Here is a 57,407-nt window from a genome sequence, read left to right as displayed (position 1 = left end):
GCGCGACCGTGGAATGAGCATCGAGCCACCGCTGGCCAACCTGGACATGTCAATCTACGCTGTTGCCGGCGTGGACATGTGGCACTACTGGGGCTTCCTAACAGTCATTTACCTGGGTGCCATGCGCCAGACCCCGGTGGAGCAGGTAGAGGCAGCCATGGTGGAGGGCGCCAATGCGTTCCAGATCTTCAGGCACGTATACCTGCCGAATATCCGAGCGACGCTGCTCCTCATGGGCGTGATGATCGTGATCTTCTCCTTCTTGGCGTTCGACTACGTCTATCTGCTGACACAGGGAGGACCGGCGCACTCGAGCGAAGTCATGGGCACGTATGCCTACGCTTTTGCCTTCTCCAGCTTCCAATTCGGCAAGGCGGCAGCCGTGGGCCTCATCATGAGTTTCTTCGGACTCGTCGCGTCCTTCGTCTACACCTGGCTCAGCCGAAGGGATCTCTCCAAATGAACACCAGCTCGCGCAAATTCAACGCCATCTCCGGACACGTCGTCCTCGTTATCTTCGCCCTGATCGCCATCTTGCCCCTCGCACTGGTCGCCATCAACAGCGTCAAGAACAGCGCTGACGTCACCGAGGATCCACTCTCCTTGCCCACCGGGTTCAACTTCCAGAACTTCATCGACGCATGGTCCTATGGCAATTTCGGGCTGGGCTTCATGAACAGCCTGGTGCTGACCGCCACGACGGTTGTTGTTGTTCTTGTCCTGTCCTCACTGGCTGGGTATGTCCTGGCTGGCAAGAAGGTCCGCAGTTGGCCTGTCATCATGGTGTATTTCACCATGGCCATGACCGTGCCAATCCAGCTGTTCCTGTTCCCGCTGTACTCGGGGTTTGCCCAGTTGGGGTTGCTGGACAACGTCCCGGCCGTTGGCGTGGTGCTCGCGGCAATCAACATGCCGTTCGGCGTGTTCATGATGCGAACATTCTTCCTCAACGTCCCGGCGGAGCTTGAAGAGGCTGCCTTCGTCGACGGCGTCAACACCTTCCAGCTCATCCGTCACATCCTGTTCCCCGTGGTCCGCCCCGGCTTGATTACGGTAGGCGTGATTGTGGGCCTCAACGCCTGGAACGAGTTCCTGATTACTTCCACTTTCCTGCAGAACTCAAGTACGAAGACTCTCACCTTGGGCTTCCTGTCCATGAACGGCACGTTCAGTACAGATCTAGGCGTCATGATGGCTGGCGCCATGATTCTGATCGTCCCGGTGCTGGCCATCTTCATAGCGCTGCAGCGGTACGTGGTGGACGGGCTCGCCAGCGGATCCGTGAAGGGCTAGTGCAACCTCTCGAACGAACTGCAGGAAAACCAACAATTGCAACCACTGGAGCGCTTTGTGCTCTTCACCCGAAAGGATACTTTCTTGTCCACCAAAGCTCCCGGAACATGGGAAAACTTCACTGTCAACACCAAGCCTGCCGAAGGCTTCGCAGCACCGACCGGCTACACCGATCTGACGCCTGCGCTGCGGGAAAAGATCCCAGCCGGCATGCAGGACGGGCAACTCCATGTCTTCATCCCGCACACGACATGCACGTTGATCTTCAACAGCGGAGTGGATGGCACGACCTTGGCCGATATCCGACTGTTTATCGAAAGCCAAGTACCCGTGGATCGCCCCTTCGTTCACCTCCACGACGGGCCGCAGGATGCTGCTGCCCACGTCAGGCTTGTCTTCGGGACCAACTCGCTTTCCGTGCCTGTCATTGACGGCAAGCTCGCGATCGGCCACAGCCAGGGCATCTACCTGCTCGAACTCGACGGCCCGCGGGATCGGACCATCCACCATTCTGTCAGCACAGTTGGACTATGACGACGGTCGGCATCGCCGGTGGTCTGAGCGTTGACCACCTGGTCACGGAGGGCGCGGGAGTCCGTTTCCGCGTCCTCGGTGGCCCTGGCCTGTTTGCCGCACTGGGCGCACGCACAGTTGCGGGCACACAGGTCCGGCTCCACACCGCCCTTCCCGACGACGAACCGACGTTCGAATCCCTCTTCCGTTCCGCCGGAGTGGCTATGGAATTCTGCGCCCGAACTCCATATGCAAGCCGGTTGTGGATCCTCAACTCCACAGAAGGCCGCCGGATCCTGCCAACCGCGAGCCCGGATGGGCTGGAAGTTGTCGGGAAGGTAGAGCACGAGGAGTCGGCGGGCACCGCACCAGACGAGTTCTACAGAGGGCTGGAGGGACTACTGTTATCTTCACCGCAGATGTCCCGGCCGTCATCGAAGCGGGCGCGTGTTGTGGGCGTGGATCCGGACCAGCGGGAAGTCATGCGGCATGGCCTCGACTACTGGCTCGCGATGGCCGAACAAGCCACCGTGCTCCTGCCAAGCCGGGTCCAGCTCGCACAACCAGGCCAGGATCCTGGGGATGCCGCCGTCATGATTTCTCTGGCTACGGGCGTTCCGGTCATTGCACGACTCGACGTTGATGGACTGCTTGTCGTCGACGGCGACCGGGCGTGGAGCGTACAGGATCCTGAGGTCCGCGTGGTGGACACGATAGGTGCCGGCGATGCATCAGCAGCAGCAATTGTCGCGGCTCTGGCTGGCGGGTCCAGCCTTGTCGAAGCAGCGGCCTTCGGCGCCAGCGTGGCCCGACTCATACTTTCCGATTGGGGCCATGCCGGCCTACTCAGGGACGAACCACTAACCCGTCCCTACGAAACACTCATTACAAAGGAGCTCTAACAGTGTCTGGAATCGAGACAAAACAAAGCCTGGCCGACCTGCTGGAGGCATTGGACCGTGTAGAGTCCGTTACTCCCCTGGAGCAAAGCGCACCTCTGGGCAACGCGGTCTTCGTCGGCTCTGGCGACTCTTTGGCGTCAGGGCTCGTTGCCCACAACTTCGGGCACCGTTCCATGTCATCGGGTGACATCACCTGGACAGACCAATTGCCGGCGCGGGCTGACACCATCGTTGGCATCTCCCACTCGGGGACTTCCGGCGCAACGGTGAAGGCTCTGCGGAAGGCCCGCGACCAGGGGCTTAACACGATTGCCATCACGTCCAACCCCGACTCGCCAATCGCGGCGGCCGCTGAGGCAGTCCAAATCGTCCCCACACTGCCTGTCAGCGAGGCGGTTCCATCCGCAGGGCACATCATGCTGGCTTTGGGTGTTGCGGCAGTTTGCGGGGCCGATGTCTCGAATGGACCCGGAGAAGTCGCCAAGGTCCTCCGGGAGCTTGAGTCGGCTATTCCCGCAGTGACCGCACGCTTTGGCGATACAGCACCCGCGGGAATTTCAGTCTTGACCCTGCCGGACCTCCGAAGTGCCGGAGATTTCTGGACCCTGAAGCTGATCGAAGCCGCCGGAGTAGTTGCAAGGGTTGTTCCGCTTGAGGAAAGCGGCCACGTTGACTACTTCATTGGACCCCAGGAGCAGCTGACGATCCAGCTTCTGGGCGGCGTTGGAAAGGCCCGGCACGAGCGACTTGAAGTGGCGCTGGCTGCCAACGGACAGAACGTCGTCCTTATTGACTTCAGCAGCCTTGCCCCATCGTCGGGCGCCGTTTCATCCATCAGCCGGGACATAGCAGCGGCGTCGTTCGGTGCCTTTGTGGCCTACCATGCCGCCCTCGCCTGGGGACGCCCGCCGTTCCGCGGTGGCGCCGTCAATATGGATGCCAGCCACATCAAGCTGTCCGAATAACGGAACCATACCAAAGCGGGGGCTCCAGGCTGATGGCCTGGAGCCCCCGCTTCACTGTTTTCCGGTTGTTCCGGGAATCCGCAAAAGAATGCGTCAAAGGACGGCTTAACGAACGGCAGGCTGGAGTTCGGAAAGGTACGGCAGGGAAGCGATGGCACCGGCTCTAGTAGTCGACATCGAAGCAGCCCTTACCCCGAGGGCCACCGCTTCCACGAGTGACTGCCCCATGGCCAGTCCCGCTGCAACGGTCCCGCAAAAGCAGTCACCAGCGCCGGTGGTGTCGACTGGATCCACACGCGGCGCTTTGACTGATATGGGCGCTTCGCCGGGCGTCAAGATGGCACATCCAGCGGCACCTCGAGTGACAACAATGGTGGCCGACGTTGTCAGACGGATGGCTTGGGCGGTGACCTCCGGAAGGCTTTTGGCTTCAGCGTCGGCACCTACAATGGCTGCGAGCTCGCTTTCGTTGACAATCAAGACGTCGACGGCGGATAACAGTTCCGCGGAAAGCGGACCGGCTGGTGCCGCGTTCAGAATACGGACGCCCTGGGCTGCTCCGAAGGCCTGAAGAACTGCCTCCGTCGGAACTTCCAGCTGGGCAAGGACCACATCTGCCTTAGCGATCTCTTCCGCGGCCTCCCCCGACGTGATCGTGGCGCGGTTCGCGCCGGGACTCACCAGAATCCGGTTCTCGCCGGACGCTTCTACAACGATGACTGCCAATCCAGTGGATTCGTTGTGGGCCTGCCGCAGCAGCGCAGTTCCGACGCCCTCCGCTGACAGGCAGTCATAGAAACGTGCAGCCACTGGATCTCCGCCTACGGTGCCCATCATCTGAACGGCAGCACCCATTCGGCGCGCGGCGACAGCCTGGTTGGCCCCCTTGCCGCCGAGCCCCTTGCTGTGGCCGCGGGCCATCAGAGTCTCGCCAGGGCCTGGTGCTTGGACGGCAGATATGACCAAGTCCTCGTTCAGGCTCCCCACCACGACAACATTGCCCGTCCGGACGGCTGGAAATTCCAAGTCACGCTCTTGTTCACTCATGCAAGTCATTATAAAGTTATAACAACGTACAATTCTAGAGAACGGAGTCACGATGAAGAACATTCTGATCGACTGCGATCCGGGCATCGACGATGCCCTGGCCATCATCCTCGCGTTGAAGCACCCGAACCTTGACGTTCGCGCCGTCACGACCGTGTCCGGCAACATGACTGCCGACCACACTTCCATCAACGCCCGAAAAATCCTTGAGTTCATGGGCAAAGTGGACATTCCCGTGGCTCAGGGGCCACTCAAACCACTGGTGCGCGACTACCCGCGCGATCCCTTCTCGCACGGAGACGACGGACTGGGCAATACCGGGCTCCCCCAACCGAATCTTCCCCTCGATGCCCGCACCGCCGCAGAGGTCATTGTCAGCACCGTCAACGAGCACGCCGGAGACATCTCCCTGGCGTTCACTGGCCCACTGACCAACTTGGCACTTGCCCTTGAACTGGATCCGGAGCTGCCGTCCAAGGTCAGCGAATTGGTCTTTCTGGGCGGCTCCTTCGGATTCACCAAATACGCGTTCACTCAGGCAACAGGTGACAACCCGGCCAGCGAATGGAACGTCTACGTGGATCCAGAAGCCGCGGACATTGTCTTCCGGGCAGGGTTCCCACTGCGCTGCATCGGCTTGGACGTCGCCACGCACATCGACATCAACCTCAGCGACGAACGGCTGGGAAGGCTGCGGAGCAGCGACAAACCCGAGGCCCGCTTGGCGGCAGACATAGTGAAGTTTGTTCGGGACCGGGAGTACCAGTCCTACTGCGCACTGATCGATTCAATGGTTATTGCCGATCTTGTGGACCCTGGAATCGTCCGGTTTGAGGAGATCTACTGCGGAGTGGAGACCGAAGGGAAATTGACCCTCGGAATGACCGTTGCAGACATCCGCAACCATCACGCTTGGACCGACCTGCCTCGCATCCGGGCGGCAGCCGATGCTGACTTTGGACGTTTCCTTGACTTCCTCGTTGACGGGCTCACCGCATGAGCGTCACAAAGAGCCGCCTGATTCAACTGCCCAAAGCAGAACTACATCTTCACATCGAGGGCACCTTGGAGCCGGAGCTTGTCTTCAAACTGGCCAGGCGGAATGGCGTCGAGCTGCCTTACCGGGATGAATCGGACCTCAGCCAGCAATACGCCTTCGAGAATCTGCAGTCATTCCTGAATCTGTACTACGAGTGCATGGCTGTCCTGAGAACCCGCGAGGACTTCGCAGACCTTGCGCGCAGCTATTTCGCGAAAGCCAAGGAACAGGGCGTCCGCCACGTCGAGATGTTCTTCGATCCCCAGGCCCACGTATCCAGGGGAGTGGACTTCGACGAGGTCGTGGAAGGTCTCCACCAAGCGATCGGCGAAGCCTGGACGGAGCACGGAATTTCCGGCGGCCTCATTCTCTCATTCCTCCGGGACGAGCCCCTGGAAACCGCGCAAGACGTCTGGTCAAAGGCCAAAGAGCGGCCCGAGCGGTTCGTTGCCGTAGGGCTCGATTCGGCCGAAGTGGGCTTCCCTCCGGGGCCCTTTGCGCCCATCTTTGCCGAAGCGCGGGCGCTCGGCCTCAGGGCCGTTGCCCACGCAGGCGAGGAGGGCCCGCCGTCGTACATTAACGGGGCCCTGGACGCACTGAAAGTCGACAGGATTGACCACGGAATTCGCGCCATGGAGGACCCCGAACTCGTCCGCCGGCTGGTTCGGGACGCTGTTCCGTTGACCGTTTGCCCACTGTCCAACGTCCGCCTCGGCTGCGTACAGGATCTTGCCGACCATGGCCTGCTGGCGATGCTTGACGAGGGACTGATCGTAACTGTCAATTCCGACGATCCGGCCTACTTTGGAGGCTACGTAGGCGACAACTTCGTCGCAGTGGACTCTGCCCTCGGACTCGATGACGCCACGGCAGCCCAACTGGCCAGGAATTCCATCAGGGCCGCGTTCGCTCCAACGGACCGTAAGCAGGCGCTGCTCGAACTCATTGACCAGTGGGAAGGCGCAGCATGAGCAGCAGCCACGTGAAGTACGCCATCCTCTCGCACGTGATCATCGATGACATCGTCCATGCCGACGGTCGAGAGGATCCGGGACATCTGGGCGGAGCCGGCGCCTATGCCGCACTCGGTGCAGCCCTGGCGGCGAGCGATGGAGAGGTTGGAATTGTTGCAAAAGTGGGCTTGGCGGATCGCAGCCAGATCGCCGCGGAATTCGTTGATCGCGGGATATCGGTGGAGGGGCTTGCCGGCGTTCAAGGACCAAGCCCCCGCTCCACACTGCGGTACTTCGAAGACGGCGAACGCATCGAAACCCCGCAGCACGGAGATGCCCATTTTGAGGCATTGACGCCCATGCCCGCTGATATTCCCGAATCGTGGGCCGGATTGGAAGGAGTCTATCTGTTCCACGACGCGGATCCGGAGTACTGGCGGGCGGTGGGCAACTACCGCTCGACGCACAACGTGACCCTCCTTTGGGAGATCTCGGCCGCGGCGTGCACTCCGGAACAGTGGGATTCCGTCCGCAGCATTCTGCAAATGGTGGATGTCTTTTCGATCAACAGGACAGAGGCACGTGCCCTGCTGGGCACGGATTCGCTGTCCGAGGCAGTGGAACGGTTGCGGGAAGCAGCACCCCTGGTCTTCCTGCGGCTAGGTGAGCACGGCTCTCTGCTTATTCGAAGCGGTGAGACCTTGGCCTTTGCTCCCGTTCCGACGTCGGTGATCGATCCCACTGGCGGTGGCAACTCCTACAGCGGCGCGGCCCTCGTCGGATTACTCGCATCCAAGGGAGATCCCGCTGCTGCAGCACGGACGGCTGCAGCCGTCGCGAGCCTCGTCATAGGACAATTCAGCCTTCCCTCAACCGGCCCGGAACAGCGCAGCCTGGTGCGGCAGCGGTCGGCTGCCGCGAACACGAAGGACCTGCGGCTGCTATTGTTATAAAGGATCTAACAATATGACAACAAGAGGGATGCCGCCCGCATGTGTCCTCAGTGCGACGTACACCCAGTACATCCTGTTGTCTGTCTGATGGAAAGCGAATTCCAGTGGCTGAAGTATCAACAGTTGAACGAAAGTCGCCTTTACCGGCGTGGGCCCAGGTCCTGCGCGATGTCAGGCGCAGGATCGAGGAGGGTGAGCTCGAGCCTGGTGGCCGCATGCCCACTGAGAATGAGCTGGCGAGCTCGTATGGCGTCAGCCGGATCACTGTTCGCCAGGCGCTTGCGGACCTGGCAGCACAGGGTTTCGTGGACCGCAGGCAGGGCACCGGGACGTTTGTGGCGCAACGTGCCATCCCGATCCAGCATGACCTTCAACTGACGACTCACTGGCGTGCGCGATTCGCTGAGGCCGGTTTTGATGCGCGTTCAGAGGAGATCGAACCGGCATCCGATGACCCGGCGCCGCATGTGTTGCTGCGCGAAGTGGAGGAGGCCGAACGTCCAGGCCGAACCGTTCATTTGCGGAGGCTGCACGTGGTGGATGGCAGAGCGATCGGGATCACCGATTCGTGGGTGTCCGCAGATCACGCCCCCGGCATTGGAAATCAGCCTCTGATCAACGGTTCGCTGTCCCAGACGCTCAGTGAGGTCTGCGGCATTGATGCACCTAAGACGGAGAGCTTCCTGGAAGTCGGGCTGGCCTGCGTTGGCGAGGCCCTGCTCTTGAACACCTATGTTGATGCACCACTCTTTGTGGTCTTGTCCGTTTCACGAACCACAGACAATCAGATCCTGGAAATGTCGCGGGCCGTCTGGATCAGCGCGCAGGTAAGGTTCCACTTCCTTAGCTGAGCTGAAACCCGTCGGTCGCGTCGGTCCGGGATCCCCAGCGAACCCGAACCGAAAGATGCCCTCCTTGACCAAGACCCTGCTTTCGCCCGCGCCATTCAACTGGCCACAATTGCTCGTTCTTGCGGCAGCGGGTTTTGTATCTGTCACCACCGAGCTCTTGCCGGTCGGCCTGCTGACATTGATCAGCAACGAGTTCGAAGTTTCAGAAGTGGGCGCTGGCCTCCTGGTAGCTGCATATTCGGTGATTGTCGTGTTTACCGTTATTCCGCTGAGCAGGCTGACCTCGCGGGTGCCCAGGCGCAGACTCATGGTGGCAACACTGATTGCCTTTTTGGTGGGCACGCTTGTCCTGGTGGCAGCTCCCAATTTTCAGATTGCACTGTTCGGCCGGCTCATCAGCGGGGCAGCCCACGGGATGCTGTGGTCAGTGCTGGCCCCATACGTTAGCCGCATCGTTCCTACGAAAGACGTGACCAAGGGGCTTGCGGTGATGTTCAGCGGGAGCACGCTGGGACTCGCGGCGGGAACACCCCTGGGGACGTCACTTGGACAACTGCTCGGCTGGCGTTTTGCGTTCGTGGTGCTGGCTGGTGCGACCGCCGTTGCGGCCATTCTGGTGAGATGTATGTTGCCCGAGATTCCCGGCGCCACACCGGGCGCTCACGCCAGCCCGCTGTTGACGGCCCTCCGCATGCCCTGTGTGATGCCGCAGCTCACGGCATGGACACTTCAGGTTGCAGCCCATTTTGGTTTGATGACGTACATTTCATCCTTCTTTGCTGGCCGCGGCCTTCTGCCGGCAGTCACGGCAACCGCGCTCAGCGCCCTGGGGTTAGCGGCCTTGGCCGGAATTTGGATTGCGGGAGTGACCGCGCATCGGCTCAACAAGCCTGCCCTGATCATCTCGTGCGTCATGATGGCCGCATGCTACATAGCCCTGTCAGTAGGGCGCCTGGATTCCTTGTGGGCGATCATCCTGGTGACTATTTGGGGAACCGCGCAGTCGGCCAGCAACGTCTTCAACCAGACGGCGGTGTTGGCGTTCTCCGGTCCCAACGCGGAAGCCGTGAACAGCATGGTGGTGGTCGCGATACAGATCGGAATCACAGCCGGATCCATCTTCGGCGGCGCCGCAGTCCAGGCACTGGGTGTTGAGCAGTTGCCTTTGGCCTTGCTGGTACTGCTCACCGGTTCATTGATCCTGGTTGTTCGAGCACACGGTTTCCAGATCGCGAGGAACCGTTGAGTGACCAACGGTTAAGAATTGCATAAATCTGTTGCTGAACCGGCCGATCATGCGATTGGCCGTTCCAGCGGCGGATTGAGCACGAACATCCATGCCCTCGTCTATGGCAGGGCCGGCCCTTGGTGCTGCTGGTCGCCCCCTGGACAGGGCGGGCGTACTCATCCCGCGCGATCCAGACACCCCTGCGCGGACGCGGGGTCACGGCCGTCATCCCTCAGCCGGCCGATCAGATCGGCCACCGGAAACGACGCGGCACCGCCGGCGGCAGGCCACCAGCCTTCGACAAAGAGGATTACAATGCAGGAACGTCGTCGAACGGAACTTCAACACCTTCAAGCAGTGGCGAGGCCCGGCCACACGCTACGACTATGCAGATGGTCTAATACCGCTCCGGGAGGCGATCTGACTCGCGCGACGACTAGCTTCGTGCCTAGAGGTTGATCAGTCGAACAAGACCCGGAATGGCGTTCGTGCTGTCACTGGCTGTAAGGATGTGTCCCAATAGGGGCTTTCGCACCAGGAACGATCACAATCTTGACCAAATCTCTCGACCAGCGAGGGCCACCGTTTCCAAGAGAGGGGCGACCATGTCTGCCGGCGCCGCTCAACCCGTGGCTTTGCACCCAACTTCGCACGCCGCAGAAGACGCCCTTCTGGGCGTCGACACCCACGAGCACGTTCACGTCGCCGCAATGATCGCCATGATCGGTGGTCTCCCCGACACCCGCAGTTTCCCTGCTACAACGAATGGCTACGAGGAAACCCCGACGGACAGAAGGAAGCCGAGTCACTGGCGGCGCTGGGGCGCGTCGGACAGCCGGAGGATGTCGCAGCCGTCGCTCATTCCTAGCATCGGACGACGAAAGCTGGGTTACGGGCGGAATCATCGATGCCAGCGGTGGTTCGGGCCTCTCATGGCAGGCACCGTGCGGTCCATCCAAGAGACTTTACAGTTCAGCGCTGCGGGCCAGAACCAATGTACTACCAGCTGGTCGAGGCAATCCGCTTGGCCATCAGGTCCGGCGAACGCCGCCACGGGCAACGGTTACCCACCGAAGCAGACGATAACGAGGCAATGTACCGGCCCGAAACACGGTCCGCCCAGCCTGGTCATATCTCGAACAGCAGGTCGCTTCAGCCGTCAACCTGGACGCGGCAATTTCGTCGGCTGACTGGTGCCACCGGGTCTCTAGCCCGAAGTTGTCAGGCTGAAGGGCGATGCCAGGACAGAACGCAGGGCGATGCCGGCCGCGCCCAGCAGGGCCGCGGACTGGCCCAGTTCTGAAACCGCCACCCTGGCGGGAGAGACGACGCCGGGCGCGTAGTCGGCCAGGCTCTCTACGACAGCGGGTGCAATCCACGGCCCCATCTGGGTGAAATGGCCGCCGAGCACCACGGCGGACAGGTTCATCAGGCGCGCCGTGGACGCCGCGGCAATGCCCACATAGTGGCCGGCCCGGGCGACGGCGGTAAGAGCGGCTGGGTCTCCGGAGGCGAGGTGTTCACCTAGACGCGCGAGCCTTTCTGATGCCGCGCCCGGCGCAATGCCGGCTTCGGCGAAAATGGCCTCCTGCCCGGCGAACGATTCGAGACAGCCATGGCCGCCGCACGAACAGTCGGGGCCGGACGGTTCCACCACCATGTGGCCCACCTCGCCGGCCTGTCCCCGGGGGCCCGCAAACAGTTCGGAGCCGATCACGAGGCCGCCGCCGACGCCTACCTCGCCGGAGATAAACAGGTAGTCGCGGAAATCCAGTCCGTGGCCGTACCAAAGCTCGGCCAGCGCCGCGCAGTTGGCTTCGTTGTGTAGAACCGTGCCGAACGGTGCGTCCGGAAGGAGCCGGTCGAGCTGCAATGCAACCCCATGCCAGTGAAGGTTGGGGGCGGTGGCAACTGTCCCCGCTGCTGAGTCCACCAGGCCGGGAACGGCAAGTCCGCCGCCAAGAAGCATTATTCCGGCCGCTGATGCCTCCGCCGCAACGTCGCTGACGAGCCCTGCCAATAGTGACATGACGGACTCGGGCGACTGGCCGCGGTTGCCGCTTTCCAGTGTCCGGTGGATCCGCAGCGTCCCGCCGAGGTCTAGGAGCCCTGCCGAAAGGTAGTCGACGTTGATTTCCATGCCCACCACGCCGCGGCGGGTGCTCAGTTCCAGGCCTACTCCCGGGCGGCCGCGCTCACCGTCCCGATAGAGGCCGACTTCGGAGACAAGCCCGGATTCCACGAGGTCGGCAACCAGGCTGGAAACCGCGGCTTTGGTGAGGCCTGTTGCAGCCGACAGCTGTGCCCGGCTGGGTTTCGCGTCCGGCGTGCGGGCGATGGAATCGAGCACGAGCGAGAGATTCCGACGGCGGACGTCACCCACGCGTCCGGGCGCAACTGGCTCATTCACTGAAGGGGACCCTCCTGACGGAGTCGAAGATTTCCTGCCGGTTTCCATTGACCATGATCCACCACCCACAATATAGTTCAGGTTGAAAACTAAATAGAAGGCTATTCTTCCCCAGCCTCCCCACAGCTTTGCAAAGGAGCAGCAATGACCCCTCAGCCAACTCCCCAGGACCGCTTCACCTTTGGCCTTTGGACCGTCGGCTGGACCGGCGCCGATCCATTCGGCGTCGCCACCCGCCCGGCCCTGGACCCCGTGGAAGCCGTCCACAAGCTCAGCGAGATCGGCGCCTACGGGATCACGATCCACGACAACGACCTGGTCCCGTTCGACGCCACCGCCTCCGAGCGTGAACTGATCCTGAAGAACTTCAAGGCAGCCCTGGCCGAGACGGGCCTGAAGACGCCCATGGTCACCACCAACCTGTTCAGCCACCCCGTCTTCAAGGACGGCGGCTTCACCTCCAACGACCGCTCCATCCGCCGCTTCGCCCTCAGCAAGGTCCTGCGCAACATCGACCTCGCCGCCGAACTCGGCGCCGACAACTTCGTCATGTGGGGCGGACGCGAAGGCAGCGAATACGACGGCTCCAAGGACCTCTCCGCAGCCCTGGACCGGATGAAGGAAGGCGTGGACACCGCCGCCGCCTACATCAAGGACAAGGGCTACGGCCTGCGGATCGCCCTCGAGCCCAAGCCCAACGAACCCCGCGGCGACATCTTCCTGCCCACCGTCGGACACGGCCTGGCGTTCATCGCCCAGCTCGAACACGGCGACATTGTCGGCCTCAACCCGGAAACCGGCCACGAGCAGATGGCCGGCCTGAACTTCACGCACGGCATCGCCCAGGCCCTGTGGGCCGGCAAGCTCTTCCACATCGACCTCAACGGCCAGCGCGGCATCAAGTACGACCAGGACCTCGTCTTCGGCCACGGCGACCTCACCAGCGCCTTCTTCACCGTGGACCTCCTGGAGAACGGCTTCCCCAACGGCGGACCCAAGTACGACGGCCCGCGCCACTTCGACTACAAGCCCTCCCGCACGGACGGCTACGACGGCGTGTGGGAATCGGCTAAGTCCAACATGTCCATGTACCTGCTGCTGAAGGAACGCGCCATCGCCTTCCGCGCCGACCCCGACGTCCAGGAAGCCCTCGCCACGTCCGGCGTCTTCGAGCTCGGTGAACCCACGCTGAATGCCGGCGAAACCACTGCGGACCTGCTGGCTGACGCCAGTGCGTTCGAGACGTTCGAGGCCGACAAGGCCGGCGAGCGTTCGTTCGCCTTCGTCCGCCTCAACCAGCTGGCCATCGAGCACCTGCTCGGCGCCCGGTAGGCTTCCCGCACCCAGCCAACTCCCGCCGCCAGCGGACGCGCACACTCCCGGGTCCGGCGGCAGTCTTGTAGAAAAGAACCCGCCATGCCGTTGGTAGCAGGAATCGACAGTTCCACCCAATCATGCAAAGTGGTGATCCGTGACGCGCAGACCGGCGCCATGGTCCGCCAAGGCCGCGCCGCCCACCCCGAGGGCAGCGAGGTGGACCCGGAGCACTGGTGGACCGCCCTCTTGGAAGCCGCGGAGCAGGCCGGAGGCCTTGACGACGTCGCGGCCGTTTCAGTCGGTGGCCAGCAGCATGGCATGGTGTGCCTGGACTCCGCCGGCGAAGTGGTCCGCCCGGCCCTGCTGTGGAACGACACCCGCTCCGCGGGTGACGCGGCGGAGCTTATCGCGGAGACCGGGAACGGCGACGCCAGGGCTGGGGCCGCCTTGTGGGCTGGGGCGACCGGCACAGTGCCGGTGGCATCCCTGACAATCACAAAACTTCGCTGGCTGGCACGAAACGAACCGGGCAATGCCCGCCGCGTCGCCGCCGTCTGCCTCCCGCACGACTGGCTGAGCTGGCGACTGGCCGGCCATGGCCCGGGCACAGGGCCTGCATCGCTCCAGCTACTCCGGACGGACAGGTCCGATGCCTCGGGCACCGGCTACTTCTCCACGGAATCCGGGACCTATCTCCCGGAACTGATCGAAAAGGCGCTGGGCCATCTTCCGGTATTGCCCGCCGTCGCCGGCCCCTTGGAAATTGCCGGCAAAACGCTCACGGGAGCACTCATTGGCCCCGGAGCGGGAGACAACGCGGCAGCGGCCCTGGGCGTTGACGCCCGCCCCGGCGACGTTGTTGTGTCGCTGGGGACGTCCGGGACGGTCTTTGCTGTCTCGGAGACTCCGGCCGCCGACCCCTCCGGACTCGTTGCGGGCTTCGCCGATGCCACCGGCAACTTCCTCCCGCTGGCCTGCACGCTGAACGCAACCCGGATCTTCGATTCCACCGCCGAACTGCTCGGTGTGGGCCTGGCCGGACTCACCGAACTCGCCCTGGACGCCCCGGCTGGCGCTGGCGGCCTCACGCTGGTGCCGTATTTCGAAGGCGAGCGAACACCCAACTTGCCGTACGCCACAGGCTCCCTCCATGGCGCCACCCTGGCCAGTTACACCCGAGCCAACCTCGCCCGCGCAGCTATTGAGGGGGTGGTCTGCTCCCTCGCGGATGGGCTCGCGGCCCTCCAAGCGCAAGGCGTTACCGCCCGGCGGATCATTCTCGTGGGCGGCGGTGCGCAGTCCGTTGCCGTCCAGCAGATCGCCGCCTCCGTATTCGGCCTCCCGGTCGTGGTGCCGGAGCCAGGAGAATACGTGGCCGACGGCGCCGCCCGCCAGGCGGCCGCCGTCCTCACCGGACAGTGGCCGCATTGGAAGTCCACCAGCACCGAACTACCGGCGCCCGACCGGGGGGCGCCGGACATCGTCGAACAGTACCGGCAGTACGCCCGGACCTACCTCAACGACTGAGCATCCCGTCGCCGCCATCAGCTGGATAGGTGGCACAACAAGCAGCTCTCGCGCAACCTCCAATTCAGCACTCTTGAGCAACGCATCCGGTATGTTCGCAGGTTAGTCAGCGGAGGGAGGGACTGCATGTTTTGTCTGATGTGATACTCGCTACAGACCCGAGCCGTGCATGAGCCAGGGCATTCCTCCTCCGCCTTCCAGCGAACCCTAAAGTTCAGCTAGGCATAATGAACTGAAGATCCGGTCAAGCGCTATTAGACCGGATCTTCGCCAACTGAGAGGCGCACGGGCTCGAGTTTTTTACGGAGCGACGATGCGTTGCCTGCGCCTACATGGTCCAGCGAGTGTCCGGTCTCAATGAAGTTGACAACACGACGTGAAGTTTTGCCGGGTTACATGAGACAGATCGTGCCGCTGACTTCTCACTCAAGTTGGCAATTCCATATGCGTCTCGGCACGGGAGCGTAGCCATTCGGCCCACAGGTTCCGCGTCCCCGGCGAATCCCTGACCAGTCAACGGCCCCGATGACACGCGCGAGAAGATGAGGTTTGACCTTGAAATCGCCGGCAACCTCGTCCGTGAGGAGTTCCGCCGTGAATGAGCGCGCTCCCCGCCGGCCCGTGAACTGACCCCGCCCCAAGCCGCTCCTTATGACCGTTGTCTGACTCGTCCGGAACGCGGTCGCACTCCGACCGTTCGGCCGGGGAACCCACCGGCCACGTCGGCGGAGGTACCGGCCATCAAACTCGCCAGGGAAGCCCGCGACCGCCGGTGGAGAAGCCCACCTCAGGCTCATCCGGGACAGCAGAGGCGTGGTGTGCGGCAGCCTTATCGACGGTGGCACCTATGAACAGATGCGCGGTCTCGGCTGCGGGCGGTGGAGCCCGGCCGACCTCGATCGACCCGGGCCGGATGTCATGGTTGATGACGATCCCGCCCTGACCGGCGGTCACGCAGCACCATGATCGTCACCGAGGCGACCAATCAGCGGTCTCGCGGCCTCCCTGGCATCGACAGGTAGAGACTCGCTGCAGGTACAGTCTGATTCAGGACCCAGCGCCCCCGATATGACCCCATCGAGACTGCACCTGCCAGGACTGGTCTGAGCACAGAGAAGCATCACACCTCTGGCATCCAAGGCCGTCGCCGTGAGAACCGGCTCACGGCAAGTCATGTCGCTAGTTGAGGCAACGCGATGAACGATCGTGAGCGCAAAGAATTGTGAGGAATGCAGCGAGGGCTTCCAGCCGTCGCGTGCTTCGCAGCGGTTCTGCTCGACTCGCTGCGCCAACCGCCAGCGTGATCGTCGACGCCGGGAGCGAGAGGCTGGAACGAGCCGAACGCCCTGCGCCGCGGTCCGGAAAAGGCCGGCCGTCCCAACGACACGCGCGCGCAAGACCGACGCCAAACTGTCTGCCGTCCTCGCCGGTAGCGAGAGATCCTTGGAGACCCTCCGCACCCAACTCCGTTCCCAGTCCGAAGACATCGACCACCTCGAAGCCGAAAACTCGGACCACCGCGCAACGATCAAGAACCTCCAAACGGAGATCGCGCACGTGCGAACGGTCCAGCAAGCCGACGCCCAGGACCTTATCCAGCTCGCCGGCAGGTTCCTGGCCCTCTCCCGGGGAGCCGGCATCGAACTGGACATCGGAACCAAAGAGCTCTTTCGATGTCGCGGCTGGACCACCATCGCCCGAAAGGCAGAAGCAAGACCGTGACCATGTCGATCGCCCGGCTCTCCGCCCAGTCGGGCCTGAAGTACTTGTTCAAGACCACCATGATGGATGACCTGACGGTCACGCCCGCGAACGCCACCACGTACTACATGAAGGCCGGAACGCCGCAGGGCCGGTGGATTGGCTCCGGCCTGCCAGGCATCAACCGCACCACCGAAGCCAAAGTCACCGAAACCGACGCCAAAGCCATCTTCGACCACGCCATCCACCCGGACACCGGCGCTCCCCTGGGCCGTCCGCACGGCCAAGCCACGATCGTCCAAAACAGCCAGGGTAGGACCGAAACGCGCCACGCCGTCGTCGGCTTCGACCTGACCTTCAGCGTCCCTAAGTCCGTGTCCGTCCTCTGGGCCCTCAGCCCAAGAAACATCCAAGACCAGATCCTTGAAACCCACCACGAGGCAGTCACCGCCACCCTGCAATGGCTCGAAGAGAACGTCATCCACACGCGCGCCGGGCGCAACGGCGTCGCCCACCTCGGCACCCGCGGCGCCATCGCCGCCGCCTTCGACCACTGGGAATCGCGCGCCGGGGACCCGCAGCTCCACACGCACATGGTCATCGCCAACCGCGTCCAACGCATCACCGACGACGCCTGGGCCACCCTGGACTCGCGCACGCTCTACAAGGCCGCGGTCGCCGCGAGCGAACACTACAACGGGCTGCTCTTCGACGCCCTCCACCGCAACCTCGGCGCCGACACCGACATCCGAGAACCGGCCGCGAACACCCACAACCCCAGTCAGCAACTCACAGGCGTCGACGACGCCCTGATCCGCGAATTCTCCAACCGCTCCCGCCTCATCGACATCGAAACCGACCGCCTCGTCGCCGCATGGACCACGGACCACGGCACTCCCCCAACGGCAACCACCACGCTCAAGCTGCGCCAGCAGGCAACCCTGTCCACGCGCACCCCCAAACCGGAGACGGTCGCCCCGCTCCACCAGCTCTCCACCCAGTGGCGGACCCGCGCTGTAGCCGCGGGCTTCGAACCCGGCATCGTGCTCGCCAACACCATCCGACGCTCGCACGCCACCCCGTTCCGGACCGGTGACTTCACAGCCAATTGGATCGACGCCGTCGGCTCGCTGACCAGGGAGCGCGTCGCAACCAAACGCGCTACCTGGAACCGGTGGAACCTCCTCGCCGAAGCCGAGCGCGTCTGCGCCGGTATCCGCTGCCATACCCCGCAGGACCGCCCCGCCATGATCGACGCCGTGGCCTCCGCCGCTGAAAGCCAGTCGGACCCCCTTAACGACTACCGCTACACCGTTCCTGCCGGCGCGCAGCCCGATCTCGCTTTCGCGGGCCGCAGCGTCTTCGACTTCCATGGCGCCCGTCTTTACACGGACGCGGCGACCCTTGCCAATGAGGACCTCGTCATGGCGGCAAGGAACGACGACGGCGGCCCGGTCGTGAGCGCGGCCGTCGCCATGGAGTCACTCGCCGCGTATAAGCACGGTGGTCGCTTCGAGCTGCACAGCGACCAGCGTGCGGCGGCAGCCGGGGTCCTATTGAGTGGCAATCGGCTCGACGCCGTCGTCGGACCCGCCGGAACAGGCAAGACCACCACCCTCGGCGCGGTCAAAGCCGCCTGGGAGGCACAGTTCGGAAGGGGCACTGTCGTCGGTCTCGCGCCAGCGGCCGCGAGCGCCGAGGTGCTGGGTCGGGAGCTAGCAATGACAACGGAGAATGTCGCCAAGTGGCTGTATGAATCGGTCGGCCAGGGTGCGGGCGGGCGGGCTGCCCGGTTCTTCGATGTCGAGTGGCGGCTCAGGAGTCACGCGGCGGACAGAGGCCCTCGCGCCACGCGTCTTGTCCAGGAGGCCACTCGTCTGGCCGCCGAGCAGGACAGATGGAGTTTCCATCCGAACCGGTTGGTTGTCGTCGACGAGGCATCCATGGTGTCCACGCTGCAGTTGTCGGCGTTGGTGCAGCAGGCCCGGGATGCCGGCGCCAAGGTCCTGTTGGTGGGCGACCCTGCGCAGTTGGACGCGATCGACGCTGGCGGCATCCTCGGCTGGCTCGACCGGCAGCACAAGACCGTGCAGTTGAGCACTATCTGGCGGTTCGAACAGGCGTGGGAACAGGATGCATCCCTGAAGCTCCGCGAAGGCGACACCAGTGCCATTGCCGAGTATGAGGGGCACCAGCGGATCGACCATGGCACATACCTCGATATGGTGGACCGTGCCTACTCGAGTTGGCAGGCGGACGTCAGCGCCGGTAGGTCATCCATCCTCATTGCGGCGGACAACGAGACCGTCAGCATGCTCAACGAGCGCGCTCAGGCCGACCGCGCCATCCAGGGTGCCGTGGACGCGGAACACACCGTGCACCTCAGCGACGGACTCAGCGCCGGCGCCGGAGACACCGTCATTGCCCGCCGCAACGACCGCCACAGCACGGACAGCAGCGGAGATTTCATCCGGAACGGAACAATGCTCGACGTCGTCCGCACCCGCAGGCGCTACGGCTCACTGACCGCCGTTCGCCGAGACACCGGCGCAACCATCTCACTGAATCGCGGTTACGTTGAGTCCTCGGTCGAGCTGGGTTACGCGACAACGGCGCACCGTTCCCAAGGCATCACTGTGGACACCGGACACACCGTGGTGACGCAAGGCCGGCTCACCCGGGAGCTCCTGTACGTGAGCATGACCCGGGGACGCACGGCGAACCGCGCCTATGTCTGCGAGAACGATCCGCTGGACGACGAACCCTTGGATCCCGCATTGCGATCCTCGTGGCGGCAGATCCTGGGCGAAGTCCTCGCCGCAGAGGGTGCCGAGCGTACTGCCCATGAAGTCCGGGACGCAGAACGGTCGAATGCAGACAGCCTGGAGCGGCTCTCCGCTGAGTACGACTACCTCGCACAAATCGCCGCGTCCGAAGACCTGGCACAGTTCCTCGATGCCCACGCCCCCGAACGTGCCCTCGAGCTTCAGGAATCCCCCTCATGGGGTGCGGCCGTCGCGGCCTGGCAACGCTCCGTTGCAATCAGCCGTCCGAGTACACAGCGGCTCGTGCTCGGCGCCCTGGAAACAAGCGCCTGGGCCAAGGATGTTGCCGCGGTCGTTCATTCGCGTCTCCGGCAGTTCGTCTCTGGGATGCCCTCGAGTAGCATCGATCCGTTGGCCGAGCCCATGCGCACGGCCCGCCCCGATCTCGCCGAACTGGTCGCGCAAGTACAGAATCGGATGCTGCAGAGGATGAATCAGGTCATTCGGGCCGCGGTAGTGGAGGACTCTGAATGGAAGAGGAACCTACTGGAGGCTATGGGTCAAAACACCGTCCCCGATGTCGCAACCGACGTCATCCGCCATGCCGCCATCTACAGGGACAGGTGGGATATCGACGATTCGCCCCTGCCATTGGGACCCGGTCCAGCCCTCCACGAATGGGAACAACAGGAGCAGTGGGCGAATGTCCGACGCCTCGTTGATCAGGCTGCTCTTTCCGCCGCCGCTGCGCTCGAGACTCCTGAATGGAGCAACGACCTGCGCATCTCGGAAGAACGCCTTATCAATGTCGGCTGGCAACTCTAAACTGGGCAGAGGGGCAATCCATGGACAAGAACCCGGTTCTGAAACCAAAGCTTGCGACTCCTGCGCTGATCCTGAGCAGCGTGGCCGTCATTGTCTGCACCATCTACCTAGTCGGAGCCGCGGCCGCCAACGGTCGGACACCACTAATCCTGACGCTGGCAACAGCCGCCTCGCTCCTCATCGGCACTCTTATTGGCGCGATCTGGCTAATCCGCGCACGCCGGCTTCACACATGGACGACAGCTGCAAGAGAAATGTGGGATCACCTCGACGCCGTAAGGCGAACGCGCAGGACGACGACAGACGTCACCCTTCTCGGCGTTGATGCCCTTGAACCCACCGGCTCGTGGATCACGATCCGATGGAACCGGTTCAACTACGTTCAACATGCTTGGATAGAGAATGTGCCTGAACCTATCTGGCCAGGCTCAGTCCTCCTGATTTCACCGGACCCAGCCCAGATCACACCAGGCGCACCATGGCCGGCAACGTACTACATCCGGGCGGCGGACTGCCTGGCATGGGCGCCACTAGCCGCGTACAAGGTGTCCGGCGAAAGTAGAGTCGAACGGTCCAACCCCCAGACTGTGCCCAAGAACTCCTAACGGGTGCCCGGTACAGAAGCCGGTCGGCGGCGAAAGTCGCCCGGCAAACTGCAAGCATCGATCGTTGGCCCCCTCCCATCACAATGGAAGAGGGCCAACACTCGGTTGACGACGCCCAAGTGGAGCAGCCCTAATAGCTCATCTCATTCCCCGCCGTGGCTCCTAAAGGGCGCACCACCGCCGGGCCCTTGGAGATGACGTTGTAGGAGGCCGCAGCAGCCTCTGCAGCCAGGGGCGCGTCAAGACCGGCGGTAACGTCAGCGTCCGGGCCCGCCGCCCCGGCGTGCGGCGCGCGCTGGTAGGCGGCCGTGCCGAAGCGAAGGTCCGGGCCGATGGTGTCGGCAACGATGCGGCGGGCTTCGCGGCGTTCGCCGTCCTTCTCGTACGAGCGGAATTCCAGCTCGCCGACGACAGTGACCGGATCGCCCTTCTTCAGCGAATTGGCCGTGTTCTCCGCCAGGGCACGGAATGCCGAGACGTTGTGGAACACGGGTTCGCCGTCGCGCCAGGCGCCGTCGGCTCCCTGGATGCGCTGGTTGACGGCGACGCGCAGCTTGGCGTGGGCCACTCCGCTGTCGCCAAACGTCAGTTCGGGATCGGCAACGAGGTTGCCGGCAATGCTGACCGGAATCTTGGTGCTCATTGTTCTGTCCTTTCACATGCCGGCGGGACTCTCCCACCAAACATCTATTCACGGCCGACCTCATGGGCCAGCCATCACCGGCCCGTCCGCGGACCGCACAGTTTGTTCCGGACCGGCATAGGACCCTGCCGGGTTCAACCGAGGGTCCGCGTCAGCCGCGGAGATCTTGCCGCCCAGCCCCGGCGGATGGGTGAGTTCGAGGATCCCCTTGCTGGCGGCCGTGACACGTCCCAGAACTGACTTTGCAATGTCCACACGCAACACCGGCAGCCTGATGCCGCCGCCGTGATTGACCGCATCGTTTTCCGCCTCGATGACGGCGTCAGCCCAGCCAGCCAGGTAGGTGGCGGACTGCGGGCCGCGGTCGATCCCGTGGGCTTTGAGGACGGTGTAGGCGACGGATTCGGCCTCGACTTCGGCCAGACCCCTATGATCCGTGCTGCTGCCGTACAGCCGCCCGACGTCGTCGTCCGGTCCGTGAAGCAGCACATGCCCCAACTCGTGGGCAAGCACCGCAGTGCGTTCTTCGGGGCTGAGCCAGGCACCGACCTGGACCCTGTGTTCGTTGAAGTCGGTAAAGCCGCTGGTCAGCCCGTACTGGGCCGCCGTGACGTCCACAGTGAATCCGTGTCTGGCGGCAACGCGTTCAAGGGATCCCCAGAGCGCAGCGGCTTCCGCGCCTGGGCCGTCGATGGCTCTGGGTACCAGCAAGGGAGTTCCTTGCGTCTGGGAGACGTCGAAAACTGCCTGGCCGCGCCAGCCCGTAATGATTGTCTTCTTTCCACCGTCGACGGCGCCGCGCGGCAATTGCTCGCCTGCCGGGATTCGCTGCCTGGTACCGTCCGGAAGCGTCAGCTGCTGGACCCGTGATGTGCGAGGCGCGATCACCCACAGGGCGTGCTCGCCCTTCAGGACCGTGCGGCCGTGGCGCTCCCATTCCTTGTACCCGGCCACGAGAGTGGGCTGTTCGGTGCCGCGCTGGGCCATCTGCATCATCAGCAGGGCAACGTTGCCGCCAGAGTAGCGCCAGAGGGTTGCCGAAGCGTTCAGCAGCACCTGCCAGTGCGACGGCGATTCTACGGCCCGTTCCAGGATCGTGTGCAGACCGTCCGTCAGCGCAGCTATGCGCTCCTCCGGCGTCATGCGGGCGTTGCCGGGACGAGCCATTGCAGTGGCCACGTCTGCAGACACATCGCTCGATAGGTCTTCAGTTCCAGGGGCCACGACGTCCGTCCTCCATGCCTCTTGGAATCCGCCAGGACTACCCCGCGGTTACCCATTCATGTCTCGAGAGTCGCGAACGGCATGACTTCAGAATTCCTCCGACAATTGTGGGGCCGCCTACGGACCTAGAAGCAGATCACGAGGGCCGGCATGGAAGGAACGCGGGTTCTTTCAGGCCCTCCCCCAGCGAGCGGAAAATACAACGTTGCTCTTGGAGAGGGTCGTCGAAGGCATCGACGTCGGCTTCCTGTTCGACCCCCGCTTTGACGGGTTCGAGCAGGATAAGGACCTGAGCCGGCAGATGGGTTTCGCGCCCATGGCCCTCGATGACTGGTTTGAGCCGTTCAACAGTGAACGGCATGTACCGCCCTACGCCCGCTGATCCATCCCCCTGCACCGAGACCGGCCTGATCGGTTCCGCACCGGTCCTCGCTCTGGCCGGTCCGCTGACTACCCGCGTCGCGGAGCCTGGTGCGGCTTCCGGCCCGGGAATTGCCGGCCCCGCCAGCCCGGGGCTTCGGCGTCCAGCCGCTGGTGCAGCTCCTCGGCCAGGCGTCCGTTTCCGGCGGCTTGCCGGCGGCCATGGAGCCAGACCCCGATCAGCCGTTCTTCGGAGTCTGCGGCGTTGAACCACGGCCAGCGGCCGTGTTCGAGGCGGAAGGCTACGAGCTGTTTGAGCCTGAGGTCGTTCCGGCGGCGGGTCCCGGCCTGGGTCCGGTTCTCCCGCCACCCCCGCAGGTGGTCCAGAAGCTGGATCTGTCGCGGGCTGAGGACCCCGCCGTGAAGACGCCTGCGCTGGACGTTCAGCCAGCGGCCCAGCCTGGCCCCGTCGGGGGTCCCGTGACTCTCGTACGGCAACTCACCGTGCTCACTCAGGTGGGCCAGCACCGCTTCCAAGCGTTCCAGCCACTGCTCCGGGACGTCTTGTTCCGGTTGTGGCCGGATCACCCTGCTCTGGTGGAGTTCTTTCAGGCCCGGCACGGCAACGATGTACGGGTGCAGGACGCCGTCGACGGCATTCGGATGCACGCCCGCGAGCTCGGCCATCCTCCTGACCGGCACCCCGGCCAGGTACATCAGGAACCGCTCACGGTCAGGAGCCAGCCCCGCGGCGGCGACCATTGCCTTCGCCTGCTCCTCGCTCATCACCACAACACTCTATGCCGGGCCCGGGCCGCCCCTGTGCGCGGTTCGGGCCGGCAACTGCGCAGCAGGCTGTTGCGCAATTGCCCTGGGCCCCTCAGCCGTGCTGCTGGACAAGATCACCGGACAGGCGACACCTCGCGCCCGGCTCGGCGTCCGGGTTCCCGGCACTGATCGTGCGCACGGACCCCCACCAGCCGCGTGCTCTGTCCCTCACTGGCTTCAGTGCCGTTCAGGGCCGGCCAGGACGCCGGCCCTGAAAGGGGTGCTGGCTCCCGTCATGTGGGGATTTCCATCTGGAAGCCGCAGAGGCAGTGCAGGACCTGGGTGCGGAGGTAGACCTCAAGCAGGTCCTCGGCGGGTCCGTCCGTCCGCAGCGGGGTGTGGAGGCGGCGCTGGGTGGTGCCGGTGGTCGTCATGGTCTGTCCGCAGTGCATGTAGTCGCCGCCGAACTGCAGGACACTGTCCGCGGCCGCGCGGCGGTCAAGGATCCTGGCGGCATCCACCACCGAGACCGGGTGGGCGTAGAAGGAATCACACTCCACGCAGGTGTACGCGACGTCGACGATGTCGGTGGCCGGCGGGCGGACTGGGGAGATGCTCTCGAGCATCAGGTGCTCCGGGCTCCGGCAGCCCGAGCACCATGGACGGTGCGTGGGCAGGGTGGTGGCGCCGTCCGGGGCCGTGTTCGTGGTGATGGTCGTCATGCTTTGTACTCCTCATTGAGTGATTGGCGGCGTCCATTTATTGGGTCAGCTGTACCAGTGCCATCTGGGCGGGGCCCAGCCGTGCGGCACCTGGTGGCTGTCGGGCCGGTGGCATGTTGTGCAGGTGTAGCTGGCGGACGGAGGCAGCAGCCCGCGTCCGTCGGGCGAGAAAACGGCCGGTAAGTAGCCGGTGAAGAACAGCGACACGTCGCTATGGCACTGCCCACAGGACGGCATCCGCGGAGTCGTTGCGGGAACGGCATCGGGGGTGTTGGCCTGTCGTGGGCCAGCATCGGCAAGGGTCATCATCGTCCTTCACACGTCATCGATCCGGGCGCAGGAACCAAAGTCACAGCCCTTGGTCCCAAGGTCTGCATTGATACGCCCCTGCGGATTGGCGCAACGCCATCGTCGCGCCCCGGAGGCCGGTCTGTTCGGGTGTGCTGACCACCCTACGATGACATCAGGCCAATTCGGAACCCTCCCGCAAGAACTGATAGCCGGCCTGCGGTTAAGGCATGGGTCCGGACTGCCGCGGCTGACGGGGACCTTGGCGAGCACGGCGGTCACGGCCGGTGACCCCCGTAATGACGCTCCCTCGAGGCCGGGTCCAGGGGCGTCAACGTGGAAATGCCGGGACGCCATCGAATGCATGGAGCTGGCCGTGATCCCCGTCAGGAGGAACCTGGGCGGAGGCAGGGCATCGTTCCCTGGGCCGTTCCACCACCTGCGGCGACCCGGCTGCCTCCCTTGCACCCTGAACGGTCGCCCCGTACGTTTGGGGCAGCGGTCGGTTCTCCGCAGCCGCCGCCCGCCAGCTAGTGGCGGATCAACGTGACACGAGGGAATGCAGCCATGGCCACAGGCACAGTCAAATGGTTCAACGCAGAGAAGGGCTTCGGCTTCATCGCTCCGGACGACGGGTCAGCTGACGTTTTCGCGCACTACTCGGCGATCACCAGCAGCGGCTACCGCTCACTGGAAGAGAACCAGAAAGTCGAATTCGATGTGGTCCAAGGCCCGAAGGGCCCCCAAGCGGAGAACATCCGCCCCCTCTGACGGCCCAAGCAGCTGCCGTACACGGCAGGCCCTACACCGCAGAACCCTCGGCTGGTAGCGATGCCACTCCGGCGCGGCATCCGGTGGTTCCTGCGGCCGCTGGTTCACGCTCCGGGCATCCCGGGAAGGACCGGCATGCCAGGTGTCGCCCTTCGTGCTAATCCTTGAGGCGTCTGATGTAGTCCGCCATGCCCGGAACCGTGAAGGCCAGCGCGCCCAGCGCCGGCGCGTAGATGATCCCCTTCTCGATCAGGGAAGCCCTTGTCATGGACATGGAACTCTGCTTTTTCTGTGCCCGCTGGGCCAGATCGGCGGTGCTGGATCCCTCGTCGCCGTCGATGGCCATGAGACGCAGGAAGGCCTTCTCGGCGTTCGAGGCACGCTTCCACCGGGACGGAAAAAATCCCTGATCCAGCTGTGCACGGCCGATTTCAACCGCGATCAGGGCGTCCTCGGCTGTGATGGCCTTCTCGGGCGCTGTTTCCCAGGCAGCGTAGCCGTACTCCTGCAGGAAGTACGGGTACCCGCCTGACGCGTCCAGCAGCAGGTCCTTCGCCTCCGGGACGAATGACGCACCGTACTGTGATGCCGGGACGACCAGCGCGGATTCGGCAGCCTGCCGTGTCAGCGCTCCGATGCTGCGGTAATTGAAGATCCTTTCCGCGTAGGAGCGTGCCTCACTGAGCACTGAGGGCAGGTTGGGCAGCCCTGCCCCGGCGATGTAGAAGGGCCATTCCCGCTGGTTGGCCAGGTGCTGGGCGCTAAGGAGTGCCGTGATGAGCCCGTTGTCCAGGTCCTGCATCTCGTCGATGATGAAGATCAGGCCCGATCGGTTCTCCGCCAGTGCCGCGCAGAGATCTTCGATCAGTTCCTCGAGGTCCACCTCGATTGATCCGGAGTCGGCCCGGCCCTGGTTGAGGTTCACTCCGATGTCGATCCCGGTCACGCCCAGTTTGGCCGAGAACGACGCGATGCTCCCGAGCGCCGCCAGGAGCTTGGTTCCTGCGCCGCGCCGGTTCAGCTTGCGCCCGGCCTGGAGCAGGTTGCGGGCAAGTTTGGCCCGCACGGCTTCCGGGCCTCCCTCGGCGTCCCTGCCTTCGAGAGACACCACCATGAACTCCGAATGCTCGGCCTGGCGCCGAAACTCGTTGAGCAGCACCGTCTTGCCCACGCCCCGCAATCCATGCAGGACGATCCCCCGGTCGGGCCGGCGCTGGCGTGTTTTGGCCAGGAGCAGGTCAAAAGCATCGATCTCACTCTGCCGGCCGGCCAGTTCAAAGGGCCGCCGCCCGGAACCTGGCGAGTAGGGATTCAGCGCACTTTCCATATCAAGCACTATAGGGCAGTATCCAAATTTTTGGATACTCACATATAACTACTGATACGCGTGCCCCGGGGGAGCGCGGGCTTCTCCGATTGTCTCCCGGGTATGGGTACGTCTGTGCGCGTGGGCAGAGATCACACCTGCCGGCTCCGGCGCCGCGACCACGAGCGTGGCTGGCTACTCCATTGTCGAAGTCGACAGGGCCGGGTACGCTGCTGCTTGGTGCAGGGGCACCCCCATTTGATGTTGCCGGGCACGATCCACGTGCTGCAGGCGCTCGATATTCCTGGGATGCAAGACACCCAGGTAGAAGGCGGCGGCCCTGCCCGGTGGCGAGTGATGCGGCTCTCTGGGAGCGGCCGGCAGCCGGGCAGGGCCGCTGATACTTACTGGCTCTGCCAGGAGAGGTGCCGGAGGCTGCTCCCGGCGCCGGTGCAGCGAGCCCTTCAGGGACACAAGGGTTGCGAGAGCCGTGGGGCGGTCAGGCTCGACTCTGGACACGCAGCCATGCCAGCCGCTGGGCCTGACGGGATCGCCTGCCTGGTGCCGTCGCCAATCGTCCAAAGCGCTCTGGAGAACTCAGGGCGAAGACGGCATCCCGGCAAACATCCGGCAATGGTCCAAAGCTCTTTGGACCATTTCGCCCGCGGCTTCCTTGAGAATCCGCCCCCGACGGTGGGCAGCTGACTACGGCGCCGGAGTGGCCTGGTCCGCAGAAGGAAGAGTCAGGCTTCGCAGTCCGTGCAGTAGGTGTGGCCGTCTTTCTGGCGGGCGAGCTGGGAGCGGTGGCGGACCAGGAAACAGGAGTAGCAGGTGAACTCGTCGTCCTTCTGCGGGACCCGACAGGCCAGTGGCTCCCGATTACCCGAGCGCGTCCGTGACGGCGCGATGGCGAGGACGCCCGGGCTCAAGCCGGGCCTAAGGAGTGGCTCCCGGCGCGGTGCTACACAGTGGGAAATTCGCCGATTCTGTCGATGGTGACATCCTGTGCTCAGGCGGATCGTTGAGCAAAGCGGTCCGCTCAGTCGAACGAGCGTGGAGGATACATGGGATATGGCCATCAGCTACCTGCAACTTGCAGTAGCTCCGACAGAGGGGTTTTCTGATGGCGCGCCTGACCCTGCTGCAGCTTGAGCGTCACCTGTTTGCGGCGGCTGACATACTTCGGGGCTCCATGGAGGCATCGGCCTACAAGGAATATATCTTCGGCATGTTGTTCCTGAAGTACGCGTCTGACGAGTTCGAGGCGGCCAAGGCCCAGGTCGTCGAGGAACAAACGACCAGGGGCCGGTCGAAGGCTGAGGCCGAAGCACGCGCTGAAGCTCCATCGTTCTACCGCGGCACGTTCTACGTTCCGGATGAAGCACGCTGGTCCCATATCCATGGGCATCTGCATCAAAACATCGACGACGGTCTCAACACTGCGCTCCAGGCACTGGAGAACCAGAACCGCTCTCTTGAAGGCGTGCTCCAGCACATCGATTTCAACCGCAAGGTCGGTCAATCGAGCATGTCTAACAAGAAGCTGCGCGAACTGATCGTCCACTTCAACAAGGTGCTCCTGCGCAAGGCCGACTTCGAATTCCCGGACCTGCTCGGCGCCGCCTACGAGTACCTGATCCGCGATTTCGCCGACTCGGCCGGCAAGAAAGGCGGCGAGTTCTATACGCCGCGTGATGTCGTCCGCCTGATGGTCCTGATCGCCGACCCACAGCCAGGCATGAGCGTCTACGACCCATGCCACGGCTCCGGCGGCATGCTCATCTTGTCCAAGGACTACGTCGAGGAAAACGGCGGTGATCCCCGTGATCTTGCCCTTGCAGGCCAAGAGAAGGACGGCAGCGTCTGGGCGATCGCCAAGATGAACATGCTGCTGCACGGCATCCCAGACGCCGACCTGCGCAACAACGACGACGGCACGGTTGAGGACCCCGCCCATACCTCAGGCGGTGAGCTGCAGCGCTTCGACCGGGTGATCACCAATCCGCCGTTCTCGCTGAACTACAGCAAGGACGGCATCCCGTTCCCTGAGCGCTTCAGCTACGGCTTCACGCCCGAGAAGGGTAAGAAGGCCGACCTGATGTTCGTCCAGCATATGCTGGCCGTCACCCATCAGAATGGACTGGTTGCCACGGTCATGCCCCACGGCGTGCTGTTCCGTGGCGGCGACGAAGGCAAGATCCGCACTGGTCTGCTGAACGACGATATCGTCGAAGCGGTCGTCGGGCTCGGACCCCAGCTGTTCTACGGCACCGGCATCCCTGCCTGCATCCTGGTACTGCGCCCCAAGGGTTCCAAACCGGCTGCGCGGAAAAACAAGGTGTTGATCGGCGGCGTGCCCAAGTCCGAGGTCGAGGCGAAGGGTGACCTGTTCAGCTCGCATGGCTTCGACATCAAGACCGTCTTGTCGAGCGCGATGCGGACTACTACGAATTCGACGGAACGATCGAGGACAGGCGCCAGCTCAAGGAAGTGATCGAATCCGATTCCGGTCTGCTCGCAGCCGAGGCCGCCGTAATTGAAGCAATCGACAAGTGGTGGGTCGGAGAGCAGTCCCGTCTCGACGGGCTCAAATCGACCGCGCAACTCGTGCAACTCCGCCAGGAGTTTCTGAAGACCTTTGCAGCCGCCCTCGAACCGACAATGATGCTCGACCGCTTCCAGATCGACGGCACCATCGCTTCGTGGTGGGGCAAGGCGCTGCCTGACTTAAAGGCACTGGCGACCCTCGGCTACAAGGGATTGATCGACGCATGGGTGTCGACCGTAATCGACGCACTTTCCGAGGAAAAGGCGAAGATCGATCCGCTTGAGCACAAGGTTGCGAAGGCGCTGTTGCCCGAGTACCTCGAAGGGCTGGCCGAGATGGAGGTCAACGTTGCTGCACTCGACTCAACGATCAAGGCGGCGACGACCAGCGCAGACGAGGAAGACGACGGAGCCGACGAGGATGTGCTGTCCGAAACCGAGATCAAAGAGCTAAAGAAGCAGCTGACAGCGGAGAAGCGCAAGCTCAAAGGCGAGCGGGCCGCGTTCGGCAGGCGGATCGCGGAGGCGGCGACTCAGCTCTCGCCTGGGGCCGCGCGCGAAGTAGTGCTCGACGCGTGCGGCCGCGATCTCCGGTATGAGGCTGGTGATCGCATGGTCCGGCATCGAAAGGAAGTCGCCGATGCGATGGGCAACTGGTGGGCAAAATACAAAGTGTCCATGCCGGAAATCGAGGCCTCTCTTGCTGTTGCCCGAGAATCCTTTGCGCTAGCTTTGAAGGACCCCGGCTATGAGTGAGTGGAAAAACCGTGCGGCTTGGCGACGTCGCCTACATTGAGATGGGCCAGGCGCCCTCATCGCGGTACGTCGTTGACCGCGACGGAAACATCGGTATGCCCTTCCTCCAAGGAAACGGCGAGTTCGGTGACATCAGCCCCACGCCTAGGCTTTGGTGCACCAAGCCGGTGAAGCTGGCCCGAGCCGGCGACACCCTGATCAGCGTACGAGCGCCGGTTGGTGAAGTGAACCTTGCCGACCAGGACTACGCCATCGGTCGAGGTCTCGCGGCGATAAGGTTTCGCGGCATCGATGCTCGGTATGGGGCGCATCAATTAATGCTGCGTCGTCGCCAGCTCAAACGAGTCGCGCAAGGTTCAACGTTCGATGCTGTCTCCACGGTGACATTAAGAGTCTTGAGATTCCCATTCCCGATTGGGCCGAGCAGAGTCGGATCGTTGAGGTGCTCGACTGCTTAGACGAGAAGATTCGCTCCACGCGGTTGATCGTCGACAAGATCATGGCGATAGAGGCAGGACTGTTTCATGATCTTGTTACTCGTGGGGTCGAGGCCAACGGCGCGCTACGCAACCATGAAACCGAGCGCGAACACTTCCAAGTCACTCCCTTTGGACTAGTGCCTGCTGATTGGACGATCAGCACAGTCGGTGACACTTTCGAAGTGAAATCTGGTATTACGTTGGGACCTTCGCGTGTCGCAAGACGGAATTCATCCCCTTACTTGCGTGTGGCCAATGTTCGCCGCGGCGCCCTAGATCTAACTGACGTGTCCCGGCTTCAGGCGACGCTGGTGGAGCGTGCCGACTACGCATTGCGCGATGGCGACTTGCTAGTCGTCGAAGGCCACGCCGACGTTGGGCAGATCGGCCGCTGCGCGCGCGTGACTGACCCGGCTGAGGGCTTGCTCTATCAAAACCACCTCTTTCGACTGAGATCGGGCCTAGTTGACCCAGTCTTCGCCGAGGCATGGCTTAACTCGGCGTACGCTCGGAGCTATTGGCGGGCGACTTGCTCCACAAGTTCGGGCCTGAACACCATCAACTCCGGTCAGCTCAAGGCAATGGCGATGGCAATTCCTACACTCGACGAACAGCGGCGCCTTCGCGAACAGTTCGAGTGCGTTCAAGTCCGAAGGCGTACAGAGGCCGAGTCCCTCGCGGGCTTGATCGCCACGAGGGAGGGTCTAGCATCGGACCTCCTCTGCGGCAGTGTGCGCGTTCCAATGGAAGACGCTGAATGAATAACGGCGCGGAGTATACGGAAGTCGAGAAGCCTCTGCTCGACCAACTGGCGCGTTTCGGCTACACGACGATTGTTGGCGACAAGTTCGACCCGGCGGCTACTGAGCGGTCGAACTTTCGCGAGGTGATCTTGCAAGGCCGGTTGCGCAAGGCGCTCCGGGACCTCAACCCCGGATCCGGCGGCAAGCCGTGGCTCGACGACCCGCGTATCTCCGAAGCCGTCTCCGCACTGACGCGCCCCGGCGTCGGCAAGCTCCTTGAGATCAATGAGCGCATGACGAACCTGCTACTGGAAGGCGTTCCGGTTTCCGGTTTGCCGGGCTGGGACCAGGGCCGCAACCAGCGGATCCACTTTGTTGACTGGGACAACCCCGAGGACAACGACTTCGTCGCTATCAGCCAGTTCCGGGTCGACGAGCCGGGCGGCCAATCGAAGAAGTTCATCGCGCCGGACGTCGTGCTGTTCGTGAACGGCATTCCGCTGGTGGTCATCGAGTGTAAGAGCCCGTACATCGTCGACCCGATGGCCGAGGGCATCAAACAGTTACGTCGCTACGCCAACCAGCGCGATCTCGGCATGCCGGAAGGCAGCGAGAGCTTGTTCTGGACCAACCAGTTCGTCATCTCGACATACGGGGACAAGGCGCGGGTGGGTACCTTCACGGCACTCCCGGAGCACTTCCTTGAGTGGAAGGATCCGGTGCCGCTCACCATGGACCTGTTGGCCCGGCAGCTCGGCAAGCCAGCCAACCAGCTCACCGGTCAGGAGTTGCTGGCTGCCGGGATGCTGACAAAGGCCACCCTCCTCGACATCGCCCGGCACTACACGTTGTTCACCGAGTCCGCCGGCAAGCGATTCAAGATGGGCGCCCAGATTGCTCCGGACTATTTTTCCAGAGTGGGGACTCCGAGCCGGGCGCAGATTTCGGGGCCGCCGGGGATGACCGCGACAGTGTTGTCCACGACGCAGGCGGTCAGCGGCGGGACGTATTGCCCGAGATGGGGGTTTGGCCCGGGCATGAGTGGGATGCCGTACTGATTCGTTCCCCTCCCATCGGGGGCGCCGACAGGAGGAACCGGTACGAACCCCGCGGGGATGAGGTCGTTGGTGACTCCGCCCCGGTTCATCTCTCCCATATCCCATACGCGGCTGCAGAGATTGATAGGGTCCGGGACCTGCTGCATTCCTGCGTTCTTGTCGTCCGGGTTTGGATTGTCCGCGGCGTCGAATCCCGTGATGAAGACCCCGGCGGTGATGTAGGGCGGCTTTGTCTCGCCCGGCACCCCTACAACGGGAGGTCTGGTGGTGAGGTCGGCATGGTAGTAGCAGCGGATGTCCCGCTTGTCGTTCACCGGGGCAAGTGCTGTGTAGATGCCGGCCGCGGTGCTGCCGACCAACGCGGTACCGGCGACGGCGATCACGACCGGGAAAGTAAGCCACCTGCGGGCCGGCTTCGGCTTGCGGCGTGCTTCCTGGACGAGCAGGTCATGGACGCGGTTTTTCGTGTCCTTGGGGTAGGTCACTTCAGACAGGTTCATGACAGCCTCGCTTCAACGATCTTCGTTCCGAGTTGTTCGACGGGCTCAAGTACCCGGGTCGTTGCGGCCAGCTTGGCCCGTGCACGGTACAGTCTCGATTTCACGGTCCCGGTCCGGACGCCGAGGGTCTTGGCGGCCTCTTCCTGACCGAGCCCGTTCATCAGGCACAGAATAACCACGTCCCGTTCCCCGTCGTTCAGCCCGGCGGTCGTCTCAAGCAAGTCGCGGACAGCACGCTCGGCGTCGAGCCTTGAGGCGACCGAATCCGCATGGTCGGTTTCATGTTCGCCATACCGGGGATCGGAATGCGGCAGTCTGGCCAGAAAAGCGGTGTGCCGCCGGGCTGCCCTGGCGCGGTTGCGGTTCGCGTTCGTTGCGACACCGAGCAGCCACGGCAAGATAGTGTCTCTTTCCGGTCTGAGCCGGTTCCGCTGCCGCCACGCCTCCAGAAAGGTGATCGAGACGAGTTCTTCTGCGTCGTGCCAGGAACCACACCGGGACAGGCAGTAGCGGAAGAGCGCATCCCCGTGCCTGTCGAACAGGACGCCGAATGCGTCGGCGTTGCCCGTGATGCACTCACGCCACAGGTCTTCGTCGGTTTCCCCCATTAGCCTCATGCCCTGTAGTGTCCGTGGGCCCCGAATAGGTTCCCGATCCGCCAAACAGTTTTCGCCCTACCCATGGCAAGAACGAGATTCCCAAGTTTTTCAAAATCCTCGTTACAGTTTGCTGGCTGCCGGACATTAACAGGGCATGAGCTTGCAAACCATGGGGGAACGTATGGATCTGGAGAGGGAAAAACGGTTCCTGGCCGCCCACGCGGCGTCCCACGACCGCATCTACCGCTATTTTCGGCGCAGGACAGATGGTCCAGCAACAGCGGAGGATCTCTGCGCAGAGGTATTCCGGATTGCCTGGGAGAAGTCCGGCCACGGTGATGACCTCTCGGCGCTCGTCCTTTTTGGGATGGCCAAGAATGTGCTCCGAAACCATGAAAGGTCTCTGTCCCGCTCTGCTGGGCTCATCGGAGCCATGCGACTGGAACGGGCACCTGAAGCGCAAGGTGAGGGATCGGCGATCCGGGAAAGCATCGACCATTTGGCCCCGCAGGAACGGGAAGTGTTGCTGCTGACGTACTGGGACAACCTCACCGCTGTCGAAGTGTCCAAGCTCCTCAACACATCAGCAACAGCCGTGCGCATGCGGCTGCACCGGGCCCGCAAGGAACTAAGTCGAATCATGCAAGAGCAGACTGTGTCAGAAGGAGCAGCAGAATGAGCCAGGACCAATCCTTTGCCGACCTGCTGTCCTCCGCCGACCCTGCACTCATGATCAACGACGCGGAACTGATCCGCAGCCGCGAGCGGTCTCTGGGATTCCTGAATTCCAATGTCACTCACATCGCCGTCGGCGGATCTGTCCACGATTTCCACCGCGCACCGGCAAAGCGTCATTGGGGGCGTTTCGCCGTTGCAGGGCTAGCGGCGGCCGCCGTCGCGGCCAGCGTACTCGTCGCCTCGAGCCTGGCACCAAGCCCAGCGAACGTGGCCACGGCTCCAACCGTCGAAGTCACCGAGGTGCAGCCTCCGCCTACAGGCCCCGCCAGGGACCTGTTCATCGCGGCCGATGAAGTGCTGGTCCTGCAGGCACTGCCGACCCCTGCCGGCTGGAATCAGAGCACCCCTGGATCCACAGCCCCCGGCCTGGGGGTTGAACCGGTGAACGTGATACAGGTTCTCAAAGGACCACGACCCACCGGGACGACCACCATAGATCTTTCTGCAATGTCGGCACCGACCTCGTGGAGGAATACGAACCCAGTGGCGCCGTTGACCTACCTGGCGTTCATCAAGAAGGGCGAAGACGGTGTCGGCCATCTGATGAGCGGGCCCCTCGCACTCCTGGAAATTCTGAACCTTCGCGCCGCCACCTTGGTCGACCCAGTATTCGGGAAGCCGGTGGACGTCGGGGCGGACCTTGCCTCAAGAATTTCCGTCGGCCCAGTCGGCGACGTCCCCCTGACCACCTACCCCGCAACACAGGCCGCATCAGGTCCGGACATCATTCCAGAACAGAAAAAGAGCACGGACGGCACATCACTCGGAACAATGCACGGACACGTCACTTCAACGGAGGCCTGCTTCACCTTCGAGACCAGCACTGAGAAGGTGATCCTCCGGTGGCCTGCTGGGTACACCGCTACGACGAAGCTGCTTCCGCAGTCGCCAGAGGGCGAATTCAGAATCAACGGAACCAGCGCCGCCACCCGGGCAGTCGTTCTCAACGAATGGGGAATCGTCTACTCCTACGACGGCGAAACACGACCGCTCATCTTCGGCACCCGCAGCGACGAGCGGGCCGACTGCAACGGACAAACCCTGCCCGTCTTCGACATCGCACCAGGCGGAAAGGGCGTCAGCCCATTCCGGGCCTCGCACGGCGCGTCGGGCCCCGACACAAACCCGTAGCAAACGCAATATTCCTGCATAAAACGCGCGAATCAACGGACGCAACCGACGACAACGCCAAACACGTCAGGCGGGTGCTGCATCCGTACGCAGATCCTGCACTAGATGCGACCCCGCGGAGCGGCCAAAATGTCTGAACACAGCACTAGACTAAGTCTTCGAATATACATTCGAAGATTGGTGTGTCATGGGCGTTCGAGCCAGTGTCAGCGTGGTAGCGGAGGCCAGACGAAGCGGCGAGATTCTGACGTCCAGGTCGCCGCGGTCACCGACGGGAATAGCGCCATAATGAATAGCGCCACTTACCGGCATAGGCCCGCGGTGATGCGCCGGATGCAGGAAATCGCGCACGTGTCCAGGTCGCGGTAGGGCAAAATGATGTCGTTCCGCTCGGCAAGCTGAAAGATCAGTTCGGGTTCAAGCGTGCCCTCGAGATGGACGTGGAGTTCAGCGAGTGGCCCTTTCATACGGTCAGCTCTGCACGTTCGCGTTGACGGCGGAAAGAGATTAGCTGTTCCGCGAGTGGTCCGATGGGAAGGTCGTTGACTTCGGAGAGCTGATTGATCATGTGCTGCGGGATCGCGTTGTAGCCGGCCACAGCTCCACACATTCCGCCAGCTATCGCCCCTATGGTGTCGCTGTCTCCACCAAGGTTCGCTGCGAGCAGCACTGCGGTGACTGGGTCGCCCTTCGCCCTGATGACCAAGGCAATAGATGCGGGCACGGACTCGGTTGTTTCTGTGTTGGCACCGATGATGTCGTAGACGAACTCAAGGAATTCGTCATCGGTCTCGGCTGTGTTTGCGACGTCGACTGCGAGCATTGTCCGTCGGATGAGGGAGGCGCCTGGTTCGTCCCTGCCTAGACTCATACCAAGCTCCCCTGCCCCATAGGATGCCCGTAGGGCTGCGTGCAGGGTTGCCTGCCGGGACTGGTCGGCCGGTGCGTCGATTGCCGAGGAGATAAAGGCGGCCACCATGGCCGCTCCAGCGACGGCAATGTTGGTGTGGTGCGCCAATTTGCAGCTGGCTTCCACCTCTGCGACGAGGGCAGGGATGTCTGAGCTGGGGCAGAGTACTCCAACGGGTGCGATGCGCATGGCGGCTCCGTTGGTCGTGCCTGCTACGCCGGTGTCCGCTGCAGGCACGCCGTCTCGGAGGCGGTCGATCACCCTGGCGCTCGTTGGCCCGAGGAACTTCCCGTCGGACGCCCCCACACGGTCTGCCCATGCCACGAGGTCAACTGCAAGTGTCTCTGTGTCCACGCGTCCGCCGGCATGGGTGATCGATTCGGCGAGCATGATCATCTGCTGGGTGTCGTCGGTAACCTGTCCGGCGACGAAGCCGTCGACGATGAAGTGTCCTTTCGGGGCCGGCAGGAAGCCTTCGATACGGCCAAAGTGTTTGATGACCCTGCCCCGGGACCAGAGCTCGCTGGGCATCCCCATGGCGTCGCCGAGTGCGACCCCGAACATTGCCCCGAGAATTCTGTCGTGGGCGGTTTCGGGGCTAGGACGGTTGGTGCTCATGGTGCTGCCTTTCATTGGTGCTTGGTTGAGGGTTTGTTTGAACGGCCCGTGCCACGAGCTCCACCGGCAAGTCAGGCCGGATCGTGAGCAGGGACGCGGCGTGGGCTGGCGAGATGGAGACCAGGAGCACTGTTGAGGGCCCTGCCGTGGAGACCCGGTCTATCGTGTTGGGTCCTGCTGGTGTCGCCGCGAGGCCGGCGCTGGAAACGAGCTCGCTGATTTCATAGTCGATCCCGCGGGAGCCGACTGGCAGTATCTCGTGGACGCCGTCCAGCCGCGCCAGTAGGAGGGCCTCGGCGATGGACGGCATTCGGGGATCGCCTGGGACAAGGATGTGCGCAGGTGCGGACAGCGGCACGCCGACGGAGTAGATTTCGTCATACGGCAAGGTCGTGCCGATGCTGAGCTCTCCGTCTCGCGTACCGATAACCGTGACRCCAAAGCCCGTAGCCACCGTCGGCACGTTGTCTTCGGTGCTGCCCGTGACCGCAACGTCCGGATCCAGACCGAGCTCCACAGCCAGGGACCGGACTTCGTCAATCATCTCGACGGCCGATGGATCGCGCTCAACCCCGAGGGTGTTGACGATGACGGTTGGCAGGGCCCCGCAGGCGAGCACTTCCAGTATGGGGACCCTGGCCCCAAAGTGCGTCGCCGTGCGCGCCGGAGTTTGCACAGTGTCCTGTGGTTTTGACCCGATCCCGCCGACAGAATCACAAGCGATGACTATGTTGCTCTTATCCGGGCTTTGGATGATGGTCAGGTCACGGAACTTGCGGACAGGCCATGGCTGCGGGCCGTTCACTGTGGTTCCTTCGCCAGCGTCTCGAAGCGGCTGAACCGTTCTGTCGCGTCGGGCAGCCGGTGGGGTGCTTCTAATGTTGTGGAGTAGTAGTAGCGGTCCCCTCGCAGAAGGGTTTCGACGTATTCGATGGGGTTGCCGTTCGAATCGTATGTCGTCCTGTTGACCTGGAAGGCGGGGTCCCCTGTTTCGCATTCGAGTTGTTTGGCCTCGTAGGAGTCCAGTACGGTGCTGCGGAGGCGTTCTGTTGCGTGGTCGGGTACAACTCCGGGGTTCTCCGCCAGTAGGCGGAACAGTGACTCGTTGGTGAGGTCCCGCCCGATCAGGTGCTGCGCTATGGCCGCGGGCATCCAGGACACCTCGTAGGTGCTGGGGAGCTCGTCGACGTAGCGGACGCGGATCAGCCGCACAGCGTCCAGGGCTTCGCCTTGTATTTCCAGCGCTTCTTGGACAGCCGGTTCGGGGGCGCAGAAACCGAACTGGACAATCCGTGTGCGCATCTGTCGCTGGCTGCCGCTCAGTTCTTCCGAGAAGCCGCTGAGGAGGCGAAGGTTCCCCTCGATCCGTGCCGACGTGACATACGTGCCAGAGCCTTGCCGTCGCTCAACCAGGCCTCGCCGTTGGAGGCTGTCCAAGGCCCGGCGAACCACGATTCTGGAGACGTTGAGGTCATCGGAGAGTTTTCGCTCCACGGGCAGACGGCGGCCATGTTCGAGCTTTCCGCTGTCGATGAGCCGCTCCAACCGTTCCTGCAAGTGGTCGGCGACGGACGTGGCGTCGGAGCCGTTTTGCCGAAGGGCCTGGATGAGTTCCTCGTCGTTCATTTCTTACCTTTCCCCTCCGTTGTCATGCTGTCGTGTAGGGCTTGCCGGCAGCTGCCGGGCCCCGCATTTTGCCGGCAAAACCGGCTACGGCCAGGATGGTGACCAGATATGGCAGCATGAGCATGAATTCGCTGGGCACTTGGGAGCCCATGATGCTCAGGACGTATTGCAGGCTGCTGGCGAAGCCGAACAGCAGCGCCGCCATGGTGGAGCGCACGGGATCCCATCGCCCGAAGATCACAGCCGCCAGCGCGATGAAGCCTGCTCCTGCCGTCATCTGGATGTTGAACGATCCCACCGAACCGAGCGTGAAGTAAGACCCTCCCAGTCCGGCGACGACGCCGCCGAGCAGGACGTTCCTTACCCTGGTCGCGTTGACGGCGATACCGACTGTATCCGCTGCCTGTGGGTGTTCTCCGACGGCGCGGAGCCGAAGACCCCAGCGGGTGTGAAACAGCCCGTAGTAGACGGCCGCCACGGCGACGAACATCAGGTAAACGATCAGGGTCTGGCTGAACAGCACCTGCCCGATGATGGGGATGTCGCTCAGGACGGGTATGTCGATCGGAGCAAAACGTGGCGGGGAGTTGAGTTGCTGGTTGTTTGGGCTCAAGACCTGGGTGAACAGGAAGGTGGTCAGCCCCGTCACCAGGACGTTCAGGACGACGCCGACAATGACTTGATCCACGAGGTACCGAATCGCGAACAGGGCCAGGACAGCTGCGACCAGTGCCCCGGCAATCATGGCAGCGGCAAGGCCAGCAATGACATTGCCTGTCACTGAAGCCACTACAGCAGCAGCGAAGGCACCGGCCAGGAATTGTCCTTCGATGGCGACGTTGACGACGCCGACACGTTCGGAGATCACTCCGCTGAGAGATCCGAGGATCAGCGGGACGGATACACCCAGTGTTGCTACCAGCAGACCGGAGACCGGCAGGGTCCCTCCGGAGCCTGCCCAGATGAGGAATCCTGCTACGAGCAATACTGCGAAGACGGCGATCAGCCACCGTGGTGTTTTCCGTCCACTGGAGCGCAGGAAGACTGAGTATCCAGCCAGAAGCAGCAACGCGATGGTGAGCCCAACACCTGCCGGTACGGTGGACACCTCAAGGTTTGGCAGCCGGATGGCGTCGTTCTCGGAGCTCAGCCGGAACGTTGTGGTTCCGGGGCGCTGGAAGAAGACAAACGCGCATCCGGCCGCCAAGGCGAAGGCGGTAAGCATTCCGGGTGTCCGCCAGCGGACCGGGGCAGCCAATTCTTGGGATTCAAGGGGGTTGATCGTAGTAGTCATGCTGTGGCGACCTTCTTGCTATCGGTCAGCTTGCTGCCGTCGTGCGGAAGCCTGAAGATTGCGCGGACAAGGGGCGGGGCGGCGATGAGCAGCACAATCAGGGCCTGGATGACGACCACGATGTCTGCCGGGATGCCTTGGGCCGCTTGCATGGCGAAGCCGCCTGATTTGAACGCTCCGAACAGCAGGCCAGCGGCGAAGATTCCCCACGGACGGGACCGTCCCAGGAGGGCGACAGTGATGGCGTCGAAACCGATGCCGGCGTCGATACCGGGGGTGAACCCGGACGTCGTGGTTCCCAGTACCTGGAAGGAGCCGGCGAGTCCGAGCAGGCCGCCGGAGACCAGCATGGCCATGACGTACGTCTTGCCAACGTTGATGCCGGCGACCCGTGCTGCGTGCGGGTTCTCCCCTACTGCCCGGAACCGGAAGCCCAATGATGAGCGGCTGATCAGCCAGGCTGCTCCTATGGTGGCCAGGATTGCCAGAATAAAGCCGAAGTGGAGGGTGTAGCGTTCGCCCAGCAATGATGGCAGTACTGCTGTTTCTGCCGTGGGGGCGGACTTCGAATTCGACTGGCCTGGCGCCTGCAACAGCGGTGTACGCAACAGGTAGGAGAGAAGGTAGAAGGCGACGTAATTGAGCATGATGGTGGTGATCACCTCGTGGGCGCCGCTTCGGGCTTTCAGCAGCCCGGCCAGGCCACCCCACAGGGCGCCACCGGCGATACCAGCCACGACGGCGACGATCATGTGAATGCCCCATGGCAGTTGGATACCGAATCCAATCCAGCCGGCGCATCCTGCAGCGATCAGCATTTGGCCGCGTCCGCCGATGTTGAAGAGCCCCGACCTGAAGGCCAGTCCGACGCCGAGGCCTGCAGTTATCAGGGGCGTGGCGTAGGTAAGCGTGTCGGTCAACGGCTTGATGCCGTTGAGGAAGCCTGGGCGGCCGAAATTGTAGATGGCGCCTTGGAACAATGCCGAGTAGGCGCCGGCTACAGCATCCCAGAAGGCCCGGAGCGCATCGGTTGGTCGGGCGAAGAAGTATCCGAATGATTCGCGGACTTCCTCGTCGGTGAGACCAATCAGGATTGCTCCCGCTGCCAGTGCGATGATCACCGAGAAGATGTTGATGATGGTGTTGCCGTTGGAAATTTCGCGCAGCACTGTCCGCCATTTGCCCGGTGTCGTCTTTGCCTGGGGCTGGGACGGGCTGTTCGTCGGGGCCTGTTGCTCCGTCGAAGCGCTTCGTGTTGTGTCGCTAGTTAAATTGCTGGACATGAGGGTCTTCTTTGGTGGTGGGGGTCACTCCGGCCATCATCAGGCCTAGGTCCTCCCGGGATGTATTTGCGGGAACAATGCCGATAACACGGCCTTGGTACATGACGAGGATCCGGTCAGCGAGGGCAGCTATTTCGTCAAGTTCCGTGGACACCACGACGACGGCTACACCGGCGTCCCGAGTCCGGACGATTCGCTGGTGGACGAACTCGATGGAGCCGACATCGATGCCACGGGTAGGTTGGGCCGCTATGAAGAGCCGCAAGTCGCGGCTGAGCTCACGGGCCAGGACGACCTTTTGCTGGTTTCCTCCGGAGAGACGGCCTATGGGAATGTGTGGTCCGACGGCCCTGACATCGAACTCGGCCATCCGCTCACGGGTGAACTGGTCCACGACCGGCTGACGGACGGTTCCATACTTCACGAACGGCAAGCCGACAGAGCGATCCAGCATCATGTTCTCCATGAGGCTGAACTCGGCCACCATCGCATCGACGTGACGGTCTTCGGGGACGTAGCCGACGCCAGCGTCAAGGATTTGGCGGACACTTGATCCCAACAGCTCTTTGCCGTCAAGCGTGACACTTCCGTGGCTGGCTGACCGGAGGCCCATGATGGCTTCCATGAGTTCACTTTGACCGTTGCCCTGGACTCCTGCGATGGCGAGGATTTCACCGCCGCGAACCTGGAAGTTCACGTCGTCCACCACTCGGTGGCCCCGCTCATCGGTCACAGTCAGGGCCGAAACCTGGAGGCCTGCATCGCCGGGGGCAGGAGCGTTCTTCTTGACGGTCAGTTCCACAGGTCGTCCAACCATGAGGTTGGCCAGTTCGCTGCTGCTCGCTGTGGGTGATGCTTGGCCCACGATTTGGCCGTGCCTCATGACACTGATGGTGTCCGCTACTTCGCGAACTTCCCGTAGCTTGTGGGTGATGAAGACGATGCCTGTGCCTTCTGCCTTTAACCGGCGCATGATGGCGATCAGTTCATCCGTTTCCTGGGGTGTCAGGACTGCGGTCGGTTCGTCGAAGACCAGAACCTGGGCGTCCCGGGACAGTGCCTTGATGATCTCAACGCGTTGTTGAATGCCTACCGGCAGGTCCTCAATCAACGCGTCCGGGTCGACGCCGAACCCGAATTGATTCGAGATACGCCGCACCAGGTCGCGGGCGGCTGCCATGTCGAGGCGTCCGCCTGGATGCGTGGGCTCATGCCCCAGCATCACGTTCTGCGCCACAGTAAAAACGGGAACGAGCATGAAGTGCTGGTGCACCATGCCGATGCCGGCCTTCATCGCATCCCCGGGTCCTGCGAACTTCTGGGACACTCCATCGAGAAGGATTTCTCCTTCGTCGGCGTGATACAACCCGTAGAGGATGTTCATCAGCGTCGACTTGCCGGCACCATTCTCACCCAGAAGGCAGTGAATCTGGCCCGGTTCGACGATCAGGTCGATACCGTCGTTGGCTGTGACAGTGCCGAATCTCTTGGTAATTCCACGTAGTTCAAGCATCATGGTGCTCTCCTCCCCTGCTGGTTTGGCATGGAATCAGCCAAGGGTTTCCACCGAGCCGCTAACGATCCGGGTGCGCAGATCATCCAGTTCGCTTCGGAGCTCAGCGGAGACTTGCCCATCGAAATCATGGAAGGGCGATAGCCCAGTGCCATCGTTTTCCAGCGTTCCCACGTACGGCTGGGAATCGAAGGTGCCCTTAGAAGCATCCCCAATGATCTGCTCGACTGCCTTGGTCATGCGCTTCTCGACCGAGGTCAGGACCAGGGACTTGTACTCCGGTGTCGTCACGGCGACGTCCGAGTCGACCCCTAGGAAAGTCGCGCCATCGCCAGTGTCCTTGATGGCCTCTGCCGCCGCTGAGAACAGGGGCCCGGCCACCGGGAACAGCACGTCTGCCCCTTGGTCGAGCTGGGCACCTGCAATGGACTTCGCGGTGATTTGATTGGAAAAGTCGCCGACGAACACGCCAGTCTTAGTTGACGGTTCCCATCCGATCACTTTCGTGGGAGTGCCGTGCTTCTTCGCCCATTCCTGGGATCCCTTGAAGAACCCTGTCATGAAGTCGGTAATCGCGGTGTTCTGGATGGCGCCGAACGTTCCCAAGGTGTGGCTCTTGCTCTGTGCTGCCGCAAGGTAGCCAGCCAGATAGCTCGATTCACTCATCTTGTATGTCACGGCCTTGAGGTTGGTTGTGCCCGGGTCCTCCACGAAGCCGTCCACAGTAACGAACCGAACCTCGGGGTTGGCTGCCGCTGCGGCGTTGACGGCATCGTTTGCGTCAAAGCCGACGCTGAAGACGAGCTTGCAGCCCTGGTCCACAAGAGAGGAAATGCCGGGTACGAAGTCGTCGGCGGTCTTTGACTCGAACGCCACTACGGGAACGCCCAGCTTCTTCTTTGCTTGCTGGAGCCCGTTGTACACCTGCTCGTTGAATGAGTGGTCGTTCCATCCGCCAGCCCCAGAAACGGCGCAGGCTTTGTAATCAACCGAAACACTGTTTGCTTCAGTCTCCGCCGGCGCGGCACCGCAGGCGCTGATGATCAGGGGCAGAGAGAGCGTCGCGCCGACCAGCATCATTGGTTTCCGGATGCGTCGAGTTGCCATGTCAGTCCTTAGAAGAGATTGGATGTGTGATCGATCCCCCGGTCGAGTTGATCAATCTAACCATTTAGCCCGATTGGTTCGCAATAGGTGATCACAAACTGATTTTCAGTAGATCAATTTGGCGAAGTGGTTCATACTGGCGGAGTAGTTTGACCCAAAGAGAGGACCTTCATGAACATGTCATCCACGGTTAGTGACGCTGACCTTCACCTGCTGCGGCAGGCCATAGAAATCTCGAAGAACGCCGTCCAGCACGGCAACCATCCGTTCGGTGCACTACTTGCCGACGGCGAAGGACAGGTGTTGCTACAGGCTGAAAACACAGTTGTAACCGATGGGGATGCTACCGGGCACGCCGAAACCAATCTCGTCCGTCTTGCATCTCGGAAGTTCGGCGCGCCCATCTTGAACGATTGCACGCTCTATACAAGCTGTGAACCTTGCGCCATGTGCTCCGGCGCAATCTACTGGGCAGGTATCGGAAGGGTCGTCTATGCCCTCGCCGAGACGAGCCTGCTCGCACTCACCGGCTCACACCCAGAGAACCCAACCCTGGAGGTGCCATGCCGGATCGTCTTCAACGGAGGTCAGAGACACACCTCAGTGGCCGGTCCCGCGATTGAAGCCGAAGCAAGTCACGCCCACGAGGGCTTTTGGAACTAATGCCGATCTGCGGTTGGCTTGGGTCTGGACGCGCCGCACCAGAGTAACCCGCGATTCAGACAATCTAGGCACCGCGGGTTGGACGGTCCTCGGTGGTCTCGTCGGTTCTGTTGTGCACTCGTTCAGCTTCACCGCACCGGCGCCGTAGATGCACGAGACTCTCTTCAAGGGCACTTACCTCCCCTAGCCATGGTGTTCGCGTGCCTCGGCGAGACGTTGCTCAGCGTTGTCCGTCATGGTTTCGAGTCGCTCAACCTGAGCTGGGTCTACCTGAAGGAACCGGCATTTGACGCACGCGCGTTCGTGAACCCACGGCGTGGCATAGGGGCAGTGGCAGGTACCCAGCGCAACCCTGCGGAGCAGGAAATGCTGTTCGAATTCTTTCCACTCCTCGACCGGTGCCGGACGGAATTCGTGATCGGGGCGAGCTTGCCGGCGACGTTCTATGAAGGCATGGTGCCTGGATCACGTGTTCAGGGAAGACCGCCGGTATCCCTAGTCGTTTCCAGGTTCAGGTGCCCCAGGAGCGTGGAGACGATCTGCAGGGGAAGGCCAGTGTCGACGAGTTCGGTAGCGAAGAGCCGCCGGAAGTCGTGCGGCGTGAAGGTGACGGGCGCCCCCAGCGTCCATGAGGCCTGCATGGGCTGCGATGGCGTTCAGTACACGACTGATGTAACTGTGGGAGAGAACGTTCTGTGTGGGTCCGACCAGCGCGAACTACTGGACCGGGCCATGTGCGAATATGCGAGGACATCATCGCCGATCACTTGGCCCAGGCGTTTGCCGGTCCGGACGAGGATCCTCGCGACGGCGTTCTGGGCGTTCCGTCGGATCAGCTCGTGGCCACGCTGGTACTCCGGCAAAGCGCGCAGTCGCGTTGTCTCCAAGGGTTCGGAAACCTCGAGGAACGATAACGAACCGCGGCTTTGATTCCAGTGCTTGGAGGAGAACATCCACTCATACGAGGGACGCACGAGGCGGGCCCGGACCAGTGCGCTGAGGCCAGAACTGAGGAAACTTTGACCTACTGACAACCGCTCGCTGATCTCTTTGAGGCCTTCCCGTGGGGCTTGGTCTATGCCGGAGGCCAGCCACCGCTCCTCCCAGATTGTGCCGGGAAACCCGTTCAGCCATCGGAGGACAGGCTCGACGGCAGTGACCCGCCTTCTTGAATTCGCCGGCGCCGAGCCGTAGCCAAGCGTGGATTCTCGGGCCAAGCGCCGGGGATGGATGGAGAAACCAATTAACGGTTCGGAAGTGCTGTGACATTGTTCCCGGATCTGAGAGCCTCAAGGAGCCTGTCGCGCTCCTCAAGCAGACCGAGCAGAGCAGTCGAGTAGGCCTTGAGTCGCTGGTCGAGCGTGTCCCGTTCGGTGACGAGCCGCTTGTTTCGTTGCCGTTCGGCATCGAGGTTGGAGCGGAGTCTGTCGACCTCGGGTTTGGTGCGGTTCAGTGCGCGTGCTCGGCGCTGGAACTCGTCGTTGGTGTCGGGGTTGTCATGGGTGAGCCGGTGTCGTTTGACCCCGGCGAGCTCAACGAGTCGGGTGCTGGTCAGCGGGCCCGGAACGCGGCCTTCCAGGAGGTCGTCCTTGGCCTGTTGGAGGGCGCTGCGGATGAATTCGGTCTCATTTGTCGTCATTATCGGGCCTCCTCGTGGTGTTTGATCGCTTTGACCATGGTTTCCTTGACGAGCGCGATTCGGTGGTTTCTGATTTCGGGGGCGAGCGGGTCCTCGGGCAGGGCGTTGATCTCTGCCCGTAATTCGGCGATGTCCTGATCGGTTCGGGCAATGTTGGAGCAGGCGCTGCGGCATTCCCCCAGGGACGGGCCGTTCTCGGATTCCTTCGCGCATAACGCGGTGGCCTTGTTGAAGACGCAGTGCATGCCCCGGCCTTTGAAAACCTGGAGAGTGGGATCTTGGAGAAGCCTGTGGGCCTGGCGGACCGTGGGCATGGTCCGGCCACCGAATTTCGCCTGGGCGTGGCGCGTCCTGGATTCGAGTTCGGTCGCCGATGGTCCACTGACATGGCCGCCGGAGTCCAGGTAGGTTTCGAGTTCGTAAACGTTTTCGATGCGCTCCAGCCATCGTTCGAGCGCGAGGTCATCCAGGAACCCTGACGCGTAGGTTCCCGCGTAGCCCTGGGTGATGTGGGTGGACACGTGCCCGTACTGGATGGCCGCGGCGACAAGTCCCCGTGGTTGCCGCACGATGTGCCAGGCGAGCGTTCTGCGGAAGCGGCGGGGGCTGACCCGGCCGTCTTTGTCGGAGGGGATGTGGTCGGGACGGCGGTTTTCGGTGCAGTATGTGTTGGCCCAGTCAATGAACTCGACGATGTCGGTTCCGACCTGCGATGTCGTCAGGGCCGTGCCCGGTCTCAGGTTGGTCGGGGCGGCCGGGCCGCGCAGGGGCTTTGGCCGGATGCTTACCGGAAAGAGAAGAGTTTCGGGGTGCAGCCGGGTCAGGACGGTCACTGCCCGGGCGACTATGGGGTGGACCACCCAGGGAAAATCCCGTTGCTCGCCTTCGACTGCTTTTGCGCCGTCGTTGTCCGTGGCGCCTTTCCAGCGGACGCCGGTTACTGTCCAGCGTCCGGTGGATTTGTCGTGGGCGACGCAGTCACGTTTAAGGCTGAGGACTTCACCGGGGCGCATGCCGGACAGGTAGGCGATAAGGATGAAGCACGCGGTGACGAGGTGCTGGGCGAGGTTGGAGGCGTCATCGAAGGCGATGGGTTTTGACCGCCAGAGGTGGCCGTTGATCATTCCCTTGCAGCGTGTTGAGAGGTAGGTGTCGTCATCGATTTCCAGGCCGGATTGGCGGATCAAGTCTCGGTCGTACTGGGCGTGAACACCCCCAGCGTGTAGGTGAGGCGTCCAAGGTGCTGCCACCGGATTTCGCGGGTGCCGTCCGGAAGGGTACGTCCGGGCAGCTTTGTCCCGTCGCGACGGAAGTGATCAAGGACGCGTTTGAGTCTTTCCTGGCGCGTCCCGCCCGGGGTGCCTCTTCCGACACCGGGCGGGCGGAACCGGTCCTCTTGCTGGAGCAGGAGACGGTATTCATGAAATGACGTGGTGATGTCTGTCGACAGGTCATCGACGAATCTCATGGCCCAGCTGATGAGTGGTACGAGGGTTTCATCGCGGATCCGGGGTGTGCGGTTCCCGGGACGCTTAGGGGCTTCGGCGAACAAATCCCGTGTGAGCTCCCCCAGCCATGGCTGGGGTTCCGGCATGCGAAGGATCTCCGGTACGACTTCGCGATAAGCCCACAGTCGGCGGGTCTCGCTGACCATCATTCCCTTGCGGCCGTTGCTGAGGTCCAAGACTGCGATGTCGGCCAGCATGAGATCGAGTCTGGCCGGAGAAAGCTCGTTCAGCGAGATTATGCCGTGTTCTTCGGCCCAGGCCAGGACCCTTGCCAGCGGGGCACTCGCGAAGCTGATCGTCCGCAGTGACAGGCGTTTGTCCAGCCGCGCGGCCGGAAGGGGACGGATTGTCTCGTCGTTGATGAGAAGCCAGAAGTATTCCTTGACTGCCACCCGCCACCTGACCGGAAAGACCTCGAAGTTCAGACTGGTCTTGGTGCTGTGATCCTCGAAAATGCCCGGGGTCAGGTCCCATCGGTCGTCGTCAAACCGGGACAGCCGGGAGGCATCGGCGTCGGGCCGGACCGGACGGTTTGTGAGCGCCAGTGGATTGTCCCCGATCAGGTGGTCGCTGAATGCTGCTGCCTGTTGGGTCATCGGAGATCGAGCCTTCCGTCGAGAAGCGCCTCGATGAGGGTGGAGTCCTCATCCGTCGCTTGGGATGCGGCCATTGCAATGTCGGCTCGCTATTGTTTGAGTAGGTCATCGAGTTGTTCGGTGGCGGTGCCGTACAACTGCTTCCAGCGGTCAGGGGTGAGTTCCTCCCGGCGCCGTTCTATTTGCTGGCGCATGAGGGCCTGGATGGGGATGTGCCGTGGCTCTGACCGTGCGTTCGGGCAGCCCAGACAGAGCAGAAGAGACGCTGTGCATGGCTGCCCGGGCTCGGTGACGAGTCCGTGCTCGTTGTCGACGCAGGCGGTCGCCACGGTATCGAGCCGCCCTTCCAGGATGGATTGGAGTTTTTCGCCCGTGATTCCGAACCGCTTGGCCACCCCTTCGACGTCGGCAACCGCCTGGGCAATGTCGTGCTTGGTCAATACGGCCGCTACGGTCTCTGTCTGGATCCGTTCGACTTCGCCTTCCAGGACGTGCTGTACGACCTCCTGGTTGGCGGCGAGTGAGCCCGGATCGCGGAGCAGGTAGGTGTTTGCCAAGGTGTCCGTGGTCTGTGCCACGGGGCGTTGATGAAGTTCCAGGAAGGTTCGTCTGAGCCGCCTGCTGTCCACCAGCTGCGGATTTCCGTCGCTGTCAGTCCACCCTTCCCATCGCGCCATGCAGTTGTGGGGGACGGGACGAAAGCCTGTGCCGTTGACAGAGGTGTCAAGCCGGTGAGGCGAATGGCCGACCAACAAGGCATTGCTGGATGCGAACTCGCGGGCGCGTCGGCACAGCTTCTCGGCGATCATGTAAAGACCGAAAGCGGATGCATAGTCATCGCTCTCGCCGTTGCCCTCGGATGCCTGTATCCATTCAGGAATTGCAGTGAATGCCAGGTCCATTTCCGCCTTATTGGGTCCACGTCGAGCTTTGGATCCCCTCGTGATCAGCACCGGCGTCTCCCCGTCCAGGGAGGCATCGGCGCGGCTGTACCGGGCCGTCAGGTTGCAAATGGTGGTCAGGTTCTCCCCGGTCAGGCACTGGAACAGGACGACCAACGCCGCCATGTCGGACAAGGCCGGGAAGAGCGCATAGAACAAGTTCCATGCGTCCTTGGCGGGGCCCTTTCCACGAGGACTACTGGATGGGCTTCTGGGAATGTCCCCTACCAGGGCGATGTGGTTAAGCACGCTGCCCCGGCTTTGTTCCCCCCGTTGCGGGGTCGAGTCTGTGAAGCCTTGTTCTTGTTCGCGACGCCATGCCTTGAGCTCTTCTTCTCCCGCTCGGATCCGTGCCACCATTGCGCGGACGCCGGACCTTGCCGCCCGCTGTATCGCCCGGAATTCCGCCGGTGAGTAAGACGCAGCCGTGGTCGACGGTGCCGGGTTCGTCAGAGGAGTGAACAGCGCGTTCCTGAAAGGCATTGGCAGGTCCGGATTCGCACGAAGGACAACACGAAGCGCGATCAGCGCACTGTTTCCGGCCCGCGTGTGCCGCATGCGCAACTCCGCCAGATGTGATGGACGAAGATCTGCGAGACGGCCGGGCGGCCTGGGCCCAGACGCAACCAACTTCACAAACATCCTGATTCCCGAAAACAGATTCTGGGCGGAGGAAATGGTCCGACGAGTCCCCGCAGGCCCCGTAGCCCGGGCGAAGCCCTCCGCGAAAGCGAACTGAAGCTCGGGCGCCACGTTCAAGGAATGGAACGAGAAGTCCTTGAACCCTGGAACGGCCTCGGGATAGACGCGGACCATGTTCTGCCCGGGCGACGAAAAATGGTTGACCGGCGACGTGTAACCGGGCTGGGGAAGTGCAGCCCCTCTCGTCGCTCTCCCCCGAACTGCATGTCGTCTTCAACGCGAACCCGCGGATTGGAGCGCAGCACATCCAACAAAGTCTCCGCCTGTAATTCACTCACGCCATGTTCGAGGAGCAGCTTCACATCCAGGCCACGGAACGGTTCCAAGTAAGTGTCCTTTGTCGTATTCACGTTTGAATGGCCAAGCATTGTCTGCACCAGCGACGAGGGTGTCACCGAACTGTTCCCGGAAGTCGAGGGCCTGCCCGGGGCTAAGGCCGGGTGCTCGTCGTTCCCAGACAAGCCGGCCGACGGCGTACCAGCGCAGGGCGAAGCTATGGCGAAGCACATGGCTGCTCGTACGTTCCCAGGGCCTGCGCGTGGCGGATCGACGCGGCCCGATCGGTCTCGACGTAGTTACCGACGCTGTTGAGCACGTCACGCTTGGCCCAATATGGATGACCGCGGCCGCCTTTCGCGCATGCATCCGCGAGCTGCAGAGTCACATAGTTGTTGTCCCCGGAGGGCTGCCTGAGTTCGTTGACGAGAACGCTCGCCCACTCCTGGATGCGCAACCCGGTGCCGTAGAGCCCGTCGACAAAGGCAGCGTCGCGTGTCTGTGACCGCGGCCTCCATCGCGTTCGCTCCTTGCCGTCGGGGGCGATGCCGAGAATACCCACATCACGCCAGCGCCTGAACGCGCCCGGAGAGAACCACTTGACATCGGCAGACCTGACCCGGGACGCCCCCGCCCGGCCGCGGCTACCTGCAAAGTCCAGACGAGGGCCCCAAGTTTGTGTGCCAACGGTGATCTTCTCCCGCTCCTTCGCCACCCCGATCACCACCGCTGCGGGTTTGCGCCAGGTCATGAGCGTCTACGCGCAGATGGCAAGCGCCCGGCTGGCCAAACACGGCCTCCAGGCCAAGGTGCTCACAGCCTTTGCGGCGACCTCGCACTTCAACCCCAATGAAAAGTCCTTCCCTTCCGTCTGCGTCGCGCTGCCGATGCCCACCGCCGACCCCGTGCTGCTGACCAGGGCGGCCCACGCCGTGCTCCCCCAGGTGCACGAAGGTGTGAAGTACGTCAGGGCCGGGATCATGGTCACCGATCTGCGCCCCACCGGCAACCAGAAACCCCTAGAGATCTTCGAAAACCGTCACGAAGAACGCGGCATCGGAACCCTGTTGGAGGACGTGGCCAAACGCTACGGCCGCGGATCCATCGGCCTCGGCCACGCCGGCATCAAAGGCGGCCCCGACTGGACCATGAAACGCGACATGCTCTCCCCCAGATACACCACCCACTGGGACGAACTCCCCCTCGTCAAGGCCGCCTAACAGGCAGCGAAACAGAAAGGAATCCCCGGATGTCTCTGGCAACAGAAGCTCCCCACACTCTCGAGGAGGTCGCCGTCCGCTTCAGCCCCGACGGCACACCCATGGCGGTCCGCCACGACGGCCACATCTGGACAGTCGATCCCGACGTCCACGCCACGCACTGGTTCACCCGGGAATCGTGGTGGGATACCCAGCACCGGGCACCTATCGGTATTGGCGACGTCGTCAGCGTCGAGCACTGGCAGCTCCAAACCAAGTTGGCATCCAACCCAGAATTGCTGACGTTCACTCTCCGTCGTGATCCGCTGGCCACGCAATGGCTATTGGAATCAATCAGCTAGTAGTACTTGGTTAGGTCTGTTAATTCGGTGGTCGGTCTGTTAATTTTTGGATGTGCAAGCAGATGAGATCGCCGGGGTTCGTGCAGTGCTCGAGGGATTCGTGCAGGAGGTGTTCGCTTCCCTGCCGCGCAAGGACCAGCGGAGCAAGGGCGGCCTGTACCTTGCGGGGTTGATGCTCGAGGGGCGGCGGAAGTCGATGCAGCCGATGGGCGGCCGGCTCGGGATCGACTACCAGCAGCTGCAGCAGTTCGTGTCCTCCTCGCCGTGGCCGGTCGAGCCGGTCCGGCGGGTGCTGGCCCGCAACGCGATCGGGGCAATCGGCCCTGAGGCGTGGGTCATCGATGACACCGGATTCAAGAAGGACGGCCCGGCCTCGCCCGGTGTGGCACGGCAGTACTCGGGCACGCTGGGCAAGATCGGGAACGTCCAGATCGGCGTCTCCCTGCACGCGGCCACCGATGCAGCCTCGTGCCCGCTGAACTGGCGCTTGTTCCTGCCCGAAGCGTGGGACGACACCTGCCAGGACGCCCCGGCTGACGCTGAAGCTGCTTCAGCACGCCGGGCCAAGGCGCAGATCCCGGACAGGGTGCGGCACCGGACCAAATGGGAACTCGCCCTCGAAATGCTCGACGAACTGGCCGTCTGGGGGCATCGGCCCCCGCTGATCTGCGCAGATGCCGGCTACGGCGAGGTGACCCCGTTCCGGCTCGGCCTGACGGAGCGAGAGCTCCCGTACGTGGTCGCGGTCAAGTCCACCACCAGCGTTTACCCGGCCACAGCGCTGCCCGAGCTGATGGGCCATGCCGGGCGCGGACCCCGCCCCCGCACCGTCCGCTACCAGCAGGCGCCATCCTCGGTCAAAGACCTCGCCGGCCCACGCGAAGCGTTCACCGAGATCACCTGGCGCCACGGCACCAGAACCGGCCCCGGCAACCCCCAAGCCCAGATGAGGAGCCGATTCGCGGCCGTCCGGGTCAGGCCAGCGAACCGCAACGTGCCCCGCAACCCGGACGGGTCCCTGCCCGAGCTCTGGCTGATCGCCGAATGGCCCGCCGACGCAGCGGAGCCCACGGACTACTGGCTCTCCACCCTGCCCGAAGACACCCCACTGCCGGAACTGGTCCGCCTGGCCAAGATCCGCTGGCGCATCGAACACGACTACCGCGAACTCAAACAAGGCCTCGGCCTGGCCCACTTCGAAGGCCGTACCTTCGCCGGCTGGCACCACCACGTCACCCTCGTCACCGCCGCGCACCTCTTCGTCACCACCCAGCGACTGACCGCCGACCCAAAAGCCCACGGGGCAGCCTGAGCTTCTACCAGACGCTGCGATACCTCCAGGTCGCCGTCATCCGGATCCTCGGATACTGCCCCACCTGCAACACCCGCGCCGGACCAACCTAACCAAGTACTACTAGTGCCGGACGACGTTTACCGGTTGCCCATCCCCGGACAACTCTGGGAACGGATCAGGGATGAGTTCAGCATCCCGGCCCTGGATCAGGTCCGCCAACGACTCTCCGCCGTCCACGAGGATCCGGACTCGGTCATGCGTCAGCCCGTCCGCGTCTTCATCGAAGACGGCACGTATTGCCCTGGTTTCCAGTTCCACGCCGACCTGTCCCTCAACCTGACCGTCGTGGGGCTCTTCCAGCGGGCGATGGAACTGCGGATCCCGCACAACTTCGCACTCTGGATGATGGCCCCCTGCCCGGCCCTGCAGGGAGCCCGCCCGGTGGACCTGCGGAAACGCAGCCAGGCACCAATGCTGTTGGCAGCGTTAGAGCGGACCCTGGCCGGCGCGGCGGCCTAGGGTATGGGGGCCAGATATGGGGGGGTGAAAGTGATCCTGACGGCAGAAGCCGGCGACGGCCAGATCAGCCACGTCGACGCCGAAGGCGAGACGTACGAGAAGGCCAAAGCGGCGGCCGAAGCCTTGATTGCGGAGGGCTCGAAAGCGATCTCGATCTACGTCGGCTAGCTGTCCGGCTGCTCCTCTGCAACGATCCGCTCCGCGGTGCGGCGGTAGGCTTCAGCGGGCACCCGCCCATCGCAGCGCCCCGGTCCACTTGCTTGCCGGATCGCGGCAGACTATCGTAATAACTGCCCGCCATTGCGATGGATTGGGAAGAAGGCCCTTGAACCCCAGCCGGACGACTGGATCTCGGGCCTTTCGTGCTTAAGCCGAGTCCGGGGTCCTACGTTCAAGAATCAAGAGATCCTTCAACGCCTCATAGTAGGTGTCCTGGCCCGCATACTTAGCGTTGATGGCCCCCAGGAAGATATCGGGTATCCACAAGAGCGGATCATCACCCCCACGGCAATGGCTAATAGTGAAGTCACGATCGACTACCTTCTGACCCCTAAGCGCCACGATATGGGCAATGTCCCTTTGGTTCTGGGCAGGCATCCGAGCCTCACATACAACTTCCCGAATACCCATTGAGGCTAGCTCGTAGTAGATCGTTTCCAAGCACTTCCGTCTGAAACGTTCGGTCTTGTTCTGCCGCTGGCTCATATGTGTGACGACGGCGGTCATGGGTGTCAGCTCACTTACGGCAGCAACGATCTTCTTCCGGCGCGCGTCACTTTCGTCTGTCCAGTGCAGTTTGATTTGCCCCTTCAGGCGCAAGGACAGCAACCGTTCCCGAAGCTCCGCAGCAGAGTCATCAGGAACGACCGCAGCGCACACAAGGTACTCCTGAGAGTCCTCTGAACGGATGGCAGAAGACTCATCGAGGTAAGCACGAAGTTCTGAAGGCATAAGTGGCACATATCTGACTAGAGGCGAACGGAGTGAACAGGTAGAACTGTATGACGCGATCCTGCCGCTCATCCACTAGACTGATTCGACGGGTAAAGCCGCAAGCAAGACAAACCATTATGGAGATGTCTAGAAGAGTATCAGGCGGCTTTAGACGTTCAACCTTAGATGTAGAAAGGCTTTGAAAATTAGCATCATCAGCCTGGATTTTTCCCGTCTCCCCACGCCAAAGGACCGCGGGGCTTACGAAGCCAGACTCGCCAGGCTAACCGGCAGCTACGGGGAATCCGTCAAGCGCGCGTCTAGGACGCTTCACGCTCTTCAGGGGCAAGGGCCTCTGGTGAAGCATGGGTTCCGCCTCCGTCCGGACTTCATCTACCGAAGAGAAGCTCCAGCAGGGGATTTTTCGGACCGAAAGGTTCCACCCCGCGATCTCCGCCCACCTTCCACCGAAATTTCGTCAAGCCGTGGTTCAACTCTCAGGCTCTATCTCACGGCCCTGGCCGTTGCTCAAAAGACCAATAGGGTCGGAGGACATCCCCAGTGGCTGCCCGTCGTAGGGAGCACAGACCGACCCGGCTGGACGGATCTGATTGCAACGGACGCGGTGAGAGCTGGCAATGGACTGACAACACTCGAAGCAAAGGACAAGAGAGCCCGGTCCGTCAGGGCGAGCCTCAAAAGGTTGGAGACCGCAGGTCTCATTCGGTTTGCCAGATCAGAGGGCAAGCGAGGAGACTTCGAAAATTACGACCTCCTAGATGAGAGAGGTTCCAGTGGGGAGCAGCAGCTCTACAAAGTGCCCGGCCTCAAGGAGCCAGTGGCCACCTTGCCGCCCGGGTTCATTCTGAATTCCTGGGTCCACGTATTGGAGGACTCCGAACTCGCCCTCCTGCTTATGGTCGCTTGTGGCATAGGGAGTCTGTCCGGGCCCTCTGTCAGCATCCCAGCCGAAACTAGACTCCTCCACTACGGGATAGGCCGGGACCCTTACTCACGTGCCCGAAAGACCTTGGAGTTGTTTGGCTTGCTAAACGTGGAAGAAGTAAAGCGCCACCGCGACGGCAAGACGGAAGGAGGAGAGAATCATTTCCTCCACAGATTCGCACTCAGAACAAGAGGCTTCGATGAAGATGCTCTGCCTACCGTCACTGCCGTCCTAAAAGAACAACTGGCAAGAACATAAGTAGGCGTCGGATCCAATCCCCTACGTGTCAGGCTGGAACGGTACCAGGGGCTCATAGCAAGTCCGCTTAATCGCGTGGGGCGAGAACCAGGAATCCCGTAATCATGTCCAGTCCAGTTTTGAGTGCAGTACGCGAAGATAGTGCTGTGAGTAGTAGTAGCAGTTCTTCGGGGCCGCGGGCCGGTGGCCCGCGGCCGCGCCGGTCGTTCACCCCGGTCCAGAAGCTCGAGTTTTTGACCGCGTACGAGGACGCGTGCGAGAACAATGAGGGCGGTGCGTTCCTGCGCCGGGAGGGCCTGTATTCCTCGCAGATGACCGAGTGGCGTCGGCCCCGTGACTCCGGCGTCCTTGCCGGGAAGAAGGCCGGGGAAACGATCGGGAAACTGACGGCGGAGCAGGCCGAGAACGCGCGTTTGCGCCGCCACCTGGAGGTGAGTGAGAGCCGGCTGAAAAAGACCGAGGCAGCCCTGGAGCTGATGGGAAAACTACAGGCGTTCTTAGAGAGCGCCTCCGAGGATATGCCGGACGTGCCCCGGTCCAAGATACGCTGATGGCCACCTACCGGTCGATGCTGGAACTGAAGATCCCCTCACGCCGGGCGGCATCCTTGACCGGTGTTTCCAGGACGACCGCGAACCGCAGACCGGCCCCGCCGCGGGACCAGATGCCGGTGGTCCCGCGGAACAAACTCACCGCCGCCGAAAGGGCGGAGATCCTGGCGGCGCTGAACTCACCCGGGTTCGTGGACCTGGCACCCATGCAGGTCTACACAAAGCTGCTGGACCAGGGGATCTATCTGGGATCCCTGTCGACGTTCTACAGGGTGCTGGAGGAAAACAAGATGGGCAAGGAGCGCCGTCGGCTGGCCAAACACCCGCCCCGGGCGGTTCCTGAACTGGTCGCCACGGCCCCGGGACAGGTCTACACCTGGGATATTACAAAGCTCGCCGGCCCGGTCAAGGGCAAGTATTTCGACTGCTACATGATGGTGGATATCCATTCCAGGTTCATCGTCGGCGCGCACGTCCACGCCACCGAATCCGGGGCGCTGGCCGTGGAGATGATGAAGGGAATCTTCGGGATCCATGGCATCCCCCAAGTTGTCCACGCGGACCGGGGAACGTCCATGACCTCCAAAACCGTCGCGGCGCTGCTCTCGGATCTGGAGGTCACCCGGTCCCACTCCAGACCCCGGGTATCGAATGATAATCCGTACTCGGAGGCGATTTTCAAGACTTTGAAATATGGTCCGGAATTCCCCGAACGCTTCGCCTCAATCCACGACGCCGGAGCCTTCATCAGCGGGTTCGTGGACTGGTACAACCATCACCACCAACACTCAGGCATCGGCTTCCACACCCCCGCGAACGTCCACTACGGCCACGCCGCCGGCGTGGCCAAAGAACGCTCCGCAACCCTCGCTGCAGCCCGCGCGCAACACCCCGAACGCTTCAACACCACCACCGACCCCAAAATCCTCGCGCTCCCAGGACCGGCGTGGATCAACCAACCCAAGGAAATCACCGAACAGTCAGCCGCCTAACTCCCATTGGTACCGTTCAGCTTGAAAAATTCCGAATCCGTCAACGCCTATACAGGCTGGCGCCGCGGTGCAGGCGCTTCCGTCCATACTAGGGTGTTCCACTTCCTTCAGAGTGGAACACCAAAGCGGGACGCTCCCATCCGGGCGAAG

General features: G+C 62.7%; 54 protein-coding genes and 3 pseudogenes (1 of these 57 only partly in view). 32 read left to right on the top strand and 25 right to left on the bottom strand.

Features of this window, described 5'->3' with window-relative positions; translation table 11 throughout:
- From ASG77_RS12185 to ASG77_RS12165, 5 genes are all read left to right on the top strand, one after another.
- A protein-coding gene (locus ASG77_RS12185) for a carbohydrate ABC transporter permease (protein WP_200950756.1) crosses the window boundary here: on the top strand, positions 1 to 463 show its end. The gene continues 479 nt to the left of window position 1, outside the view; only the last 463 of its 942 coding nucleotides appear in the window; its start codon lies off the left edge, out of view; the stop codon is at positions 461 to 463.
- The gene (locus ASG77_RS12180; RefSeq protein ID WP_056345823.1) at positions 460 to 1,293 is read left to right on the top strand and encodes a carbohydrate ABC transporter permease; all 834 of its coding nucleotides are present in this window, start codon (positions 460 to 462) and stop codon (positions 1,291 to 1,293) included. Before ASG77_RS12185 ends, ASG77_RS12180 begins: the two co-directional genes overlap by 4 nt.
- An 84-nt stretch (positions 1,294 to 1,377) precedes the next feature.
- Positions 1,378 to 1,827 carry a secondary thiamine-phosphate synthase enzyme YjbQ gene (locus tag ASG77_RS12175; RefSeq protein ID WP_156380304.1) on the top strand — a complete coding sequence of 150 codons (450 nt, stop codon included), beginning with the start codon at positions 1,378 to 1,380 and terminating at the stop codon, positions 1,825 to 1,827.
- Complete coding sequence (locus tag ASG77_RS12170) at positions 1,824 to 2,708, top strand: PfkB family carbohydrate kinase (protein WP_056345819.1); 885 nt, start codon at positions 1,824 to 1,826, stop codon at positions 2,706 to 2,708. The genes ASG77_RS12175 and ASG77_RS12170 overlap by 4 nt, the downstream gene beginning before the upstream one ends.
- Positions 2,709 to 2,710: 2 nt before the next feature.
- Positions 2,711 to 3,673, top strand: a complete 963-nt coding sequence (locus ASG77_RS12165; protein ID WP_056345817.1) for an SIS domain-containing protein — start codon at positions 2,711 to 2,713, stop codon at positions 3,671 to 3,673.
- Positions 3,674 to 3,778: 105 nt separating this feature from the next.
- Here ASG77_RS12165 and ASG77_RS12160 read toward each other — a convergent pair whose 3' ends face one another.
- Positions 3,779 to 4,720: a ribokinase gene (locus ASG77_RS12160; protein ID WP_056345815.1), complete on the bottom strand. Its 942-nt coding sequence runs from the start codon at positions 4,718 to 4,720 to the stop codon at positions 3,779 to 3,781.
- Positions 4,721 to 4,772: 52 nt separating this feature from the next.
- Between ASG77_RS12160 and ASG77_RS12155 the strand changes: the two genes are divergently transcribed.
- The 5 genes from ASG77_RS12155 (at position 4,773) to ASG77_RS12135 (ending at position 9,762) form a co-directional block, all read left to right on the top strand.
- On the top strand, positions 4,773 to 5,720 hold the full coding sequence (locus ASG77_RS12155; RefSeq protein ID WP_056345813.1) for a nucleoside hydrolase: 948 nt from the start codon (positions 4,773 to 4,775) through the stop codon (positions 5,718 to 5,720).
- Positions 5,717 to 6,730 carry an adenosine deaminase gene (locus ASG77_RS12150; RefSeq protein WP_056345812.1) on the top strand — a complete coding sequence of 338 codons (1,014 nt, stop codon included), beginning with the start codon at positions 5,717 to 5,719 and terminating at the stop codon, positions 6,728 to 6,730. Before ASG77_RS12155 ends, ASG77_RS12150 begins: the two co-directional genes overlap by 4 nt.
- Positions 6,727 to 7,665, top strand: a complete 939-nt coding sequence (locus ASG77_RS12145; protein ID WP_056345810.1) for a carbohydrate kinase family protein — start codon at positions 6,727 to 6,729, stop codon at positions 7,663 to 7,665. Before ASG77_RS12150 ends, ASG77_RS12145 begins: the two co-directional genes overlap by 4 nt.
- Before the next feature lie 41 nt (positions 7,666 to 7,706).
- The gene (locus ASG77_RS12140; protein ID WP_082575997.1) at positions 7,707 to 8,516 is read left to right on the top strand and encodes a GntR family transcriptional regulator; all 810 of its coding nucleotides are present in this window, start codon (positions 7,707 to 7,709) and stop codon (positions 8,514 to 8,516) included.
- Positions 8,517 to 8,580: 64 nt separating this feature from the next.
- Positions 8,581 to 9,762, top strand: coding sequence for an MFS transporter (locus ASG77_RS12135; RefSeq protein ID WP_162254938.1), 1,182 nt, complete (start codon positions 8,581 to 8,583; stop codon positions 9,760 to 9,762).
- Positions 9,763 to 10,951: 1,189 nt separating this feature from the next.
- Here ASG77_RS12135 and ASG77_RS12130 read toward each other — a convergent pair.
- Positions 10,952 to 12,154 carry an ROK family transcriptional regulator gene (locus ASG77_RS12130; RefSeq protein WP_056345805.1) on the bottom strand — a complete coding sequence of 401 codons (1,203 nt, stop codon included), beginning with the start codon at positions 12,152 to 12,154 and terminating at the stop codon, positions 10,952 to 10,954.
- Positions 12,155 to 12,298: 144 nt separating this feature from the next.
- Between ASG77_RS12130 and xylA the strand changes: the two genes are divergently transcribed.
- Both xylA and xylB read left to right on the top strand, forming a co-directional pair.
- A complete protein-coding gene (gene xylA, locus ASG77_RS12125; RefSeq protein WP_056345802.1) occupies positions 12,299 to 13,486 on the top strand; it encodes a xylose isomerase in 1,188 nt (395 codons plus the stop codon).
- An 84-nt stretch (positions 13,487 to 13,570) separates the two neighbouring features.
- Entirely contained in the window at positions 13,571 to 14,998 is a 1,428-nt protein-coding gene (gene xylB, locus ASG77_RS12120) for a xylulokinase (protein ID WP_056345801.1), read from the top strand.
- A 741-nt stretch (positions 14,999 to 15,739) separates the two neighbouring features.
- Here xylB and ASG77_RS21920 read toward each other — a convergent pair.
- Positions 15,740 to 15,952, bottom strand: a complete 213-nt coding sequence (locus tag ASG77_RS21920; RefSeq protein ID WP_156380302.1) for a hypothetical protein — start codon at positions 15,950 to 15,952, stop codon at positions 15,740 to 15,742.
- A gap of 489 nt (positions 15,953 to 16,441) precedes the next feature.
- Between ASG77_RS21920 and ASG77_RS12115 the strand changes: the two genes are divergently transcribed.
- Genes ASG77_RS12115 through ASG77_RS21915 form a run of 3 tightly spaced genes read left to right on the top strand, consistent with a single transcriptional unit; the run spans position 16,442 to position 20,894 of the window.
- Positions 16,442 to 16,720: a hypothetical protein gene (locus tag ASG77_RS12115; protein ID WP_056345799.1), complete on the top strand. Its 279-nt coding sequence runs from the start codon at positions 16,442 to 16,444 to the stop codon at positions 16,718 to 16,720.
- Positions 16,721 to 16,722: 2 nt separating this feature from the next.
- Complete coding sequence (mobF, locus tag ASG77_RS12110; protein WP_235564509.1) at positions 16,723 to 20,289, top strand: MobF family relaxase; 3,567 nt, start codon at positions 16,723 to 16,725, stop codon at positions 20,287 to 20,289.
- Between the two features lie 20 nt (positions 20,290 to 20,309).
- Entirely contained in the window at positions 20,310 to 20,894 is a 585-nt protein-coding gene (locus tag ASG77_RS21915) for a hypothetical protein (RefSeq protein ID WP_156380301.1), read from the top strand.
- A 130-nt stretch (positions 20,895 to 21,024) separates the two neighbouring features.
- Here the strand turns inward: ASG77_RS21915 and ASG77_RS12105 are convergent, their stop codons facing one another.
- Both ASG77_RS12105 and ASG77_RS12100 read right to left on the bottom strand, forming a co-directional pair.
- Entirely contained in the window at positions 21,025 to 21,537 is a 513-nt protein-coding gene (locus tag ASG77_RS12105) for a single-stranded DNA-binding protein (RefSeq protein WP_056345795.1), read from the bottom strand.
- Positions 21,538 to 21,597: 60 nt separating this feature from the next.
- Positions 21,598 to 22,716, bottom strand: coding sequence for an ArdC-like ssDNA-binding domain-containing protein (locus ASG77_RS12100; RefSeq protein WP_056345792.1), 1,119 nt, complete (start codon positions 22,714 to 22,716; stop codon positions 21,598 to 21,600).
- A gap of 250 nt (positions 22,717 to 22,966) precedes the next feature.
- Between ASG77_RS12100 and ASG77_RS21910 the strand changes: the two genes are divergently transcribed.
- A complete protein-coding gene (locus ASG77_RS21910) occupies positions 22,967 to 23,143 on the top strand; it encodes a hypothetical protein (RefSeq protein ID WP_156380300.1) in 177 nt (58 codons plus the stop codon).
- 68 nt (positions 23,144 to 23,211) lie between these two features.
- Here the strand turns inward: ASG77_RS21910 and ASG77_RS12095 are convergent, their stop codons facing one another.
- Positions 23,212 to 23,907: a helicase associated domain-containing protein gene (locus ASG77_RS12095; protein WP_082575995.1), complete on the bottom strand. Its 696-nt coding sequence runs from the start codon at positions 23,905 to 23,907 to the stop codon at positions 23,212 to 23,214.
- A 275-nt stretch (positions 23,908 to 24,182) separates the two neighbouring features.
- A complete protein-coding gene (locus ASG77_RS12090) occupies positions 24,183 to 24,611 on the bottom strand; it encodes a hypothetical protein (RefSeq protein WP_056345789.1) in 429 nt (142 codons plus the stop codon).
- A gap of 855 nt (positions 24,612 to 25,466) precedes the next feature.
- On the opposite strand from ASG77_RS12090, the gene ASG77_RS12085 reads away from it, so the two are divergent.
- A complete protein-coding gene (locus tag ASG77_RS12085; RefSeq protein ID WP_056345787.1) occupies positions 25,467 to 25,670 on the top strand; it encodes a cold-shock protein in 204 nt (67 codons plus the stop codon).
- Between the two features lie 157 nt (positions 25,671 to 25,827).
- Here the strand turns inward: ASG77_RS12085 and ASG77_RS12080 are convergent, their stop codons facing one another.
- Positions 25,828 to 26,997, bottom strand: a complete 1,170-nt coding sequence (locus ASG77_RS12080) for an ATP-binding protein (protein ID WP_056345785.1) — start codon at positions 26,995 to 26,997, stop codon at positions 25,828 to 25,830.
- Positions 26,998 to 27,719: 722 nt separating this feature from the next.
- Positions 27,720 to 27,833, bottom strand: a pseudogene (locus ASG77_RS22575) (DUF4193 family protein); the annotation flags it as partial.
- A 266-nt stretch (positions 27,834 to 28,099) separates the two neighbouring features.
- Here ASG77_RS22575 and ASG77_RS22240 point away from each other — a divergent pair.
- The 5 genes from ASG77_RS22240 to ASG77_RS12060 are packed head-to-tail and all read left to right on the top strand — an operon-like array spanning position 28,100 to position 32,559.
- Positions 28,100 to 29,470, top strand: coding sequence for a type I restriction-modification system subunit M (locus ASG77_RS22240; RefSeq protein ID WP_200950754.1), 1,371 nt, complete (start codon positions 28,100 to 28,102; stop codon positions 29,468 to 29,470).
- The gene (locus ASG77_RS22235) at positions 29,467 to 30,279 is read left to right on the top strand and encodes a hypothetical protein (RefSeq protein ID WP_200950753.1); all 813 of its coding nucleotides are present in this window, start codon (positions 29,467 to 29,469) and stop codon (positions 30,277 to 30,279) included. The genes ASG77_RS22240 and ASG77_RS22235 overlap by 4 nt, the downstream gene beginning before the upstream one ends.
- Positions 30,280 to 30,320: 41 nt before the next feature.
- Positions 30,321 to 30,737 carry a restriction endonuclease subunit S gene (locus tag ASG77_RS23035; RefSeq protein WP_442854243.1) on the top strand — a complete coding sequence of 139 codons (417 nt, stop codon included), beginning with the start codon at positions 30,321 to 30,323 and terminating at the stop codon, positions 30,735 to 30,737.
- 23 nt (positions 30,738 to 30,760) lie between these two features.
- On the top strand, positions 30,761 to 31,519 hold the full coding sequence (locus tag ASG77_RS12065) for a hypothetical protein (RefSeq protein WP_156380298.1): 759 nt from the start codon (positions 30,761 to 30,763) through the stop codon (positions 31,517 to 31,519).
- A complete protein-coding gene (locus ASG77_RS12060) occupies positions 31,516 to 32,559 on the top strand; it encodes a type I restriction endonuclease (protein WP_056345778.1) in 1,044 nt (347 codons plus the stop codon). Before ASG77_RS12065 ends, ASG77_RS12060 begins: the two co-directional genes overlap by 4 nt.
- Positions 32,560 to 33,055: 496 nt before the next feature.
- Here the strand turns inward: ASG77_RS12060 and ASG77_RS12055 are convergent, their stop codons facing one another.
- A complete protein-coding gene (locus ASG77_RS12055; protein WP_056345776.1) occupies positions 33,056 to 33,667 on the bottom strand; it encodes an RNA polymerase sigma factor in 612 nt (203 codons plus the stop codon).
- A gap of 145 nt (positions 33,668 to 33,812) precedes the next feature.
- Between ASG77_RS12055 and ASG77_RS12050 the strand changes: the two genes are divergently transcribed.
- Together ASG77_RS12050 and ASG77_RS12045 are read left to right on the top strand one after the other, a co-directional pair.
- Positions 33,813 to 34,337 (top strand): RNA polymerase sigma factor, encoded by a 525-nt coding sequence (locus ASG77_RS12050; RefSeq protein ID WP_082575993.1) that lies wholly within the window; start codon positions 33,813 to 33,815, stop codon positions 34,335 to 34,337.
- Positions 34,334 to 35,527, top strand: a complete 1,194-nt coding sequence (locus tag ASG77_RS12045) for a hypothetical protein (RefSeq protein WP_056345773.1) — start codon at positions 34,334 to 34,336, stop codon at positions 35,525 to 35,527. Before ASG77_RS12050 ends, ASG77_RS12045 begins: the two co-directional genes overlap by 4 nt.
- Positions 35,528 to 35,880: 353 nt before the next feature.
- Here ASG77_RS12045 and ASG77_RS22565 read toward each other — a convergent pair.
- The 8 genes and pseudogenes from ASG77_RS22565 to ASG77_RS12010 form a co-directional block, all read right to left on the bottom strand.
- Positions 35,881 to 35,994, bottom strand: a pseudogene (locus tag ASG77_RS22565) (adenosine deaminase); the annotation flags it as partial.
- The gene (locus ASG77_RS12040) at positions 35,991 to 37,055 is read right to left on the bottom strand and encodes an ADP-ribosylglycohydrolase family protein (protein ID WP_162254937.1); all 1,065 of its coding nucleotides are present in this window, start codon (positions 37,053 to 37,055) and stop codon (positions 35,991 to 35,993) included. The gene ASG77_RS12040 and the pseudogene ASG77_RS22565, both read right to left, overlap by 4 nt.
- Positions 37,036 to 37,860, bottom strand: a complete 825-nt coding sequence (locus tag ASG77_RS12035; protein ID WP_056345768.1) for a hypothetical protein — start codon at positions 37,858 to 37,860, stop codon at positions 37,036 to 37,038. The genes ASG77_RS12040 and ASG77_RS12035 overlap by 20 nt, the downstream gene beginning before the upstream one ends.
- On the bottom strand, positions 37,857 to 38,681 hold the full coding sequence (locus tag ASG77_RS12030; RefSeq protein ID WP_056345766.1) for a GntR family transcriptional regulator: 825 nt from the start codon (positions 38,679 to 38,681) through the stop codon (positions 37,857 to 37,859). Before ASG77_RS12030 ends, ASG77_RS12035 begins: the two co-directional genes overlap by 4 nt.
- Positions 38,682 to 38,703: 22 nt before the next feature.
- Positions 38,704 to 39,975 carry an ABC transporter permease gene (locus ASG77_RS12025; protein WP_056345764.1) on the bottom strand — a complete coding sequence of 424 codons (1,272 nt, stop codon included), beginning with the start codon at positions 39,973 to 39,975 and terminating at the stop codon, positions 38,704 to 38,706.
- The gene (locus ASG77_RS12020) at positions 39,972 to 41,258 is read right to left on the bottom strand and encodes an ABC transporter permease (RefSeq protein ID WP_082575991.1); all 1,287 of its coding nucleotides are present in this window, start codon (positions 41,256 to 41,258) and stop codon (positions 39,972 to 39,974) included. The genes ASG77_RS12025 and ASG77_RS12020 overlap by 4 nt, the downstream gene beginning before the upstream one ends.
- Positions 41,239 to 42,774 carry an ABC transporter ATP-binding protein gene (locus ASG77_RS12015; RefSeq protein WP_056345760.1) on the bottom strand — a complete coding sequence of 512 codons (1,536 nt, stop codon included), beginning with the start codon at positions 42,772 to 42,774 and terminating at the stop codon, positions 41,239 to 41,241. The genes ASG77_RS12020 and ASG77_RS12015 overlap by 20 nt, the downstream gene beginning before the upstream one ends.
- Before the next feature lie 33 nt (positions 42,775 to 42,807).
- A complete protein-coding gene (locus ASG77_RS12010) occupies positions 42,808 to 43,878 on the bottom strand; it encodes a BMP family lipoprotein (RefSeq protein ID WP_082575990.1) in 1,071 nt (356 codons plus the stop codon).
- A gap of 171 nt (positions 43,879 to 44,049) precedes the next feature.
- Between ASG77_RS12010 and ASG77_RS12005 the strand changes: the two genes are divergently transcribed.
- Positions 44,050 to 44,541: a nucleoside deaminase gene (locus ASG77_RS12005; protein WP_235564489.1), complete on the top strand. Its 492-nt coding sequence runs from the start codon at positions 44,050 to 44,052 to the stop codon at positions 44,539 to 44,541.
- Positions 44,542 to 45,014: 473 nt separating this feature from the next.
- On the opposite strand, the gene ASG77_RS22230 is transcribed toward ASG77_RS12005, so the two are convergent.
- The 6 genes from ASG77_RS22230 to ASG77_RS11975 form a co-directional block, all read right to left on the bottom strand.
- Positions 45,015 to 45,182 (bottom strand): tyrosine-type recombinase/integrase, encoded by a 168-nt coding sequence (locus ASG77_RS22230; protein WP_200950752.1) that lies wholly within the window; start codon positions 45,180 to 45,182, stop codon positions 45,015 to 45,017.
- 602 nt (positions 45,183 to 45,784) lie between these two features.
- Positions 45,785 to 46,180 (bottom strand): hypothetical protein, encoded by a 396-nt coding sequence (locus tag ASG77_RS11995; RefSeq protein ID WP_056345755.1) that lies wholly within the window; start codon positions 46,178 to 46,180, stop codon positions 45,785 to 45,787.
- Complete coding sequence (locus ASG77_RS11990; RefSeq protein ID WP_056345753.1) at positions 46,180 to 47,367, bottom strand: site-specific integrase; 1,188 nt, start codon at positions 47,365 to 47,367, stop codon at positions 46,180 to 46,182. The genes ASG77_RS11995 and ASG77_RS11990 overlap by 1 nt, the downstream gene beginning before the upstream one ends.
- Positions 47,364 to 48,284, bottom strand: coding sequence for a hypothetical protein (locus tag ASG77_RS11985; protein WP_056345750.1), 921 nt, complete (start codon positions 48,282 to 48,284; stop codon positions 47,364 to 47,366). The genes ASG77_RS11990 and ASG77_RS11985 overlap by 4 nt, the downstream gene beginning before the upstream one ends.
- 89 nt (positions 48,285 to 48,373) lie before the next feature.
- Complete coding sequence (locus ASG77_RS21900) at positions 48,374 to 49,861, bottom strand: hypothetical protein (protein ID WP_235564488.1); 1,488 nt, start codon at positions 49,859 to 49,861, stop codon at positions 48,374 to 48,376.
- A gap of 559 nt (positions 49,862 to 50,420) precedes the next feature.
- Positions 50,421 to 50,765: a hypothetical protein gene (locus ASG77_RS11975; RefSeq protein WP_056345748.1), complete on the bottom strand. Its 345-nt coding sequence runs from the start codon at positions 50,763 to 50,765 to the stop codon at positions 50,421 to 50,423.
- Positions 50,766 to 50,892: 127 nt separating this feature from the next.
- Here ASG77_RS11975 and ASG77_RS11970 point away from each other — a divergent pair.
- From ASG77_RS11970 to ASG77_RS21895, 5 genes and pseudogenes are all read left to right on the top strand, one after another.
- Positions 50,893 to 51,423, top strand: a pseudogene (locus ASG77_RS11970) (DUF4113 domain-containing protein); the annotation flags it as partial.
- Positions 51,424 to 51,452: 29 nt separating this feature from the next.
- Positions 51,453 to 51,764 carry a hypothetical protein gene (locus ASG77_RS11965; protein ID WP_056345746.1) on the top strand — a complete coding sequence of 104 codons (312 nt, stop codon included), beginning with the start codon at positions 51,453 to 51,455 and terminating at the stop codon, positions 51,762 to 51,764.
- A 52-nt stretch (positions 51,765 to 51,816) separates the two neighbouring features.
- The gene (locus tag ASG77_RS11960) at positions 51,817 to 53,076 is read left to right on the top strand and encodes an IS701 family transposase (protein ID WP_056345744.1); all 1,260 of its coding nucleotides are present in this window, start codon (positions 51,817 to 51,819) and stop codon (positions 53,074 to 53,076) included.
- A 105-nt stretch (positions 53,077 to 53,181) separates the two neighbouring features.
- Entirely contained in the window at positions 53,182 to 53,577 is a 396-nt protein-coding gene (locus ASG77_RS11955; protein WP_056345742.1) for a hypothetical protein, read from the top strand.
- Between the two features lie 24 nt (positions 53,578 to 53,601).
- Positions 53,602 to 53,745, top strand: coding sequence for a hypothetical protein (locus ASG77_RS21895; RefSeq protein WP_156380296.1), 144 nt, complete (start codon positions 53,602 to 53,604; stop codon positions 53,743 to 53,745).
- A gap of 198 nt (positions 53,746 to 53,943) precedes the next feature.
- On the opposite strand, the gene ASG77_RS11950 is transcribed toward ASG77_RS21895, so the two are convergent.
- Positions 53,944 to 54,528, bottom strand: a complete 585-nt coding sequence (locus ASG77_RS11950) for a hypothetical protein (protein WP_056345740.1) — start codon at positions 54,526 to 54,528, stop codon at positions 53,944 to 53,946.
- A 181-nt stretch (positions 54,529 to 54,709) separates the two neighbouring features.
- Here ASG77_RS11950 and ASG77_RS21360 point away from each other — a divergent pair, with 181 nt between their 5' ends.
- A complete protein-coding gene (locus tag ASG77_RS21360; RefSeq protein ID WP_235564483.1) occupies positions 54,710 to 55,714 on the top strand; it encodes a hypothetical protein in 1,005 nt (334 codons plus the stop codon).
- Between the two features lie 104 nt (positions 55,715 to 55,818).
- Positions 55,819 to 57,257 (top strand): IS3 family transposase gene (locus ASG77_RS11935; protein WP_156380295.1). Its coding sequence is split into 2 segments (ribosomal slippage): positions 55,819 to 56,191 and positions 56,191 to 57,257, totalling 1,440 coding nucleotides; the frame shifts between segments, so codons are not numbered across the junction.
- The last annotated feature ends 150 nt before the right edge of the window (positions 57,258 to 57,407 follow it).

Origin of the sequence: Arthrobacter sp. Soil762 (genome assembly GCF_001428335.1) — a bacterium.
GTDB lineage: Bacteria > Actinomycetota > Actinomycetes > Actinomycetales > Micrococcaceae > Arthrobacter.
The sequence above is the reverse complement of the archived record's forward strand: the minus strand, read 5'-3'. Positions and strand labels throughout refer to the sequence as shown.

Coding starts and splice junctions, on each gene's coding strand:
- ASG77_RS12095 (WP_082575995.1), bottom strand. CDS start 23,907: ATGAGCGAGGAGCAGGCGAAGGCAATGGTCGCCGCCGCGGGGCTGGCT.
- ASG77_RS12030 (WP_056345766.1), bottom strand. CDS start 38,681: ATGAACGACGAGGAACTCATCCAGGCCCTTCGGCAAAACGGCTCCGAC.
- ASG77_RS12155 (WP_056345813.1), top strand. CDS start 4,773: ATGAAGAACATTCTGATCGACTGCGATCCGGGCATCGACGATGCCCTG.
- ASG77_RS12060 (WP_056345778.1), top strand. CDS start 31,516: ATGAATAACGGCGCGGAGTATACGGAAGTCGAGAAGCCTCTGCTCGAC.
- ASG77_RS12050 (WP_082575993.1), top strand. CDS start 33,813: ATGAGCTTGCAAACCATGGGGGAACGTATGGATCTGGAGAGGGAAAAA.
- ASG77_RS12055 (WP_056345776.1), bottom strand. CDS start 33,667: ATGGGGGAAACCGACGAAGACCTGTGGCGTGAGTGCATCACGGGCAAC.
- ASG77_RS11965 (WP_056345746.1), top strand. CDS start 51,453: ATGTCTCTGGCAACAGAAGCTCCCCACACTCTCGAGGAGGTCGCCGTC.
- ASG77_RS12150 (WP_056345812.1), top strand. CDS start 5,717: ATGAGCGTCACAAAGAGCCGCCTGATTCAACTGCCCAAAGCAGAACTA.
- ASG77_RS22230 (WP_200950752.1), bottom strand. CDS start 45,182: ATGCAGGCCTCATGGACGCTGGGGGCGCCCGTCACCTTCACGCCGCAC.
- ASG77_RS23035 (WP_442854243.1), top strand. CDS start 30,321: ATGGGCCAGGCGCCCTCATCGCGGTACGTCGTTGACCGCGACGGAAAC.
- ASG77_RS12105 (WP_056345795.1), bottom strand. CDS start 21,537: ATGAGCACCAAGATTCCGGTCAGCATTGCCGGCAACCTCGTTGCCGAT.
- xylA (WP_056345802.1), top strand. CDS start 12,299: ATGACCCCTCAGCCAACTCCCCAGGACCGCTTCACCTTTGGCCTTTGG.
- ASG77_RS12010 (WP_082575990.1), bottom strand. CDS start 43,878: ATGGCAACTCGACGCATCCGGAAACCAATGATGCTGGTCGGCGCGACG.
- ASG77_RS12015 (WP_056345760.1), bottom strand. CDS start 42,774: ATGATGCTTGAACTACGTGGAATTACCAAGAGATTCGGCACTGTCACA.
- ASG77_RS12080 (WP_056345785.1), bottom strand. CDS start 26,997: ATGGAAAGTGCGCTGAATCCCTACTCGCCAGGTTCCGGGCGGCGGCCC.
- ASG77_RS12090 (WP_056345789.1), bottom strand. CDS start 24,611: ATGACGACCATCACCACGAACACGGCCCCGGACGGCGCCACCACCCTG.
- ASG77_RS12005 (WP_235564489.1), top strand. CDS start 44,050: ATGAACATGTCATCCACGGTTAGTGACGCTGACCTTCACCTGCTGCGG.
- ASG77_RS12025 (WP_056345764.1), bottom strand. CDS start 39,975: ATGACTACTACGATCAACCCCCTTGAATCCCAAGAATTGGCTGCCCCG.
- ASG77_RS12020 (WP_082575991.1), bottom strand. CDS start 41,258: ATGTCCAGCAATTTAACTAGCGACACAACACGAAGCGCTTCGACGGAG.
- ASG77_RS11950 (WP_056345740.1), bottom strand. CDS start 54,528: ATGCCTTCAGAACTTCGTGCTTACCTCGATGAGTCTTCTGCCATCCGT.
- ASG77_RS12170 (WP_056345819.1), top strand. CDS start 1,824: ATGACGACGGTCGGCATCGCCGGTGGTCTGAGCGTTGACCACCTGGTC.
- ASG77_RS12180 (WP_056345823.1), top strand. CDS start 460: ATGAACACCAGCTCGCGCAAATTCAACGCCATCTCCGGACACGTCGTC.
- xylB (WP_056345801.1), top strand. CDS start 13,571: ATGCCGTTGGTAGCAGGAATCGACAGTTCCACCCAATCATGCAAAGTG.
- ASG77_RS11985 (WP_056345750.1), bottom strand. CDS start 48,284: ATGACCCAACAGGCAGCAGCATTCAGCGACCACCTGATCGGGGACAAT.
- mobF (WP_235564509.1), top strand. CDS start 16,723: ATGTCGATCGCCCGGCTCTCCGCCCAGTCGGGCCTGAAGTACTTGTTC.
- ASG77_RS12085 (WP_056345787.1), top strand. CDS start 25,467: ATGGCCACAGGCACAGTCAAATGGTTCAACGCAGAGAAGGGCTTCGGC.
- ASG77_RS12145 (WP_056345810.1), top strand. CDS start 6,727: ATGAGCAGCAGCCACGTGAAGTACGCCATCCTCTCGCACGTGATCATC.
- ASG77_RS12045 (WP_056345773.1), top strand. CDS start 34,334: ATGAGCCAGGACCAATCCTTTGCCGACCTGCTGTCCTCCGCCGACCCT.
- ASG77_RS21915 (WP_156380301.1), top strand. CDS start 20,310: ATGGACAAGAACCCGGTTCTGAAACCAAAGCTTGCGACTCCTGCGCTG.
- ASG77_RS12040 (WP_162254937.1), bottom strand. CDS start 37,055: ATGAGCACCAACCGTCCTAGCCCCGAAACCGCCCACGACAGAATTCTC.
- ASG77_RS12160 (WP_056345815.1), bottom strand. CDS start 4,720: ATGAGTGAACAAGAGCGTGACTTGGAATTTCCAGCCGTCCGGACGGGC.
- ASG77_RS22240 (WP_200950754.1), top strand. CDS start 28,100: ATGGCGCGCCTGACCCTGCTGCAGCTTGAGCGTCACCTGTTTGCGGCG.
- ASG77_RS11995 (WP_056345755.1), bottom strand. CDS start 46,180: ATGACGACAAATGAGACCGAATTCATCCGCAGCGCCCTCCAACAGGCC.